Consider the following 57,671-nt stretch of genomic DNA (forward strand, 5'->3'; position numbering starts at 1 on the left):
GGTGAAAAGACTCAACTGCAACTCAAAGGAAGTCTGAGTAAATTTACACAGGCTGAAAAATTTGGTTTCAACTTTAAGAATTTGACTGCCAAAACCATTAAAAAAGATTTATTCGAATTTATTTCAGAACAAGACTTAGGGATGTCTTTACCTGAATCAGTTAAACTTACGGGAGATTTTGCGAAAAAAGGCGCTAATTTTTCGACTAGAAGCCAGCTTATGACTCCTCTGGGCGATATTTTGCTTGAAGGGTATTACAACTCCTTAAATGCGATTAACTATAAGCTTGCACTTGATGTCCAATCTTTAAGACTTGGAAAATTACTTCAAAATGAACAGCTCGGTAACTTAAGCATGCAATTGAATTCTGAAGGAAAAGGCAATACAATTTATGAGCTTTCAGGTGAGCTTTCATCAAAAATCGACAGTATTCGCTGGAATGATTATACGTTTTCCGGGATGGAAATCCAGGGAAAGCTGAAGGAAGGCACCGGTGATGTGAAGTTTGACTATGCCGATAAAAGTTTAAAATTTGATTTTGTGTCAACGCTTGAATTAGATTCCGTTTCTCCTCAAGTAGATATGAAATTCAATTTGGAAGGGATAAACACGCAGGAGCTCGGGTTAACCACTAAAGACATCAGGGCTAAAGTGCTGGCAAATCTCCAGTTTAAAGGCAATGCAACTCAGTTTCAACTCGATGCTCAGCTTGAAGACGGTCTGGTAGTGTATGATAATCGTCCGTATTATTTGGGAAACTTTGAGTTTTCTTCAGAAGTGGATTCTACAAAAACGCTAGCAGGAATTTCAAGTCAGTTTTTGAATGGAAGCCTAAAAGCTAATACAAATATAGAAGGACTTTCAAAGGCTCTTGAAAATCATTTTAAAAATTATTCAGAGGATTCAATTTCGCAAAGCCCGTCAAATCGACCTGTAAATTTAGATGCAAATTTAAAATTTACAAATTCTCCAATCTTATCTGAAGTATTTATTGATGGCATAAAACAAATGGATACTCTTCATGCTTCCTTTCAGTTTGATGAAGAAAAAGCGCTCTTGACTTCTGCTCTAAGTCTCCCGTATTTAAATTATAAAGACAATGAGCTAGAGGGCTTACGTCTGGAGGTTCAGTCTGAAAAGTCCTACATTAAATTTGATTTAGGGTTTGATAAGATTTATGCTGGCCCCTTGGATGTTGCAAAAACTCAAATTCAGGGAAATTACGAGGACCGTCTTTTGAGTTTAGATTTAGATGCTTTCAAAGATGAGGAAGAGTTATATAGTTCTTCGGTATCTGTCAAGTTTGAAGATGAGGACCTATATAGAATACATGTTTCTTCAGATCAATTGATTTTAAATGCATCTTCCTGGACTATTTCTGATGAAAATGAGATAATTTATCAAAATGAAAAGATCAGAACTTCAAATTTCAGTATTCATCAAAATTCGCAGCAAATTGCACTTAGAGATGATTTAGACTTTGAAAAAAGGCATCTGGGGGTTACGTTCGATAATTTTAAGTTATCAAGCCTGTTCAGCTATTTCAACCCAGAAGAAAAATTGACTAGTGGTAAACTGAGTGGTAACCTTGTTTTGATAGAGCCCTTTGTTTCCAATGGATTAATTTCAAATCTCACTATTGAAGATTTAAAGGTTACAGAAGTTGCTTTAGGGAATTTAGCCTTGAGCGCAGTAGCAAAACCAGACGACGATTACGAACTCGATTTAAGCCTTAAGGATGCAGGTGTAGATTTGGTAGTAGATGGGGTGTATCATACCAATCCTGCTGAGTCTGAACTGCACTTGAAAATCGATTTGAATAAACTTGAGATGCAGACTCTGGAAAATTTTGCAACCGAGTATATCAACAATTCCAAAGGCGATTTAAAGGGTAATTTTTCTATAGATGGTTCGCTTGAAGATTTAGATTATGAGGGTGAATTAACTTTTGAGGACGCTCAGTTCAATTTATCAAGACTTAATACATTGTTCAGGCTAAAAGATGAAACCATTAAGCTCTCCAAAAATAAATTGAGCTTGGATGATTTTACTGTGGAAGACGCAGAAGGTGAATCGTTTACGACCAATGGCTTTATCGGTTTGGAAAAAGTGACAAATCCAAAATTCGATTTGTCTTTTAGTGCAGAAGATTTTCAGTTGATAAATTCTGAAGCAAAAGATAATGAACTCTATTTCGGTAAATTGATTTTTAGTGCAGATGCAAGCCTGGAAGGAGATCTGGATTTCCCAAAAGTAAGAGGAAATCTGACCATTAAAGAAAAATCGGATTTAACCTATATAGTTCCGGAGTCTCAGGCGGGCATAGAAGAAATAGAGGGTATCGTCGTTTTTGTCAATAAGGAAAATCCAGATGATATTCTAACACAACAAAAAGAAGAAGACCTAAAAGCAGTCTTAACAGGCATTGACTTAAAAACGGATATTAAAATCCAAAAAAAATCAAACGTAAAAGTTGTTTTCAATGAGCGAACCGGCGATAATGTGAAAGTCCAGGGTGGGGGAGATTTCAAATTCTCCATATCCAGAACGGGACAAATGAAACTTCTTGGAAAGTATGAGGTCACAGATGGGATCGTAGAACTTAACTTTTATGATGTAGTGAAGCGAAAGTTTGATATTGCGCCTTCGAGTTCAATAAGCTGGAGTGGTAATATTTACAATGCAGATTTAGATTTAAGAGCCATTTACAGAATAGAAACCTCCACCAGTGCCTTGATGGCCACTCAAACTGCCGGGGAAAGTTCTGTTATTCAAAACAGATATAAGCAGCAGTTGCCCTTCCTGGTTTATCTGGATGTGGGCGGTGAACTCATGTCTCCGGAGCTTTCCTTTCAACTCGATATGCCGGAAGATAAGCAGGGCGCCATTAATGGAACAGTTTACGGAAGAGTAACTCAGGTAAATCAACAGAAAGATTTGCTCAATAAGCAGGTATTTTCATTGCTGGTCTTGAATCGCTTTTATCCGGCCTCCGGAAGTGATGGCAGTCGGGGTGGTGCTGCATCAATGGCCACTGAAAACATAAATCAGGCCATTTCAGATCAGCTGAACCGGTTCTCAGATAAATTGACTGGAAACACAGGTATCAAACTTAATTTTGATGTGGACAGTTATACAGACTATCAGGGAAGTACAGCGCAGGAGCGAACAGACCTGAATGTGTCTGCACAAAAAAAGTTTTTTGATGACAGGCTTGTGGTAGAAGCAGGAAGCTCTGTAAATGTTCAGGGTGAACAAAGACAGGCGGAAACACAGCCAGTTATTGGCAACGTCAGTGTAGAATATCTTCTTACCGAAGACGGTCGCTGGAAATTAAAAGGCTTTAGAAAAAGTCAATACGAAAATGTGATAGATGGTCAGGTCTTCGTCAGTGGGATTGCGTTGGTTTTTACGCGCGAGTTCAATAAATTTAAGGTGCTGTGGGACAAAGCATTCAGAGAATCATTAAAAGAAGAAAGCTTGAAAGAGAAGTCGGATTCTCAAAAAAAATCGGAAGACAAACAAAAATCTGAAAACAATACGGATGGGTAGGCTAGTGAAAATAGTATTTTTTATGATGATTTCAATTTTTGCGTTGTCTTCATGCAGCGTTAAAAAATATCTGCCGGAGGATAAAAGCCTGTACACAGGAGCAGAATTAAAACTGGAAAGCACTCATGAGAAAGGCCTGGAAAAACTAGAGACTAAACTGAAAACAGCTATTTCCAGGAATACAAATACCAAAATTTTAGGAATGCGGCCCGGGCTCTATTTTAACTATAAAGCCAAAAGAGAGAATCCGGGTTTTATCAATAAATTCTTAAACAAACAATTTGGTGAGGACCCTTATTATTTTGAAAGCATAAACGTAGAAGCAGCAGAAGACATTCTGAAAAATCGCTTGCGAAATAGCGGTTATTTTGGCAGTAGTGTCACTTCGATAGTTCAAAAAGACTCGTCAGATCGTTCAACATCTGTTCTGTACTCTATTGACCTGCCAAAACCTTACCGTCTGGAATCCTATCAGCTGGAAAAAACAGTAGCGGACACACTTCGAATCTATGATGAAATTCAATCTTCGCTTCAGTATTCAGATTTACAAGAAAATAAACGTTTTAATCTTGACCTACTTAAATCTGAGCGTGAGCGAATAGATCACTACTTGAAAAAGCGTGGGTATTATAATTTCAATTCAGACTTCTTAATTTTTGAAGCGGATACCAATGCCTATGACACCAGAAATTTTGATTTGTATGTGAGGCTGAAAACACAAGTCCCTGAAAAATCGTTAGTACCCTATATCATAGATGAAGTCTATATTCATCCCAACCGAACCTTAGCGGATAGGGAAGAGGAGAAGGACACACTATCTTTTAAAGGTTTAAATTTTATTCAAGCCCAACCATTTTTCAAGCCCAAGCGTCTGTATCCGTATGTTCAAATAAACCCCGGTGAAACTTACAACCCCAAAGCATCCCGCTTTACCAGTCGGAGACTTTCTTCCATAAGTACCTTTAAGTTTGTGAATATCGATTATGAAGAAAAGGACAGTGTAACGGATTTAAAAGGGAAAAGGCATTTAAAAGCAGATATTTACCTGTCACCACTGAAGAAGCGTTCCTTGAGGCTGGAACTTCAGGGGGTGACAAAATCCAATAATTTTGCGGGCCCTAACTTAAGTCTTGTTTATTCCAACAGAAATACATTTCGCGGTGGCGAATTATTTCGCTTATCACTAAACGGTGGCTATGAGCAGCAGTTCTTTGGTAAAGCGGATGATCAGGGATTGAGCAGCATACAGTTAGGATTAAACGCATCCCTGTTATTTCCCCGATTGATTTTTCCAATAGACCTCGATGCGAGTTTTGAGTATGCCGTTCCTAAAACCAAAGTGAGTTTAGGTCTGGACTATCTCAATAGAACTCAGCTGTACACCTTAAACTCTGTCTCTACATCTTTTGGGTATTTATGGGAAGGCAACTCTTATGTAACCCATCAGTTAAAACCCATCAATTTAGAGTATGTGAAGCTTGGTAATACTTCAAATGAATTTGATGAGATTCTGGAGAATAATCCTTTCCTGAGAAGAAGTTTTGAGCAGCAATTTATCGCAGGACTCACATATGATTTTACGTATAACGAAATAAAAGACCAAACCACGGGTGAAGGCATTTTCTTTGGTTTTCATTATGATATGGCTGGAAATCTATTGAATTTGGTGGGGTCTAAAAATGAAGAGGGGCAAAAAGAATTTTTGGGACTTCAATATGCGCACTATGTGAAGGCAGATTTAGATATAACCTATCACTTAAGGTTGGATGAAAAGCGACAGAAATTGGTAGGGAGAATTTTTGCCGGAATGGGACAGCCTTTGGGAACAACAGAATCTTTGCCTTTTGTAAAACAATATTTCTCCGGCGGACCTTATAGTATTAGGGCTTTCAGAATAAGATCACTCGGTCCTGGAACTTTTTCTCCTGAAGATGGAAGTAATTCCTTTTTCGATCAATCTGGAGATATTAAGCTGGAAGCCAATTTGGAATACAGATTTCCAATTACAGAATATTTGAATGGAGCCGTATTTGCAGACGCAGGAAATGTCTGGCTGATAAATGAAAATGAAGCCACGCCAGGTGGTAAATTCACTTCCAATTTCATCAACGAAATAGGGGCCGGGGTGGGTGTAGGTCTTCGCGTGGATATTCAGGGTTTTGTGATCAGGTTTGATCTGGCGGCACCTATCAAGAAACCTTCCACCTCATGGAATTTTGATGCTGCAAGCCCCGTTCTCAACTTTGCTATTGGTTATCCTTTTTAAATTTTGAATCGAACTTGCCAGCTAATTAACAGGCGAATTTAATACTGCTCATCATCACTCGGGAACTTCCTGGCTTTCACATCATCGTTGTAATGTTGTATGGCATCCGTCATCACTGTATTCAAGTCGGCATAACGTCTTAAAAATCGGGGACTAAATTCTTTATTCATGCCCAGCATATCATGAAGCACAAGCACCTGGCCATCTACGCCTGCACCAGCGCCAATACCAATTACAGGAATTTGAATGCTTTTAGCCACTTCTTCAGCCAGTTTAGCCGGCACTTTTTCAAGAACGATGGCAAAACAGCCGATGCGTTCCAGCATTAAAGCATCTTCCTTAAGTTTTTGAGCTTCATATTCTTCTTTAGCCCTTACCGTATAAGTGCCGAATTTGTAAATAGATTGTGGTGTTAAACCGAGATGGCCCATCACAGGAACTCCAGCTTTTAAAATCCGCTTAATCGAATCTTTTATTTCACCGCCACCTTCCAGTTTTACGGCGTGTGCACCGCTTTCTTTCATGATTCTTATAGATGACCGGAGTGCTTCTTTAGGGTCGCTTTGGTAACTTCCGAAGGGTAAATCCACCACCACCAAAGCTCTTTTGACAGCGCGAATAACTCCGGAAGCATGGTAAATCATTTGGTCTAAGGTAATAGGAAGCGTAGTTTCGTGACCCGCCATCACGTTGGAGGCGGAATCGCCTACCAAAATCACGTCTATCCCCGCCTGGTCTACAATTTGAGCCATGGTAAAGTCATAAGAGGTTAGCATTGAAATCTTTTCTGAATTGGCTTTCATCTCAATTAAAGACTTTACTGTAATTCTTTTGTATTGCTTCTTGGCTACAGACATAATTTTAGTTTTATTTGAATGGCTAAATTACTTAATTTTAAATTCACGCTCAAACGATTTCATAATACGATATTTAAACCCAAAATCTTATGAATATAATTCTATTTGATGATCATTTACGCTCTCAGTTTTTACCCTTAACTTATACCAGGCCTATCGCTGAACTGCGCCTTGGGATATTGACCTTAAAGGAAAAATGGGAACACATTACAAAGGCGTCGGTCTCTTTTAAAACTCAGTCCTATTTAGCTGAAAAATATTCTGAGCAAGTTGAAGAGGAGAACATGTACATCAATGCGAGATATCTGGCTTCAGAGGATTTTTTGAAAATCCTAAAAAACTTAAATGAGGATGAGGTTTTAAAGCAAGAGGCTGTCATTTTAGCTTATCGCTTAAAGAAAAACCAGACCTTGGATCTATCCAAGTTAAAAGTGGTGGAAACAGATGCTCAGGTGGCGTATGTTGAGAGTGCAACAGATTTATTTTCAAAAAATCACAAAGCCATTCAGGACGACTTCTCCTTACTGACAGCTGGACGGACTTCCCAGCCCATCCCTGAAACGGTAACCTGTTTCAATCCAGGACAGATTTTTCTTGAAGAAGGTGCCAAATTATATAACGGGGCGCTCAATGCCAACGAGGGTCCCATTTATATCGGAAAAGATGCTGAGGTTATGGAAAACTCTGCCATTAGGGGGCCTTTTGCCCTCTGTGAGCATTCTACTGTAAAAATGGGTGCTAAAATTTACACAGGAACGACCATTGGTCCACATTCAAAAGTCGGAGGAGAAGTAAGCAATTCTATGATTTTAGGCTATTCCAATAAGGGACACGATGGCTTTTTGGGAAATTCTGTCATCGGGGAGTGGTGTAACCTGGGGGCAGATACCAATACATCCAACCTGAAAAACAATTATGCTAACGTTAAGCTTTGGGATTATGATTCTGGTCGGTTTAAAGACACCGGACTTCAGTTTTGTGGTTTAATCATGGGCGACCATTCCAAATGCAGTATCAATATGATGTTTAATACGGGAACCATAGTCGGGGTAAGCGCCAACATTTTCGGATCTGGCTTTCCTCGAAATTTTGTTCCGAGTTTCAGTTGGGGTGGGAGTCAGGGCGTCATTACTTACAAGCTGAACAAAGTTTATGAAGTGGCTGAACTCGTGATGAAACGCAGGGGTTTGAGTTTAACCAGCACGGAGAAAGCTATCCTGGAAAGCGTTTTTGAAATGACTTCAAGCTATCGCCGGGATTAGGAGTTTTACTGAAATCAAATGAGAAAAGTTAACATAGAAGATTACAAAAGGTTCCAAATTCCTGAAGATTTATTAGACCAATTATTCAGAACCAATGCTTTCAAATTATTTGTGCCCAGAGCCTTTGGTGGCTTGCAATTGGATTTGAAATCAGCAAGTCAGCGCATCACCGAAACCTCGGCACACTTCGGTGGCTTGGGCTGGGTTCTGAATCTGGGGGCAGGAGCTAACTGGTTTTCCGGATTTTTTGAGGCAGAGGCTGCCAAAACTATTTTTTCACCAAAAGGGACCGTAATTGCAGGAAGTGGCGCAGATAGCGGCAACTTTAAAACCGAAGATGGGTCTGTGCTTCTGAACGGCAACTGGGGAAAGTGTTCTGGAGCTGCGCATGCGAATTACTTCAGTTTGAATGCCAAAAATGCAGATACCGGTGAACTTTCTTCTTTTGTGGTACCCAGAGAATCTGTTGAGTTTTCTGAGGATAAATGGGGGATTTTTGGTTTAAAAAGCACCTCTTCCTTATCCATCAATTTGTCCGATGTTCGGGTTCCTCAAGAGTTTGGATTTCACATCAATTCCATAAAGAATCATTTTGACTACAAGGTATTTCATATTCCGTTTGAACAATTTGCACGGGTTTGTATGTCGTCCTGCTTTAGTGGGATTGCGCAGTGTTTTTTAAATACCCTGCATGCAGAACAGATTTTTAAAGCTGATTTTGAACTAATTACAGACTCGCTCCGTCAAAAAATTTCAAGCGCCATTCAAAACAGAGATGCTATTGCCGAAAGCATTGAGCACGAGTCCAGAGAAGGAATCTTGAGCGATAGGCTTCAAGCCGCTGTAAGAATACGGCTTGGTCAGGCAAATATGTTAATTTTTGATGAAATTCAGCAGATGTTCAAGACAGCCGGCCTGGCCCTGGTCGAAGAAGATAAACTGAGCCACTGGGCTTATCGGGATGTACTAACCGCTATACATCATCCTATGATGAAAGTCTAATAGGGTCTGTTGATGAGGAAAACTATTAAATTTTACTAAAGCAGTCTTAGGTTGTCAAAGCGACTTTTATTTTTGTATTCTTAGGTTAAGTCTATGAAACGAAAGGTAAAATCAATTCTTGAATTGAAATATGTGAAAATCCTGGTAGATACCATCAAGGATTTCACGTCCAATGAATCCATGAGCTTTGCAGCCGGAACCGCTTTTTACACCATATTTAGCCTCCCTGCTTTTTTGATTATCATTCTGAATCTGGGAGCAAGTCTTTATGAAAGATCAGAAATAAGAGAACAGCTTTTAGGCCGGATCTCAAGCCTGGCAGGAGAAGAATCGAGAAAAACCTTAGAAAGTATTCTGGAAAACTTTGCTTTAAATGCCGATAATACCGTCTCTGCAACGATTGCGATTATCATTCTCGTCTTTAGTGCAACCACAGTATTTGTAAGTCTTCAAAGGGGTATGAATCATATCTGGCACATCAAACCCAAGCCTGATAAAGGCTGGCTTAAACTGGCTATTGACAGGGTCTTGAGCTTTTCGGTGGTCCTGGTTATCGGTCTTATTTTAATCATTTCTTTACTCCTGGATGCTATCATTTCATATTCATTTGGAAAACTTGACAACCTGTTTCCTGATGTCAATCTGCAATTGATTTCTATTGGTCAACTCATTATTTCACAGCTAATCCTGGTCGTTATCTTTGCATTGATGTATAAAATTCTACCGGATGCTAAGGTGAAGTGGAAAGACACATGGACAGGTGCTATTGTGACGACTATGCTCTTTGTAATCGGTAAATTTCTCATCGGTTTGTACATGAGTAACAACGATTTAAGCACGACTTACGGAGCTGCAGGGTCACTTGTTATTCTTTTGGTCTGGATATACTATTCTCTGGTCATCTTTTTATTTGGCGCCCAGGTCACCTATTACATTGCCAAGAATATTGGGGGTGGGGTAGTTCCTAGAGCAGAAGCCATACGCGTAGAAGAAACTGAGGTGGAAGAAGAACCCCGGAATTAATCTATAAAATAGTTAACTAAGGTTTTGATTATCATAAAATAGTTGTATTTTTGCACTCCTTTTAAATGCAAAACAAGAAACGTTTAAAGGGTTGATTTTAAATAATTTAATCTCTTCTGTAAGTTTGCTTAAGTTTCTTGGACGAACAGAATACAAATTTTAAATCAGCATATGGCTGAAGACAAAACAACCAAAGAGCAACAACCTGTTGCAAATTCAGAAGAATCTACTCCTAAAGTAGCTCCTTCAGAACAACAAGAAAATCCAAAACAATTTCTAGAGGAATTCAACTGGCACAAGTACGAAGAAGGTATTGATGAAGTTGATGATGCACAGTTAGAGCAATTCGAGAAATTGGTTGAGGAAAATTTCGTTGATACGCTTCATAACGAAGTCGTAGACGGAACCGTGGTTCACCTTACAGATCAAGATGCTATCATCGATATCAACGCGAAAAGTGAAGGTGTAATTTCATTGAACGAATTTCGTTACAACCCAGATCTTAAAGTAGGAGATAAGGTAGATGTTCTCATCGACATTAAAGAGGATGCAGAAGGTCAGCTTATCCTTTCTCATAGAAAAGCGAGAGTTATCCGTGCCTGGGAGCGTGTAAACAAAGCTCAGGAAGACGGAACGATCGTAAACGGTCTTGTGAAATGCAGAACGAAAGGAGGAATGATTGTAGATGTATTTGGCATCGAAGCATTTTTACCAGGTTCTCAAATCGACGTAAAGCCTATTCGTGATTACGATGCTTATGTTGGAAAAAACATGGAATTCAAAGTGGTTAAAATTAACCATGAATTCAAAAACGTTGTTGTTTCTCACAAAGCGCTTATCGAAGCGGATATCGAAGAACAGAAAAAAGAAATCATTGGTCAGCTAGAAAAAGGACAAGTTCTGGAAGGTGTTGTGAAAAACATCACTTCTTACGGAGTCTTTGTTGATCTCGGTGGAGTTGATGGATTGGTTCACATCACAGACCTTTCCTGGTCAAGAATAAACCATCCAAACGAAGTCGTGGAATTAGATCAGAAATTGAATGTTGTTATCCTTGATTTCGATGAAGATAAGACAAGAATTCAATTAGGTTTAAAACAACTTCACAAACATCCTTGGGATGCTTTAGATGAAGGCTTAAAAGTAGGTGATGTTGTTAACGGTACAGTTACAGTTATCGCAGATTACGGTGCTTTCATTGAAGTAGAAGAAGGTGTTGAAGGCTTAATCCACGTTTCTGAAATGTCCTGGAGTACGCATTTGAGATCTGCTCAGGATTTTGTAAACGTCGGTGATAAAGTTGAAGCTAAAATCTTAACCCTTGATAGAGAAGACAGAAAAATGTCTCTTGGTATCAAGCAACTGACTCCAGATCCTTGGACAGATATTACAACAAAATATCCTGTTGGTTCTAAACATGTTGGTGAAGTAAGAAACTTTACAAACTTTGGAGTCTTTGTAGAACTTGAAGAAGGTATTGATGGTTTGATTTATATTTCTGACCTGTCATGGACTAAGAAAATCAAGCATCCATCTGAATTCTGTAAAGTTGGAGATAAACTTGACGTTGTTGTCCTGGAACTTGATGTAGAAGGCCGTAAATTAAGCCTTGGACACAAGCAAACCGAAACAAATCCTTGGGATAAATATTCTGATGAATTTGCAGTAGGGACTAAGCATACAGCAGCTGTTTCTGAAATAGTTGATAAAGGTGCAACGGTTGACTTTAACGAAGATGTGACTGCTTTTGTTCCACAGCGTTACCTTGAAAAAGAAGACGGAACAAAATTGGCTAAAGGTGAAGTAGCAGAATTTCTCATTATTGAATTCAATAAAGAGTTTAAACGTGTTGTAGCTTCCCATACCTCAATTCATAAGGAAGAAGAAGCTCAGATCGTTAAGAAGGCTGCTAAGAAGTCTGAAGACGAGTCTAAGAAAACAACTTTCGGAGATGCTAATGCAGAATTGCAGGCACTTAAAGATAAAATGGAAAATAAATAATTCAGTTTTTCATTTTAATAATCAACCCTGCTTTTTTAAAGCAGGGTTTTTTTATGGATAATGATTTGGTTAAACTTTTTTTAATTCAATTCTATGTTTTAAGATTTGCTTTATCTTAGGTAGAAAACTTTCATGAACGAACTAAACACAACCTCTCTCGAAAAATCAAAAGCCATAAAACTGGCCTACAACGATTACGGTTCTGGTCAGCCTGTTATCTTAATCCATGGATGGCCTTTAAACAGAATGATGTGGGAATACCAGGTCGACGCCTTAGTTGAGTCAGGCTATCGCGTCATTTCCTACGACAGACGCGGTTTTGGGGAAAGCTCAAAGCCCTGGAATGGTTACGACTACAATTCCCTTGCAAAAGATCTTAAAGATATCATAGAGACGCTCAAACTTGAAGATGTAATTCTTGTTGGGTTTTCAATGGGAGGGGGTGAAGTTGCCCGGTTTATAGGTAATTATGGTACTGCTTCCCTGGCCAAAGCGGTATTGGTTTCTGCAGTCACTCCATTTATGTTGAAAACAGATGATAATGATGCTGTGGAAGCTTCGGTTTTTGAAGGCATGAAAGAGGGCGTTAAAAAAGACAGACCCCAGTTCTTTAAAGATTTTGGAAAAAACTTTTACAACTACGATTCTCTGAAAGGTGAAAAGATTAGTGAGGCTATGCTCCAACTGACCTGGAATCTCGCTATGCAGGCTTCAAAAAAAGGAACTTTAGATTGTATCGATAGTTTTGGAAAAACCGATTTCAGAGAAGATTGCAAGAAGTTTGATCTCCCTACGCTTATAGTACATGGGGATGAGGATCAGATTGTACCCTTTGAAGCTTCAGCGAAAAAGGCTAAGGATCTTATTCCAAAGGCGCAGCTGAAAGTTATCAAAAACGCACCACATGGCTTAATGGTGACGCACCACGAAGAATTCAACTCACTTTTGATGGAATTTCTGAAATAGAAATTACCTAGTATAATATTAAAGTTAAAAGCCGCGTATAGCGGCTTTTAACTTTTTTCCTTTTGATGTTATTACTTGTATTCAGGCTTTAGAAGTTCCGGAAACTTTTCTTTAAACCTGTTAAATCTAGGAACCGAAACATTCTTGATATAAGGATTATTTGGATTATTCACCTTATAATCCTGATGGTATTCTTCTGCCATCCAGAATTTATCGAACGCCTTGACTTCTGCAGCAATAGGCTTTTCATAGTCCTTGGAAAGGTTTTCAATTATAGTTTCAATAATCTCTTTTTGTTCTTCATTTTGGTAAAAAATGATAGATCTGTATTGCGAACCAATATCGGGTCCCTGTCCGTTTTGCTGTGTGACATTCTGAGAGCCAAAATAAACGTCAACAAGGGTTTCGAAAGAAACGAGATCGGGGTTGTATATGACTTCTACGGCTTCAGCATGTCCGGTTTTACCCGTGTTTGAGGATTGGTAGGTTGGATTTTTCGTATGACCTCCCGAATAGCCGGAATAGACTTCCTCCACACCTTTCACGCTTTCATAAATGGTTTCCACACACCAAAAGCATCCACTGGCAAAATAGGCTCTGTCATAGACTTCATCATCAAATTTATTTGATGCTATTTCACTTTCACTGTTAGTTTTCGAATTTTGGGCTTTCCCACAGCTAACAAAAAAGAGGGAAAGAATCAGTAAGCTTAAAAATGATTTCATGGTTTTTTATTCAAAAGTAGGGGTTAATGTAAAAGACAGAAATTAAGGTCTAGTTAAATTTTTAGTTATAAAAAAAGCCCGAGGTAGACCTCGAGCTTTTCTGTATAAATGAATTAGAGGTTTAAGCTAGTTTGGTAAACAGCTTCTCCATTTTTTCTTCTTCTTCTCTTGCCAGTTCCTGGTCAACAAGAATTCTTCCACTGTGCTCATCGATAATAACTTTACGTCTGGCAGCAATCTCCACCTGCACCTGTGGTGGAATGGTAAAGAAAGAACCTCCGGAAGCTCCACGTTCGATGGTCACCACGGCCATACCGTTCTTGACATTGTTGCGTATTCTGGTGTAGGCTTTGACCAGACGCTCTTCAATGTCTTTTTTGAATTTCTCTGATTTTTCAGTTAGAGCGGTTTCTTCCTTCTCTGTTTCCTGTAAAATATTGTCAAGCTCAGATTTTTTGTGGTCCAGGTGATTTTGTCTCTCGGCTAATTTTTCTTTAGTCTCTTCTATCACATTGGTTTTGTGCTCTATCTGAGCGCTGTATTCTCTGATGTGCTTTTGAGCCAATTCGATTTCCAGTTCCTGAAATTCGATTTCTTTGGTTAACGCATCAAATTCTCTGTTATTTCTAACATTGTCCTGCTGGCTTTTGTATTTTTTGATCATAGCTTCAGCATCCACTATGAATTGTTTTTTCTCTTTGATCTTCTCTTCGGTTACTTCCAGATCAGATTCTAATTTTTCAATTCTTTTGGTGAGTCCTGTAACTTCATCTTCCAAATCTTCAACTTCAAGAGGTAGTTCACCTCGCATATTTCTTATCTCGTCAATACGTGAGTCTATTAGTTGTAAATCGTAAAGAGCTCTTAATTTCTGCTCTACTGTAACCTCTTTTTTCTTTGCCATAATCAATAGTATTGAATCGGATTGGTATTAATATTAGATAAAACGAGTGCAAAATTAGGGAATTTTTTTGTAAGATAAGCATGTATTAAATCTTTTGTATACTGCTCACTTTCATAATGCCCAATGTCGGCCAAAATGATCTGATCTTCAGCCTTATAGAAGTCGTGATATTTCAAATCGGCTGTGATATACAGGTCGGCTTTTGCTGCTTTTGCGTTTTCTATGGCAAATGCACCGCTTCCTCCCAAAACGGCGATGCGTTTAATGCTTTGATCCCTGACCTGGGAATGTCTTATGGTTTTTGTTTTGAAGACTTCTTTTATATGTGAAAGGGCCTCAGTGACTCCCAAAGGTGTTGGTAATTCGCCTAGCATTCCAATGCCCCGGTGCTGATCCTTGTTTTCTAAAGTTTCAATTTCATAAGCGACTTCTTCATAGGGATGACTCTCAAAAAGCGCTTTCATGAGTTTGGATTGGATATGAGCGGAAAACGTCATATGGATTTGCATTTCTTTTTCAAACTGAGTTTTACCCGGTTCGCCAATCGTTGGGTTAGAATGTTCATTTCCATTGAAGGTGCCAACGCCTTCAGAATTAAAACTGCAGAAGTCATAATTTCCAATACTGCCGCCACCAGCTTCAAAAAGGGCTTTTCTGACTTTGTCCGCATGCGCAACGGGAACATAGGTTGTCAGCTTTTTGATGGTTTTTGACTTCGGAATTAACACCGAGGTGTTTATAAGACCCAGTTTTTCGCAAATCATTCCGTTGACGCCATTGGAGACATTATCCAGAGCCGTGTGCATCGCATAAATGGCGATATCATGTTTAATGGCTTTATGAACCACACGTTCAACATAGGTTTTTCTATTTAATTTTTTGAGACCAGAGAAAATGATTGGATGGAAGCTGATAATCAGATTGCATTTGTTTTCAATCGCCTCCTCAACAACAGACTCCAATGTATCCAGACTAAACAACGTTCCGGTGACTTCCATACTTTTTTCGCCTATCAGCAAGCCCGTGTTATCAAAGTCTTCAGCATAATAAGAAGGCGAAAGTTCTTCAATAGCTTCAATAAAATCGTTTACAATCATCAGAAATTTATTTTAATCTCTAAATTTAAAAATTATAATTTCGCAGTCATGAATTTCCTGAGATATTTACTCTTTCCTTTTTCAGTCTTGTACGGCTGCATCATGTCTGTTCGTAATTTTCTGTACAGGACCAATGTGTTTCAATCCAGATCCTATCCCATCTCGATTATTAGTGTTGGTAACCTGAACACCGGTGGCACGGGTAAATCTCCGATGATTGAACTCCTGGTTAAGACCTTAAAAGATAAACATCAAATCGCAACGCTCAGCCGGGGTTATAAGCGAACTACGGAAGGTTTTCTCGAAGTTCAACCCTATCATTTGTCGTCTGAAGTAGGGGATGAGCCGCTTCAGTTTAAAATCAATTTTCCCGAAATCACTGTGGCTGTAGATGCCAACCGGCAAAGAGGAATTTCCGAATTGCTTAAAAAACACCCGCAATTGGATTTGATTTTGCTGGACGATGCTTTTCAGCACCGGAAGGTCAAACCAAACCTGTCCATACTTCTGACTACCTATGGCGACCTTTATACCAAAGATTTTATGCTGCCTACCGGGAACCTTAGAGAGTTTCAAACCGGTGCTTCACGTGCCGATGTAATCATTGTGACCAAATGCCCCGGTAACCTGGCTGTTGAAGAGCAAAGCCGAATTAAAAAGCAACTTAAACCCGGGGTCACTCAGAAGCTTTTATTTTCAACAATCCTTTATTCTGAATTTGTAAAGAATGCGACTGAACATGAAAAGTTAGCTGGCTTTGATGATTTTACGCTGGTTACGGGCATTGCCAATCCAAAACCGCTAGTGAACCACCTGAAGTCCCTGGATAAAAATTTTGAGCACATACAGTTTGCAGATCATCACGAATTCTCTGAAGCCGATTTGAAAATGCTTCAAAAAAAACCAAAGCTATTGACCACCCAAAAGGATTATGTGCGTTTGAAATCAAAGCTGGAATCCGGTAAGTTGTTTTATATACCTATTGAAACTCAGATTCTTAATGAGCCTGGGTTCCTGGAAAAGTATCTGGAAGACAGATTATTCTAAACGCTAAAATATTGTAGGAATAAATCAATTATTTGTTTGTGTAATATAATCTTTTAGTTAAATTTGCAACCTGAAATAAATTAGTAAAGACGTTACGATGAAAAAAGGTATACATCCAGAAAATTATAGATTAGTAGCATTTAAAGATATGTCTAATGAAGATGTGTTTTTAACAAAATCTACAGCTCAAACTAAAGAAACCATCGAAGTAGACGGAGATGAGTATCCTTTGATTAAGCTTGAGATTTCAAGAACTTCTCATCCGTTCTATACTGGTAAAACGAAACTTGTGGATAGTGCTGGTAGAATTGATAAATTCAAAAACAAGTACAAAAAATACAAGAAAGAAGAAAAATAAGCCTGATGCTTATCTTAAATATAGAGCCTTCCATTGTGAAGGCTTTTTTTTGGTTTTTACTTTTCTGAATAAAAAAAGCCTTGAGAATTTTCTCAAGGCTTTCAAATTTAAGATCGATTTCAAACTTATCTGTTATCGATAATAGAGTTTAAGGTTTCACTAGGGCGCATTCTTTGTGTCACTATGTCTTCATCCGGGAAGAAATAGCCATCGATATCCTGCGGTTTACCCTGAGCCTCAAGTAACTCTTCGTTTATCTTATCTTCGTTTTCTTCAAGGTATTTTGCAACCTTTTCAAATTCAGCTTTTAAAACGCTGTCTTCATTCTGAGAAGCCAGAGCTTTTGCCCAGTAAAGTGCCAGATAGAAATGTGTTCCTCTGTTATCTATTTCATTTACTTTTCTGGACGGAGACTTGTCATTTTTTAAATAATGACTGTTGGCTAAATTCAGAGAGTCAGCAACTACTTTAGCTTTTTTATTATTGTTTTTGTCTGCTATATCTTCTATAGAAACGGCCAAAGCTAAAAACTCTCCTAAAGAATCCCATCGGAGATGGCCTTCTTTTACAAACTGCTGCACGTGTTTTGGAGCAGAACCACCGGCTCCGGTTTCATACAATCCTCCACCTGCAAGCAGCGGAACAATAGAAAGCATTTTGGCACTGGTGCCCAATTCCAAAATAGGGAACAGGTCGGTCAGGTAATCTCTCAGCACATTTCCTGTAACAGAAATCGTGTCTTTACCCGCTTTTACTCTTTCCAGCGTATACTGCATGGCATCTTTCGGGTTCATGATCTGAACATCCAATCCGGATAAATCATGCTCTTTGAGATAGGTATTTACTTTTTTGATGAGATTGGTATCGTGGGCTCTGTTTTCATCTAGCCAAAAGATCGCTGGATTTCCCGTATTCTTGGCGCGTTTTACAGCAAGTCCTACCCAGTCTTTAATCGGTAAATCTTTAGTCTGGCACATTCTCCAGATATCCCCTTCTTCTACTTCATGAGATAGTAGGGCGTGTCCTTCTCTGTTTAAAACATCAACCCGACCGTTTTTAGGGATGATAAAGGTTTTATCGTGAGAACCGTACTCTTCGGCTTTTTTCGCCATCAAACCTACGTTAGAAACATTTCCCATAGTGGTCACATCAAATGCACCGTGTTTTTGACAAAAATCGATAACCTGCTGGTAAATGCCGGCGTAACTCCTGTCCGGAATGACAGCTTTCATGTCCTGTGTTTTGTCATTTTTGTTCCACATCTTTCCGCCTTCTTTCAGGGCAGCAGGCATGGAAGCGTCAATAATGACATCGCTGGGAACATGTAAATTGGTGATCCCTTTCGATGAATCCACCATAGCTAAATCGGCTTTCTTTTCATAAATAGCCTCAATGTCTTGTCGGATGGCTTTGGATTTTTCTTCGGGAAGCTTAGAGATTTTGTTATAAACATCACCAAGTCCGTTGGAAGCATCAACTCCGATGCTTTCGAATTCATCTTTATATTTATCAAAAACCTCTTTAAAAAATACGGTAACCGCATGACCGAAAATCACAGGATCTGAAACTTTCATCATGGTAGCTTTCAGGTGTATTGAAAACAAAACCCCTTGTTCTTCAGCATCTTTGATCTGCTCAGCCAAAAATTTCCTTAAGGCTTTGGAATTCATGACCGAAGCATCAATGACTTCATTTTCGTTGAGTTCGGTACTTTCTTTTAAAACTGTACGGTTGCCTTCACTGTCGAAATGAACGATTTTCACATCATCTTTCTTAGTTAGAACCACAGATTTTTCGCTTCCGTAAAAATCTCCTTCAGACATGGCCGAGACGTGGGATTTTGAATCTTTACTCCATTCTTTAAGCTTATGAGGATGTTCCTGTGCATATTCTTTTACAGGCTGTGCCACCCGGCGATCGGAGTTTCCTTCTCTCAATACCGGATTTACTGCACTTCCCAAGACTTTTGCATATCTTTTTTTAGTTTTTTCCTCGTCTTCATTTTGAGGGTTTTCGGGATAATCAGGTATGTTATAGCCTTTGTCCTGCAATTCTTTGATCGCTGAAGTGAGTTGAGGCACTGAAGCGCTTATATTGGGCAGTTTGATAATATTGGCTTCAGGAGTTTTGGCTAATTCACCCAGGTAGGCTAAATTATCCTCTACTTTTTGATCATCGGTTAGGTGATCATTAAAGTTGGCAAGTATCCTCGCTGCCAGAGATATGTCTTTGGAAGTTATTTTTATATCCGCACTTTCGGTAAACCTTCTCACAATTGGTAAAAATGAGTAAGTTGCCAGAGCAGGTGCTTCGTCCGTTTTCGTGTAAATGATTTTAGTACTTTGATCTCCCATATGTCCTTTGTTATTTTTTGGAATTAATTAAATAAAATTCAACCTTTCAAAGATAAAGATTAAGCATATAATATCCTTGTTGAGCAGGTTATAAACCTGTTAAAAACCAAAAGACCTTCTATCAATTTTGAAAGAAGGCCTTTGTGAATCTGAAAAATAAACTTAATTCGTTCTTTTTTCTTTAATTCTTGCTTTTTTACCTGTAAGGTTTCTGAAGTAATAAATTCTGGCACGTCTAACCGAACCTCTTTTATTAATTTCAATTTTTTGAATTGCAGGCATGTTGATAGGAAATATTTTTTCAACGCCTACAGTTCCACTCATTTTGCGAATGGTAAATGTTTTTGAAGCACCAGAACCTTTAACTTGTATAACAACTCCTTTAAAGAACTGTGTACGCGTTTTCTGGCCTTCTTTAATTTCGTAGTAAACCGTGATTGTATCACCTGAAGAAAATTTTGGAAAATCCTTCTTTTCTACAAATTCGTCTTGAACAAACTTTACTAAATCCATTTTATTTTAGTTTTTCTATTACCCAAACCAACATTCACGCATCTCGTCAGAGGTTGATTTAGAGATTGCAAAAGTAAACAAAAATTAGACTTATACAAATTAAGAAACTTAATCTTCCAATAAATCTGGTCTTCGGTCTTTTGTTCGTTGTAAGGCTTTTTCATCGCGCCAGTCATCAATCTTCCGCTGATGTCCGCTCAATAATATCTTAGGAACCTCGTGTCCTTTATATTCTGCAGGCCTTGTATAAATGGGAGGCGATAATAAATTATCCTGGAAGGCGTCTGTCAGGGCTGATGTTTCGTTGCCTAAAACCCCTGGAATTAAACGTATGATTGAATCACAAAGCACGGCTGCAGCGAGTTCTCCTCCGGACAGGACATAATCTCCAATGGAAATTTCTTTGGTGACAAACATATCTCTAACCCTTTGATCAACTCCCTTGTAGTGTCCGCAAAGCATGATCATATTTTCCTGTAATGACAGGGAATTCGCCATTCCCTGATTGAGCACATCCCCATCCGGGGTTAAATAAATAACCTCATCGTAGGTTCTTTCAGACTTGAGTTTGGAGATACACTTGTCTATAGGTTCCACCATCATGACCATACCGGCACCACCGCCGTACTGATAATCATCAATTTGATTGTAGCTGGAGGTGGTGTAGTCTCTCAGATTGTGCAGATGAATTTCGACCATCCCCTTTTCGATAGCTCTTTTTAAAATGGAAGCTTCGAACGGACTTTTTAGTAAATCTGGAACGACTGTGATGATATCAATTCTCATGTTTTAAACTTTTTTGAGGGTGAAGCTAAGGGAGATACAGGCGACCAGTAGCAAGAGGAAAAACCAAAACTGATACGCCAGGCCAAAATATTCGGCAATAAGCCCAAAAGAAGCCGCTACTATTGTAAATATACCAATCAATGTGTTGGCAACAGAGACGTAAGTAGGTCTTTCATCATCGGGTGCGTAATCTATGATGTAGGTTTTTCGGCTTAATCTGGCCCCGGCATAAGCTATACCATTTATAAATAGGACAGGCATGAAATAATAAAAATTGAGAAAATCAGAATCAGAATAAACAAATACCAAAGCGTAAAGAATGCTTAAGATAGAAAGTCCTGCTGAAATCCTCATCAGATAAAGGCTGGATTTGTCTGCCAGTTTTCCCCAAAACGGACTGCTTACAATTTGTGCTAAACTGCCAATAAGGATGATGAAACCTAAATAATTCCAGTTTTCTTTACTCACGTCTTTGGCGACTAAAATAAAAAAAGGATCCAGAAGGGGTATGGCCATCAATAAGGCTCTGGTGATGATAAAGTTTCTGTAGGAATGATCTGTTTTCAAAAGTGAAGCGCCGGACTTTAATTCCTGGAGGGGAGTTCTGCCCCCTTGTGTAGATCCAGGTTCTTCCACAATTCTGGAAAAAATTAAAGCTGAAGCAATCCAAAGCAAAGCGGCCCCCGCAAATAATCCGGTATACAGCCATTTACTGTCCTGTTCTTTTAAAAAAAACACCAGAGCTCCTCCGGCTATTAAAGCCAAAGCACCACCAAAGGTAGATCTGTAACTCAGCATTTGTCCACGTTCTCCCTTTGGGACCGTCTTTCCCGTTACGTCTTTAAAACTGACTGAGCCAACCCCTGAAGCAATACTAAACAGGAGAAGCATTATCACAATGGCATAGCTTACAAAGCTATGATTATCGATGAAAGCCAGAAGAATAGCAGAAACCAGCAAACAAAGGCCCTGGGTTAATCCGGCACCAACCCAATATGGCTTTCTTTTTTCTTTTTCTCTAAGCGTTCCGCTCACCAGTAACTGGGGCAGGAGAGAACCTACATTTTTTACAGGAACCAACATCCCGATAAGGAAAAGCGGGGCTCCCAGATAACTTAGAATCCAGGGTAAAGTAAGCCCCGGACTAATCAGTTTTTCAGCGAGTTTGGTCAGGCTGCCGTTAAGAATATTTAAGGAGAAGTTTCTGGGAACTTGGGTACATTCAGAATCTGGTATTGACTCACATGCCCTTGTTTCGGCATCTTCTGTCAAAAATTCATAAAACTCCTCGGTCTTAGACATTACTTATTATTCCCCTTGTTGAATTTTTGATTCTTATTTTTTTCGTCCTGAAGTTGTCTTCCCAGTTTTTGTTGTTTCTCTAAAGCTATACGCTTATAGTTTTCATAATCAGCGTCTAGATTTATTAAATTCTGTTTTGCTTCTTTGGTAAGTAGATTACTTCGGTTGAATTTAAATATAAAGAATAAAAGAAGAGCGATTAAAACAGCGAGAATAGACAAAACCAAAGTGTTGTAACCCGTTTTGGTTAAGGCCATACCTAGAAACTGAATTTCGTCTTTCTGATTTTGAAGATCCGTAAGTTTTATATTCAACTCTGTAACCTCTTTTTTTAAGGATTTGATGGTTCCATCCTGGGATTGAATACTATCCTTTAATTCAGAAATCTGTGAAGTCAAACGATCAAATTCAGTGGAAACCTTTTCGATGGCATTATTGATTTTCACTTTTTCAACAACTTTGTATTGTTGATAATTGTTTGATTCCTCAACAACTGCCTTTAGGTTTTCTACGGCAGAACGATCTTCAGTTTGTTCCTCTGAAGAGGTGTCTTGTGAAAAGCCTGAAACTGAAAAAAGTAAAACAGCAATAAGTAAATAAAAAGATTTCATATAACTTTAGTTTTTGCAAAAGTATCTAAAATGCTTTGAATACTGTTCAATTAAAAAATAAAAAATCCTTAAGAGCTTAAGGATTTTTTATTTGCTAGTAGTACGTAAATCGCCTCACGTTTGATATATACTTAGCCAGACGAATGACCTGATGGCTATAGCCAAACTCATTGTCGTACCAGATGTAAAGCACCACAGAGTTTGTGTTTTCATCGGCTATAGTCGCATGACTGTCAAAAATCGCAGGCGCAGAAACCCCGACGATATCTGAAGAGACAAGCTCATTATCAATAGAATATTTGATTTGTTCTACCAGCTCCCCGTTTAGGGCAGCATCTTTGATTCTGGCGTTGAGTTCTTCTTTCGTCGTCTTCGTTTTCAGGTTCAGATTCAATATAGCCAAAGACCCATTGGGAACTGGCACACGAATGGCGTTGGAGGTCAATTTTCCTTCCAGCTGCGGAAGTGCTTTGGCTACAGCTTTGCCAGCTCCTGTTTCGGTAATCACCATATTTAGTGCTGCAGCGCGACCTCTTCTGTATTTGCTGTGCATATTATCGACCAGATTCTGGTCGTTGGTATAGGCATGTATGGTTTCCAAATGGCCGTGATCTACACCAAAATTATCTTCAATAGCTTTTAGAATAGGCGTGATGGCATTGGTTGTACAAGAGGCCGCAGAAAAAATGGAGTCCTTGGTGATGTCATGAATTTTGTGATTCACGCCGTGCACAATGTTGGGAATGCCTTTTCCCGGAGCAGTGAGTAACACCTTGTCTGCACCTTTAGATTGAAGATGTCTTTTCAAAGCTTCATGATCTCTAAAGGCGCCCGTATTATCGATAATCAAAGCCTTGTGAATGCCATAAACCGTATAATCGATATCTTCCGGCTTGTTGGCAGAAATCATTTTGACGGTGGTGTCGTTTATGATTAAAGCCGAATTCTCCACATCGATTTGGACTGTCCCATTGAAGTCCGCATGTATGGAATCGTTTTTAAGAAGTGAAGCTCTTTTTTCTAAAATTTCTTCAGTGATCTCTCCTCGGGTGACAATGGCTCTCAGTCTCAACTGATTGCCTTTGCCTGTTTTAGCCATCAGCTCTCTGGCGATAAGACGTCCAATTCTGCCAAAACCGTAGAGCACGACATCTTTGGGCGTAATCGCATTAAAATGCTCAGCATCTTTAAGCTTGCTGCTGATAAAACTCATCACATTCTGATCTTTATTGCCGTTTTGCAGGTATTCGAAGGTAAGTTTTCCTATATCCAGCTTAGAGGGAGGCAGATTCAGGTTTTTGATGCCTTCAGCGACTTCTGTAGAATCGAAAATAGAGATGGGTTTATCTACAAATTTTCCAGCGTATTCATGCAGTTTGAGAATTTCTCCTACATTTTTATTGATGAGTGAGTTTCTGAATAAAACGAGTTCTATCGATTTATCATACCAGAGTTCGTTAACAATACTTATAAATTTAACGGAAGCTCGTCGTCTGTCGGCTTGAAAGGAAAGTTCCTTTTCATAAACTTGAGATGGATTCATTGCAGGGTTGGGTTTTTAAAATTTCTGGCAAAAGTAAAAAACTCAATCGTTTTCGTAAGCAATTTTTTTAAGATTTTCATGTCCACTTAAGCAGATTGACTTACTAAGCAAATCTCCTCAATAATTTTTCAATGCTCGTATTGTAATTCAAAAAATTCAAAATACTTTTGCAAATCCTTACACCAACTTATAATACTAGTAATGACAGAGTTAATCGCTTTTGGGATTTTATCGTTTACCACCTTTTTTACAATCATCAATCCGCTTGGAGTCATGCCTATTTTTATGACCATGACTTCAGATCTGGATCAGGCCAGTAGGAAAGCAACGGCCAAAAAAGCCATTCTAGCCTCGTTTGTAACGATTCTCATTTTTGCTTTTACTGGACAGATCTTATTTACGTTTTTTGGGATTTCCGTCAATAGTTTTAGAGTCGTAGGGGGTATTATTTTCTTCTTAATGGGGATGGATATGCTACAGGCCAGACTCGGGAAAGTAAAGGTTCAGGAGTCTGAAATTAAAACCTATGTGAATGATATTTCCATAACGCCTTTGGCCATTCCTATGATATGTGGCCCCGGGGCCATTACCAATGCTATCGTGATGATGGAAGATGCTCAAACCGCTGAAATGAAAGCGGTCCTTATCGGTGCTATTATTGTGGTTATGGGAATCACCCTGGCGATTCTTCTGAGTGCCGGAAAAATCATTAAAATATTAGGTCAGACAGGAAATAATGTGCTGATGCGTTTGATGGGCCTTATCATCATGGTTATCGCCATCGAATTCTTCTTGAGCGGTTTCAAACCTATTTTTCAAGATATCATAGCGGGGAGGTAGTTAGTAAACTCTGTGTTCTCTGTGGCCCTGTGGTGAAAAAACACCAGCCTGTCCGGGTTTTATTTTGCGAGTTTTGCGTATTCCTAAGCGGACTTTGCGTGTACCACTTTAGGTAGCTAATAGGCAACTTTCACAAAAAGCCCATTTTCATCTACATTGCTTTCATCTTCTAAAAATTTCAGCCCAGAAGCCTCGCTTTTCAAATTGGCTACACAAAGCACCATGGCATCGAGAATGTCATCTGGTTTGACTTTTGACTTCGAAAAGGTCTCGGTGATGTTTTGATACACGTCTTCAAGTTCCGGGTGAATTTTCTTCAGGAGCTGGAAGCGATCCTGAAATCCTTCCTGGGTTGACTTTTTAGTCTGAATCACTTCTGACCCATTTAAATACTTAAAACAGATTTCTGGATGACTCTCGTAAACTTCCATTTCACCCGGCTTTTTCATCATGAATTGGTCGACTTCTTTAATTTTTTTGGAGATGTTGTAACTCTGAATAGAGATGCTTTGCCCTAAGACCTGCTTATTGATTTCCCGGGCTTCATCGTAATCTGCTGCATAAATGGCTTTCCGGCAGGCTGGCGTGAATATGGTTGAAGACCGGTTTCCAAGTTCATTTCTCAATTTGGATTCGAGTCTTCGGGTGTAATTTTGGGAGGACAAACCAATAGGGATATCAATGAAAAGTCTTTGAAGGTCCGGATGTACTTCCATCAGGTGATCGATGGAATACACGGCTTCAAAGCCAAAGTCCTTAGCGTCGTGATGGATGACAATCCAGCCCAGCGGGCAGGAATCTATTCCGGCTATTTTCATGTGTTGGAGGCTTTAGTGGAATGAAACATACGCATTATTAAAAAACATTCAAGGCTTCTGCCACTCAGGACGGCACATCAAGCTAGTGGTTAGCATGAAGCTAGCTATCTTGAACATTTTAAATTATCTCAAACAAAATCAAAATTAAAAAAGCCGATACATCAGGATATCGGCTTAATTGTAATATTACTCGTAGGTTTAAATATGTAAGGCTCTGTCTCCGGTCGCAGCAAGAGCGGCTTCCTTTACAGCCTCTGCATAGGTTGGGTGAGCGTGACTCATCCTGGCAATATCCTCTGCACTCGCACGGAATTCCATAGCGGTAACCGCTTCGGCAATAAGGTCGGCCACTCGCGCGCCCACCATATGAACCCCAAGAACTTCGTCTGTTTTCTTATCGGAAAGGATTTTCACAAATCCGTCTACATCGCCGCTGGCTCTCGATCTTCCCAGCGCCCGCATCGGGAACTTACCGGTTTTGTATTCGATATTGTCATCCTTGAGCTGCTCTTCATTTTTACCTACGGAAGCCACTTCGGGCCAGGTATAGACCACGCCAGGAATTAAATTGTAATTGATGTGCGGTTTCTGTCCTGCAATTACTTCGGCGACAAAAGTGCCTTCTTCTTCGGCTTTGTGAGCCAGCATAGGGCCTTTGATGACGTCTCCTATAGCGTAAATATTTTCTGCTGAAGTCTGTAATTTTTCATTGACAATCACCTGACCTTTGTCATTGATTTCAACACCGGCTTTGTCTGCTCCCAAACCATCGGTATACGGTCTTCTACCCACGGAAACCAGGCAGTAATCTCCTTTAAATTCGACTTCCTTATCATTTTTATCATCTGCTTTCACGATGATTTCATCGCCCTTGCGTTCTACAGATTTTACTTTGTGAGAAAGGTGGAATTTTACTTTTTGTTTTTTCATGGCTTTCATCAGCTCCTTGCTCTGGTCTTTGTCCATGCCCGGGATGATACGATCCATAAATTCTATAACCGTCACTTCAGCACCCAGCCTTTTGTAGACCTGTCCAAGTTCAAGGCCAATTACTCCGCCGCCTATCATAATCATGTGCTTTGGAATTTCCTTAAGCGAAAGCACTTCCGTAGACGTGATAATACGTTCTTTATCGATCTCTATAAAGGGAAGGCTGGAAGGTTTACTTCCTGTAGCGATAATGCTGTGTTTGGCTTCAATTTCGGTTTCTTCGCCGTCGTTATCGGTGATGATAAGATGGGTTTTATCTTTAAACGACGCCACGCCCTGGAGAGACTCGATGTTGTTTTTGTCCATCAGGAAATCTATGCCTTTTGTGGTTTGCTCCACAACGCTTGACTTGCGCTCCATCATTTTTTTCAAATTGACCTTCACTTCTCCGGAAATATCGATGCCGTGTTCTTCGAAATGCTTGATGGCATCTTCGTAATGGTGAGAGGAATCCAGTAAAGCTTTGGATGGGATACATCCTACATTAAGACAGGTGCCACCTTTGGTAGCGTATTTTTCGATAATAACAGTTTTCATACCCAGCTGTGCACAACGTATGGCTGCTACATAGCCTCCAGGTCCCGAGCCGATTACGGCTACATCATATGTGTTCATAAAATGAATTTTAAATTCTAAAAATAAAGTCCTACAAATTTACACCTTCTGTTATAAAGGGCAATTGAATCCGTTTAAAACCTTATTAAATTCTTGAATAATTTGATTTATAAGCGGAACGCATCTGAAATGTCTTCAAAAAGGCAGAGGAAAGCTTCCAAACTGTGACTTAATTTCCTGCTCACAAATATTATCCTGATTTGAAATGGATTATAGGTAAAAGCTAGATAAAACTGAAGCTTTGTTTTGTGAAATAAGCTACAAAATTGTAACATTACGTCGATTTTAAATTCTTGACATGAGTGATTCCCTGAATGTACCTGAAGAAGACCCGTCCGGCACCAAAATAAAACTGAGTATTTGGCAGGCTTTAATACCAGTGATAGTGCTTATAGGTATGTTGGCTTATAATGTTTTTATTTATGGAGATGATTCGCTTGCAGGCTCTAATCAGTTCATACTGCTGATGGGTGGTGCTGTAGCAGCGATTGTGGGTGTTTCCAAAGGCGCGAGGTTTGAAACGATGATAGAGGATGTCGCCAAGAATATAAAATCTACCACCGAGCCCATTTTAATTTTACTGATGGTGGGCGCGCTGGCAGGAACCTGGTTGCTTAGTGGAATCATACCAACCATGATTTACTACGGCTTGCAAATCCTTAACCCTACGATATTTCTTGCAGCCTGTGTAATTATATGTTCGGTCATATCCGTTGCCACAGGAAGCAGCTGGACAACTTCGGCCACCGTTGGTATTGCCTTAATCGGTATTGCAGAAGCGCTGGGTGTGTCTGTTGCAATGACTGCCGGAGCGGTATTGTCCGGGGGGTATTTCGGAGATAAATTATCGCCCATGAGTGATACGACCAACTTGGCGCCGGCCATGGCAGGGACAGATTTGTTTACCCACATCAGGTATATGACCATTACAACCGTTCCAACCATTATCATTACCCTGCTTGTGTTTGTCATTATTGGTTTAAATCTTGACACCTCCGGCCAAACCAATCCAAACGAAATTCTGAGCAGTATAGATGCCTCTTTCAATGTATCAGGCTGGTTATTTGTGGTTCCGGTTTTGGTTATTTTTTTAATCGTAAAGAAAACACCGCCGCTGATTGCCTTGCTTTTAGGTACACTTTTAGCGGCTGTTGCCGCCCTTATTTTTCAGCCTGATTTGGTTCAGCTCATTGGTGGCGGAGACAGGCTCACTTTTGAAACCGCATATAAAGGCATCATGAATTCGATTACGGTGGCTACTGTAATTCCTACAGAAAATGAAACTTTACAGGGATTATTTTCAGCTGGCGGGATGTATGGCATGTTAGGCACGATCTGGCTGATTATCTGTGCTATGGTTTTTGGTGGTATTATGGATGCTATCGGCGCCCTTGAGCGAATTAGCGAAGCCCTTTTGAATCTGTTTACATCTACTTTCGGGTTGTTTTTTAGCACAGTCACCAGTTGTCTGGCTTTAAACCTAACCGCTTCCGATCAGTACCTTGCCATTGTGGTTCCTGGAAAAATGTTTGCAAAAGCCTACGAAAAGAAAGGCTTAGCGCCGGAAAACCTGAGTAGGACTTTAGAGGACTCGGGTACAGTTACATCCGTACTCGTCCCCTGGAATACCTGCGGGGCCTACCATAGTGGGGTTTTGGGTGTGCCGGTAGTGGATTACTTTTTCTACGCGATATTTAATTATTTGAGTCCTTTCGTCACCCTGTTTTTTGCTGCTTTCAACATTAAAATAAGACAACTGAGAAAAAAATAAATTATGAAATTAGATATACTGGCTATTGGAGCACATCCCGACGATGTAGAACTGAGCTGTTCCGGGACACTGGCTAAAGAAATCAGTAATGGAAAGAAGGTTGGAATTTTAGATTTGACCCGCGGGGAACTGGGAACGCGCGGTACTGCTGAAATTAGAGATGAAGAAGCCAGGAACGCAGCCGAAATTCTTGGTGTAAGCATGCGAAAAAACCTAGAATTCAGCGATGGATTTTTTACGAATAATACCGCTCATCAACTCGAGGTCATCAAAATCCTGAGGAAATACAGACCTGATGTTGTTTTGTGCAATGCCATCCGTGACCGGCATATAGACCACGGGAAGGGAAGTCAGCTCGTTAGCGATTCCTGCTTCCTGAGCGGTTTAAAAAAGATAGAAACCATTTGCGAGGGCAATTCTCAAAGGGAATGGAGACCAAAGCATGTGTATCATTATATACAATGGTTTGATATTGAACCCGATATCGTGGTGGATATAACCGGGTTTATGGACAAGAAAATAGAATGTATCAAAGCCTATAAGTCTCAGTTTTACGATATAGAAAGCAAAGAGCCTGAAACTCCTATTTCCAGTTCCAATTTTTTTGACAGCATCACCTACAGAGCCAGAAACTTAGGTAGATTCATTAACACCGAGCATGCTGAAGGCTTTACTGTGGAAAGGTATCCTGCGGTGGATTCTATATTTGATTTAATTTAATACTGCTCAAATCATTAAATTCATAATATAAACACCTTATAGAGATGAATCAAGAATCACAACAAAATAGCTCAAAGCATTCAGTTAATCCTGAAAAGTTGAAATCGCTAAAGGAGTTAAGTAAAGAGTATTATAACATCGATTCACTTGCCAAGTACATAGATGTGTATAGAATATCTCAGACCGATCCAGATGATTTTTGGAACACTATTGCAGATCGAAATTTTGTATGGAAGCGCAAATGGGATTCGGTATTGAAATGGAGTCCTGAAAAAGCGGAGGTAACATGGTTTGAAGGTGCTCAGCTTAACATCACTGAAAATGCAATTGACAGGCATCTAAAAACCAGGGGAAACAAGACTGCCATTATATGGGAACCGAATAATCCTGACGAAGAGGCGCTTTATATCAGCTACAGCGAATTATCCGAGCGGGTGAATAAAATGGCCAATGTGCTGAAGAAAAATGGAGTGCAGAAAGGGGATCGGGTTTGCATTTACCTGCCTATGATTCCTGAACTGGCCATCGCCACGTTGGCCTGTGCCAGAATTGGAGCGGTACATTCTGTGGTTTTTGCCGGATTTTCAGCCTCTGCGCTGTCTTCAAGAATCAATGATTCGAATTGCAGGATGGTAATCACCTCGGATGGTTCTTACAGAGGCTCTAAAAGCATTGACTTAAAGAGCATTGTGGATGAAGCTTTGGAATCGACACCCTCAGTAGACTGTGTATTGGTTGTAAAACGCATCTTCTCTAAAGTTGAAATGCGTAAAGGCCGTGATGTGTGGCTTCATGAAGAGTTAAAACAGGTGAACGATACCTGTGAGGCAGAAGTGATGAATGCAGAAGACACGCTATTCATTTTATATACCTCAGGTTCTACAGGAACCCCTAAAGGCATGGTACATACTACCGCTGGGTATATGGTTTACACCGCTTTTTCCTTCAAGAATATTTTTCAATATAAAGAAGATGATGTGTACTGGTGTACGGCCGATATCGGCTGGATTACAGGACACTCTTATATCGTGTATGGTCCATTGCTGAACGGAGCAACCACCCTCATGTTTGAAGGGGTTCCTTCGTACCCCGATTATGGCAGATTCTGGAATATAGTTGAAAAATATAATGTCAATCAATTTTATACTGCACCCACAGCTATAAGAGCTTTGGCTAAACAAGACATCGAATTTGTTAATACTTACGATTTATCGTCTTTAAAAGTTTTAGGGAGTGTTGGCGAGCCTATCAATGAAGAAGCCTGGAACTGGTATTATGAGAACATTGGTAAGCGAAAATGCCCTATCGTAGATACCTGGTGGCAAACAGAAACAGGAGGCATCATGATCTCTCCGATTCCGTTTGTGACCCCGACCAAACCCACCTATGCAACCTTGCCTTTGCCGGGTATCCAGCCTTCACTGATGGATGACAGCGGAAATGAAATACAGGGTAATTCGGTCTCCGGTAAGCTGTGTATCAAGTATCCCTGGCCAAGTATGGCAAGAACGGTTTATGGAAATCATCAGCGTTATAAAGACACTTATTTTTCAGCCTTTAAGGATGTCTATTTTACCGGCGACGGGGCGCTCAGGGACGAAGTCGGCTATTACAGGATCACGGGCAGAGTAGATGATGTCATTATTGTTTCCGGTCACAATTTAGGTACCGCACCCATAGAAGATGCCATCAATGAACATCCTGCTGTCGCTGAATCTGCAATCATCGGCTTCCCTCATCAGGTAAAAGGAAATGCTCTGGCAGGTTTTGTGATTTTGAAAAATGAAGGCGAATCCAGAAATAAAGAGAATTTGAGTAAAGAAATCAATCAGCTCATTGCGAGCAAAATTGGGCCGATAGCCAAGTTGGACCGCATACATTTTGTGTCTGGCTTGCCAAAAACACGAAGTGGTAAGATTATGAGGCGTATCATGCGAAAGATTTCTTCCGGTGAAGGAAATCAGATTGGAGATGTATCTACCTTGCTGGATCCAAGTATTGTGGAGGAAATCAAAGAAAAAGTACAACCTTTTTTGGATGAATAAAGTCCTGAATTTTTAAAAGGAATCCGGATCAGCAGATTTATAACCCATTCACGCTTAATGTGCTGAATGGGTTATAATTTTACTTTTATTTATCTAAATCCTTTTGTAGAATGCAATATTATATTAAATTTGCATCGTCTTAAAGGACAACTGGTGGATGTAGCTCAGCTGGTTAGAGCACTGGTTTGTGGTACCAGGGGTCGTGGGTTCGAGCCCCATCTTCCACCCAAAAAAAAGGTCTTATCCATTTGGATAAGACCTTTTTTAGTTTATACAGGTTCTATTACCTCATTATCTTTGAAGGAAATACGACGACACTTTCGTGTCCGTTTTCACCAACAGCAGAAATTCCGAAGAAAAAATTATCGATAATGATTCCTTCCAGTGTGATTTCATTCACGTTTTCCACATATCTGAAATGATCCCAGGTTGGGGAAGTGGTAGACCTCCAATATACCTTGTAGCCTTTAACATCTTCCGGGTTTTCCTGTTCCCATTTGAATCTGACCGAAGGTTCTACAATTCCACCAATGGCTACTTCGGAAGGAGCGGGAGGGGCCCAGGCTAAACTCGCCATGCTAATGGCATTCACGGCAGTTAATTTTTTGACATAGTCAAAATTAACATGTTCTATCACGTCGCCATAAGCGATGCCACTTTCCACTCTGACGTCCTGGTGCTGCTGGTTATAGTTTTCATGGGCTTCCATGATTCTGATCCCGGGATAGCCCAAATCGTTAAAAGACCTGTGATGTCCCCCTCGACCAAAACGGTCTAAACGGTAAATCATGATTGGATTCATTTCTGGCATATAGGTTTGTGTCGTTTCATACACATATCTGGCCAGCTGTCTGGAAACACCATCCACTTCACCGCCATAATAACGCTTCATTTGCCTCTCTCTATCGGTTTCGGTCGGGTTGTGAGCCTCGCTGAAAATCCGGAAGCTTCTGTTATCAATCACGCCGTCAAGTCCTTCAATGTTGCCAATCATGTCGTTATTAAGCACACCAATAATATCCCAGCCTTTCTCTTTGGCATATTCGGCCAGAAACTTACCGCCAAACAAACCCTGTTCTTCACCACTCAGTCCCACATATACTATACTGTGATCAAATTCATACTGCGAAAGTACTCTGGCGGCTTCCATAGCACCTGCCATTCCAGTGGCATTGTCATTTGCACCGGGAGCATCGGTTGTAAAATCCTGAGTGTCTGAAGCTCTGGAATCGATATCCCCACTCATAATGACATAGGAATTTGGATACTTTTTACCTTTCTGAATGGCAACTACATTCTTAATTTCGGCTGTTTTAGGAATTCTGCTCCCCATATCTGGGGTTACGGTTTTACTTTGAAAGAAGACTTCAAGACAGTTGTTGCAGTCGGATGAAATCGTTTCAAACTCTTTTTTAATCCAGCGTCTTGCCGCACCTATACCGCGGGTATCGCTTTCGGTTTCACTAAAGGTGTTCCGGGTTCCGAAATCAGCCAGATTCTGTACATAATATTCCAGTTTTTCTGCGGATACATCCTCTACGATATCATAAATCCGGGTATCGATTTGACCGTAAAAAGCAGTCGAAATCGCTAAAAAGACAATTGTAAGTATGGTTTTCATATAAATCTATTTTTGGCTCAATTTACTATAATTTTAGAGGAATAAAAATTTTTAGAGCTAAGCGGGTTTGTTATCTTTGCGCCTGCTATAGATATATATTATGAAGATTTCTTATAACTGGTTAAAGCAATTTCTGAAAACCAAATGGACAGCCCAGGAAACTGAAGTTTTACTCACTGACTTAGGTCTTGAGGTTGAGGGGATTACAGATTTTGAATCTATTAAAGGAGGACTGGAAGGCATAGTCGTTGGCTATGTTGAATCCTGTGAATCTCATCCCAATGCGGATCGCTTAAAAATCACCAAAGTAAACATTGGCAAAGGAAAGCCGGTTTCTATAGTATGTGGTGCTCCCAACGTTGCCCAGGGACAAAATGTTCCCGTGGCTACGATTGGTACTAGGCTTTATGATGAAAAAGGTCAGCCCTGGTCAATCAAGAAAGGAAAGATCAGAGGGGAGGTAAGTGAAGGGATGATTTGTGCAGAAGACGAAATCGGAATTGGTAAAAGCCATGCCGGAATTATGGTTCTAGGAGAAAACCTCATTCCAGGAACACCCCTTAATCAGGTATTTGCAGTGGAAAAAGATCAGGTCTTCGAAATCGGTCTTACTCCTAACCGTGCAGATGCGATGAGCCATTGGGGGGTAGCCAGAGACCTTAGAGCCGGACTGATTCAAAATGAAATCAGTATTCCTATAGATACGCCGTCGGTAAGCAGTTTTCATGTGGACAACAGAAGTCTAAGAGTTTCTATTTCTGTGAATCAGCCCGAACTTGCACCTAGGTATTGTGGTGTAAGTATATCCGGTCTGGAAGTTAAAGATTCTCCAGACTGGCTTAAAAACAGACTTAAGGCTATTGGCGTAAATCCAAAAAATAATATTGTTGATGCGACCAATTATGTTCTGCACGAAATCGGGCAGCCATTACATGCCTTCGATCTGGATAAAGTCAAAAACAATAAAATTGAAGTAAAAACTCTGAAAACCGGTACTAAATTCACGACCTTAGATGGCGTTGAAAGAGAGCTTCATGAAGAGGATTTGATGATTTGCGATGACGAAAAACCCTTGTGCATTGCTGGTGTATTTGGTGGTGCTGAAAGTGGAGTAACGTATAGTACAACTAATATTTTTCTAGAAAGCGCCTACTTCAATCCTGTGAGCATTAGAAAAACTGCCAAGCGTCATGGATTGAATACAGATGCGTCTTTTCGCTTTGAACGGGGAATAGATCCTAATATAACGGAATTTGCCTTAAAACGCGCCGTAATTTTAATTCAGGAAATAGCTGGTGGTGTGGTCTCCAGCGATATTGACGATTTCTACCCTAAAAAAATAGAGGACTTCCAGGTCTTTTTAACTTTCGATAAAATCAACCAGCTAATAGGTCAGGAAATCGATACAGGGGTTATTAAAACGATTTTGACCTCTTTAGACATCCGCGTGAACAATGTTTCTGAAAGTGGTCTGGGACTAACAATTCCTGCCTACAGAGTGGATGTGCAGCGAGAAGTGGATGTGATAGAGGAAATTCTGCGCGTATATGGCTACAACAACATTGAGTCTGATAGTAAATTCAATGTGTCTGTTGCCAATTCTTCAGTCTACGACGATTATAAAGTCCAGAATAAAATAGCGAACCAGCTGGTTTCTCAGGGCTTCTTTGAAATTATGTCCAATTCTCTGACGACCAAAGCCTATGTAGAACTGGCCGAGGACCTCAAAGCAGAACACAATGTGGATATACTCAATTACCTGAGCAATGACCTGGGCGTTATGAGACAGTCGATGTTATTTTCCGGGTTGGAATCGGTAAGCTACAACATCAATCGGAAGAAAACCGATTTAAAGTTTTTTGAATTTGGCAAAACCTATCATAAAAAGGGCGATGACTTTCAGGAATTCAAGCATTTGGCCTTGTTCCTTACCGGTTCAAAAACTCCTGATTCCTGGTCGCATTTTCAGGAAAAAACCAATTTTTTTCAGCTGAAAGCCTATTTAGAACGTATTTTTGAACGCTTGGGTTTATCGAAGATTGAGTATCAATCCGCTGAATCGAAATCTATTGCTGAAGGACTTATAGGGAAACTGAATTCTAAAACTGTGGTTGAATTTGGCAGGGTTACTACTGAAATTTTAACTCATTTCGACATCGATCAGGAGGTGCTTTATGCAGATATCCATTGGAATACTGTGTTGGACGCCCTTGAAAAAAAGCAGCTTAAAATCAGTGAAATTCCAAAATTTCCTTCCACTCAGCGTGATTTTGCCCTATTGCTGGATCAGGGGGTGAAATTCGATGACCTTAAGGCAACGGCATTCCATACAGAGAAGAAAATATTGCAGGAGGTCGATTTATTCGATGTTTACGAAGGAGAGAATCTTCCGGAAGACAAGAAAAGTTATGCACTTCGATTTAAATTCATGGATAATAAGAAAACACTCACCGATAAGCAGGTGGATAAAGTGATGAAGAAATTACAGACTCAATTTGAAATTAAATTCAATGCTACTTTAAGGTAGGTTTATTTTCACTTATATTTAATCCCCAAGCTTGAGTGTTTGGGGATTTTTTTAGTTTTAAACCAGAGGTAATGGATTTACAGGATGAGTTTGTAAAGAAAATGATCGAGGAAATTATTCCGATTCACAAGTTTTTGGGTCTGGAACTGCTTCATATTGAAAAAGATTTTGTGAAGGTAAGAGTTCCTTTCCGACCGGAAGTGGTCGGTGATATTCGTTCCAACCGATGGCACGGAGGTATTATTACCACGGTGATGGATTCAGTCGGGGGAATTGTTGGAGGAACACACTTAAGTTCCATAAAAGACAAGATGGCCACTATCGATATTCGTGTTGATTTTTTATCTCCTGCATTTGGCAAAGCCATCATCGTGGAAGGAAGAACGCTCAGACTTGGCTCCAGAATCTTTGTCGCTCAAATGAAATGCTATTTAGAAGAAGATGACGAACACGAAACTGTTGCAGAAGGAAGAGCGGTTTACAACTTCATTCGCCTGAACCAACAGGAATAAGCTTGAATATATACTTAATGGGTGTTAAATTTTTAATTCCCAATTGCTTGAATTTAACTTACTTATTACTTTTATATCGAATGTTGAAAAAGAGCTATGATGTTTCCAAGAACAAACCTTAAAACCCAGTTGAACAAAGAAAAATTCAAAACCACTTCCAACGAAGGCATTTTGAAACAGGTTCATGAAGTTTTCAAAAATGTTGATGTAAGAAATGATGAGGTATTAAACAAGGTAATTTCTGGAGACTCTATCGGGTTCAATGATTTTGATTTTGATAAACTGCAGTCCAGTGAAATCTATCATATCGATCAAATTGAAAAAATTTGTATCACGTATAGATTAAGATTTTTAGATTCCAAATATTTTAAAGGCAAACTACCTTATGAAGCCATTTCAAAGATTAAAACTCTAGAAGAAGAGCATGAGACAAGTCTGCAGGGATTCAAAATCATGGCCCCTTCCAAATTGTTTAAATTAGAAAATGCAGATGATCCCTTATTATTTGCACCTATTGGAAATGATTATTACTACCTTATTCACAAGTGGGGAAACGACTTGAGTCCATTTCGTAAACTGATGATGTGGCCTTTTAAAACCTTCGAAAATTTTATGCTTTTCGTATTCCTATCGGCGCTGATTTGCACTGCGCTTGTCCCAAGCGGCTTCTTTATGAGTGAAGATAATATCAGAACAGAATTTATTTTGCTATTCTTATTTATGTTCAAATGGATTGCGGGGATTGCCCTGTATTATGGTTTTGCAAAAGGCAAGAATTTTAACACAGCCATCTGGAGAAGTAAATATTATAATGCTTAAAATTGCAACATGATTATATTTCAATTTATATATCAGCAGTTATCTCCCGCAAAGTTTTGCGGGTTTCTTTTTAGGTCTTACAAAACCAGGCTTAAAAGAAAATTAGTTTCTAATTTGGTAAAGCAAAAACACGTCAAAATTTCGAAGACATGCTATCTGAAATCTAAGATAGCGGCATAATCCTTATTCATTTATGTTTACTATTTTAGCCGGATTAAAAATCTTAACCCGAATAACCCTTTTATTTTAAATTTTAAAACCAATGACACACGCAGACCTTTTAAAAATCACTCAGGAATTTGGTAGTCCAGTTTACGTTTACGATTCAGAAAAAATTACAAAACAGTATAAACGTCTTACGGAAGCTTTCAAAAAGGTCAAACACTTGCGTCTTCATTATGCGGTAAAGGCCTTGTCCAATTTGAGTATTCTGAGATTATTCAATCAGCTAGGAAGTGCTTTAGATACCGTTTCCATACAGGAAGTGCGCTTGGGTATTGCGGCAGGTTTTGAACCTGGTAAAATTATTTTTACGCCCAACGGAGTCTCCATGGAAGAACTTGAAGAAGCGGTGGAACTAGGCGTTCAAATCAATATTGACAACCTGCTTATCCTTGAGCAGTTTGGAGCTAAACATCCAAGTGTACCGGTTTGCATTCGTATTAATCCACATGTCATGGCCGGTGGAAATACCAATATTTCTGTGGGCCACATCGATTCAAAATTTGGAATCTCCATACATCAGATGCCACACGTCTTACGAATTGTGGAAAACACGAGCATGAACATTAACGGGATCCACATGCACACCGGAAGCGATATTCTCGATATTGGGGTGTTCCTCCACGCTGCAGAAATTCTTTTTGATGCTGCAGCTCAATTTGAAAATCTGGAATTTCTGGATTTTGGAAGCGGATTTAAAGTACCCTATCATGAAGGGGATATCGAAACCAATGTAGAGGAACTGGGTGCCAAGTTAACCAAGCGTTTCAATGAATTTTGCAAATCTTACGGCAAGGAATTGACGCTGGCCTTTGAACCCGGGAAATTTTTAGTGAGTGAAGCCGGATTATTTCTGGCCAAAGTGAATGTGGTTAAACAAACAACCTCAACGGTTTTTGCTCAAATCGATTCCGGATTCAATCATTTGATTCGTCCCATGTTTTACGGATCGAAACATGATATTATCAATATTTCTCATCCAAAGCGCAACAAGCGGTTTTATTCCGTTGTAGGCTATATCTGTGAAACAGACACCTTTGCCAACAATAAAATGATCTCAGAAATAAGCGAAGGCGACATTTTGGCCTTTAAAAATGCAGGTGCTTACTGTTACTCTATGGCCAGCAACTACAACTCCAGATTCAGACCTCCGGAAGTACTTTGGCATAAAGGCAAAGCGCATTTGATAAGACAGCGTGAGACTTTCGAAGATATCGTGAGAAATCAGATAGAAGTCGCTTTGTAAAGGGATTTACGCCTATTAAAACTTAAAAAGATAGAGCTACTCAGCTCTATCTTTTTTGTTTTGGAAATTTTCAAGCCCGGTTTCCAACCAGTTCAAATAAGCCTCCGATGAAGGTTCATAGGCATTGGTTATGTTCAGAATCTCAAGGTCCGGAGAAAGCAAAACGTAGTAAGGCTGAGAATTATTCCTGAAATTGAGGGTCTGAAAGGTGGCCCATTTATCACCAACGCTTCGGATTTTCTTAACCGAGCCGTTGTTTCTTTCAAAGTTAAATCTCTCCTCTTCATCCAACCTGGCGTTATCGTCAACATAGAGTGAAATAAGAATGTAATCGTTTTTGATGGTTTCATAGACCTCAGGATCACTCCAGACCTGTTCTTCCATTTTCCTGCAATTCACACAGGCCCAGCCTGTGAAATCCAATAGTATGGGTTTATTCTGTGCTTTTGCCGCCTGTAAGCCTTTATCAAAGTCCTTATAAGCTTTCAATCCAAGCGGACCTTCGGTTTCTTTTTCATAAATGCTGTAAAAGAGAGGAGGAGGGAAGCCGCTCAGTAATTTTAAATTGGCCTGTGAAGAATTGGTAAGTCCGGGGATGAGGTAGATTACAAAAGCCAGGGTAAGAATCCCAGCAAAAATTCTTCCCTTGCCGAGTTTTTGATGAGGTCCCTCATGTGGAAATTTCAGTTTCCCAAAAAGATAGAGCAGCATGCCAATGCCAATTAGAATCCAAATACCGATAAATACTTCTCGTTTCAGAATCCCCCAGTGTTCTACCAAATCGGCATTCGATAAAAATTTGAAAGCAAGTCCCAATTCTAAAAAGCCTAAGACGACTTTCACCGTATTGAGCCATCCGCCGCTTTTAGGCAGGGAATTCAGCCAATTGGGAAACAAGGCAAACAAAGCAAAGGGCAGGGCCAGGGCCAATCCAAACCCACCCATACCAAGGGTCAGCATCGTAGCACCGCCGTCTGCCGTAAGCGAACCGCCAAGTAAAGAGCCCAATATAGGCCCGGTACAGGAAAAAGAGACCAGGGCAAGCGTGAGTGCCATAAAGAAAATACCGACAGCACCACCAAAGCTGGTTGCTTTTTGGTCTAGCCGGCTGCTCCAGGAATTTGGCAATGTGATTTCGTAGTACCCGAAAAATGAAAAGGCAAAAAATAAAAAAATCAGGAAAAAGATGACATTCAGAACAGGATTGGTGGAAATGCTATTCAAAATTTCAGGGTTAACCGAATCGATAAGATGAAAAGGCAAACTCAGCAACAGGTAAATTAAAAAGATAAAAAAGCCATACATCAGGGCATTTATCAGTCCTAATTTCCTGGTCTTTGCACCTTTGGTAAAAAAGGAAACCGTTAGAGGAATCATAGGAAACACACAAGGCGTAAGCAGGGCGATAAGTCCGCCAATAAATCCTAAAAGAAAAATGGTAAAATTACTGTCCTGGTTTTCTTCTGAATTTAACTGGAATTCGCTTTCACCTTTGAGATCGAGTTTTAAAGCCTGCGTTAACTTCTTATCTTTACTTTGTATTTCGATGGCTTTGGTTTCCGCAAGCATCAACTTTGCATCTGCAATACTAAAACTAAAGCGTTTTTGATCCTGAGGAAGACACATCTCATCATTACAAATCATGAAGAGGATTTCAAGATCCAGCGAACCCTCTTCCGCTTTTACTTTAAAATCCTGCTTAAAGGTGGCCTGGTCAATAAAATAGGTTAAGTCCGTTTTAAAGATCTCATCAAACTTGGTTATGCCGTCGGGTTCCTGAGTGGGACCTATTTTTTCCAATACCGCAGGATCATATTCAAAATTGAATTCGGTTGGAATTGGCCCATTTTCATCTTTTTTGAGTTCCGCTTGAGAAGGTAAATGCCAGCCCTCTTCAATCTGAGCAGTAAGCTTAATCGTAAAAATACTATCGGACTTTTTAATTACTGAAGCTTCCCAGCTGGATGGATTTAAAGCATTATCCTGTTGCTCAAACCCAAACTGAGCCTGGGATTGAGTTGTAATCAGCAGCGAAAAAATGAGTAATAAATAGGTTCTAATCATTTAAAATTTCAATTTTGAGGATATCCTCAGTGGTTGGTTCTACTTTGTAGCGATCATCCGTTCTTAAGTTCAGCACCCAAATTACATCAGCATTGCCATTGCAAAGCAGAAGTTGAGAAGACTTCAGGTGCGGACTTATTTTTTCATCTTTTAGAAAATCGCTTAATTTCTTTTTTCCTTGCATTCCGAAGGGGTAAAAGTAGTCCCCATTTCTTACAGATCTCACACTTAAGGGAAACTTAAGTTTAGACTTATCGATGTAGGCCACATTTGATCTGAAATTTCCAAGCTTTTCTACTTTTTTAAATTTTAATGTAAAACCATTCAAGTCAATATTGTTTTGGTCTTCATCAATTTTAACAGGTTCAAACCTTTGAATTGAAATGGTAGATAAGACAAGTTTTCCTCGATCTTTCACAAGTAGATGAGAGGAAGATTTAACTTGTTTACCAGTTTGAGCTTCAAGCAAATGATACACATCCTCCCATTCGGTAAAACCAAAATTTACCAGCAACTGATACAAAATCGCTTTTTGGTTTGGAAATGTGTTTAGCTTTTCAATGTCGATTTCATAATGCTCGTCCTTTTTTGTAACCAGGGTTTTAAAAAGCAAAGTGGTGTAATCTTCAATCAGAAGTTCAGCATCCTTTAATTTTTCGAGACTGGATTTAAAGTTGTTCAAAAACTGTGAATTTAAATCCATCAGTGAAGGGACAACCTGATGCCTTATTTTATTCCTCAAGTATTTGGTGGTTGCATTGCTTTGGTCTTCCCGCCAGTCAATGTTGTTTTCCCTTGCATAGCTGTAGATGTCGTCTTTGGAGAATATCAAAAGCGGTCTTCTGATGTAGTCATTCCGGTCTGGGATACCAGTAAGACCCTTTAGTCCGGTAGAGCGGTTTAGGTTAATGATAAACGTTTCCAGACTGTCATTCAGGTGATGTGCGGTGAGCAGGTAAGGGTAAGCGGTTGTTTCTATCAACTCGCGAAACCAGGCATAACGCATATTTCTGGCTGTGATTTGAATCGATTCCTTTTGTTCTTCGGCTAAAGTTTCGGTTTTAAACTTTTTAACAAAAAAAGGACAATTCATGGAGTTGGCCAGATCTTCCACAAAACGCTCGTCTGTATCACTGGCCTCTGCCCTCAATTGAAAATTGCAGTGAGCCAAAGCAAAATCTAATTTCAAATGCAAACACAGATGCACCAAAACCACTGAATCTATACCACCACTCATGGCAATAATAAAAGGCTGCTTCAGTAATTCAGGGAACTCAGATTCTATATGTGTCTGGAAACGGTTCTGCATCTTTAGAAAAACACTAAATTAAACTTTATTGCTTTATTCTTTAGTAACAATAGTCGCATTAACAACATATTGTAAGGCTTTTCCTTTTATAAGGCATTCTTCATATTCCTGTTCCGGTTTTGCCAGGGAGGTGAGGGCACTGCCTACCATATAAGACAGGTACTTTTTTTCTGAATTGTAGAGCAAGCTTCGTATGACCACATTAAAATCAAAATCATGATCTGGAGTTATATAGCCAATAGCTCCGCTGTAAAGTCCTCGTTTTGTAGATTCATAGGTTTCTGCAATTTCCATGGCAGAACACTTCGGAGCTCCGGTCATACTGCCCATTGGAAACAAGGATTTTAAGATTTCGGCTACGGAGTAATCGGTTTTTACTTCAGAAGTAATGGTAGAAACCATTTGATGAACCTGTTCATAAGAGTAGATTTTGCATAACTCTTCCACGCTTACAGATTTTTTTTTAGCTGTTTTGGACAAATCATTTCTGACCAAATCCACAATCATGATATTTTCTGAAATCTCCTTGGGATCATTTTTCAAGTTTTGCTTTAACTGCTCGTCTTCAGCTGGGTTAGCGCCTCGCCTGGCTGTGCCTTTGATGGGCTGTGAGATCAGTTTCTGTTTTTCTTTTTTTAGAAACCGCTCCGGACTGGCGCACAGGGCATAATAATGCTCCAGTTTCAAAAAACTGGAAAATGGAGCTTTGGAAACGGAATTCAGATGATCAAAGGTGGCATGGGGTTCAATGTAGGCATCATCGACAAAGAACTCCTGGCAGAAATTGACTTCATAAATATCTCCTCTTTGGATATGAGCCAAAACCTGTTGAGCCTTTGCAACATATTCTTCTTTATCCCACCTGGGTGTAAATCGCATGGCATGAGAGCCTGTTTCTGGGAGGTCTAGGTTCAATATGGACGCGAAGTCCGTATCTATTTCATCATCCACCATCTTCAGGTAATGCGCCTCGATATGATCTTCCCTTACAAGCCATATTTTTTTGGGCTGAATAAAATAGAGCTCAGGAAATTGAAGATGATCTTCATTTTTTGAGGTAATGGTTTCGGTGTCGTTTTTTAGGTCATAACTCAGATATCCAAATAACCAGTCTCTAGTGCTGCTCTGGTATTCATCAAGCCGCTCAAAAGCCATGCAGTCGTCAGATTTTATGGCTGTAAAGGCATCTACAGCTAGCATGGCTCCATAGTTCTGGTACAGATGCTCACGTTCATTGGAGTCTAAGTAAATGACTTCTTCGAATTGCTTTCCCCAGTGAAAAAGCTTTTTTTTGAAATCTCCGCTAAATTGCTGCTTTTGAAATGTTCTGACAGTTCTCAAATCGGTTATAAATCGTTTTCAAAATTATGGAGTAAAGACTTTAGATGGGCTTTGTATGTATCTGTCATTTCATTTTCCTCAAAATTTTCTTCAAATGAAGGTAAACTGAAATTGTGAATGACGTTACCACCAAATTTCTTAAAATTAGATGTCGTGTATTCTAAGCTTGATTGAGCCCCACCTTTTCCGGGCGAGGTTGACATTAAAAAAATGGGTTTGTCCTTGAGGTATTCGCTGTCACTTCGAGAAAGCCAGTCGGTGATGTTTTTAAAGAAAGCAGACATTGCTCCGTTGTGCTCATTGACGGCTACGATTAAGGCATCTGCTTTTTTGATCTCAGATTTTAAATTTTGAATATCCTCTGGAATACCCTCAGAGTTTTCAAGGGTTTCAGAATATATCGGAACCTCCAAAGCTTTCAAATCGATATAATTAACATCCGCTTGTTTTATAAAGTTTAAAGCATACTGCAGTAATCTATCGTTGATGGAAGTCTCTGAATTGGATCCTGTAAAGGCTATGATTTTCGACATTTAATTTTTTGAGTAAAGGTACATATAAAAGAAAAATCCACTATTTCCTGGAAGGAATAATGGATTTAATTTTAGGTGATGTTTAATATTAATCCAGGTAAACCATACATTGTTTTAAGGATGGATTCTTTTTTATCAAACTTAAAATAAAGTCTCTAAGTTCGTCAAGTTCATAAGGAAGTAAACGTTCTGTCGCCTTTTTTAATTCTTTGCAAAACAGATGGACATCAAAACTTACTTTTTTCAAAATTTCTTTAGTGTATTCAAACATTGCTCTGGGCATGATTTAAAATTTTAAAAATTAGGTAGAAATGTATCATTCAAGTTATTTGTGTGAATATAATAATTTCATACCGATCGTATTATGATAAATGTCATAAAATTTGTAATTTATTAGCATAAATTTATTTTTTTCGAACGGTCCATTGAAACTTAAATTCTGAGACCACTTCACCAGCTTTATTTTCAGCAGTCGAAGTCATCCAGAACTTGAGTCCTTCAGGCTCATTCAGACAGGTTTTGATACTGCTTTTAACGAGCTCCACATCTTCACAGGTAAACCTTATTTTCCCTTTGGCTTTTTTATAGAATGTAGACGAATTTTCCTGAACCAGCATGGAAATCTTTTCACCGCTTTCACTAATTTCTTTCATCACGATAGCTCCGGTACTCAGTTCTGCTGCCATAGCCTGTACAGCAAAATACATGCTGTTGAAAGGGTTCTGATTAATCCATCTGTGAGTCACAGTGGTTATACACACTTTAGAATTGATCGTTTTTACCCGTACTCCGCAAAGCCACGCAGAAGGTAATTTGGTAACTAAAAACAAATTGATTTTGGAGGGAGAAAGCTTCATTGAGATTTTTTTTTTGGTGTTTCAAGGTAGTCATTTATTCAATTCTATAGTGAAATTTTATTTTTTTTAAATTTTAATATGTTTTTTTTAGTTCTTCTCACATGAGTCGAATGTATTGATTTTACTAGGGATTCGAAGCTATATTGGTAAGAAACACAAGTTCAATAATGTTAATTAAAAGTTAAATTATATTACTATGTATTGCAAAGTAGTGTCTAAAAGACATATCTTTGCTATGTATTATTTAAAAGGAGATTATGAAAATAGAAAACACTAAAGCTCAAATGCGCAAGGGAGTGCTGGAGTATTGCATCTTGTCTGTGCTAAGTCACGACGATGCTTATGTTGCAGAAATCCTCGACACGTTGAAGTCGGCAAAGCTGCTGGTTGTGGAAGGAACGATTTACCCGTTGCTAACCCGGCTAAAAAATGCAAATCTTCTGTCGTACCGATGGGAAGAATCCACGGGAGGACCACCTCGGAAATACTATGGTCTAACTGAAGAAGGAAAAGATTTCCTGAGCGAACTTTCAGAAACCTGGACCGAATTGAGTTTCGCAGTCACAAAAATTACTTCAAAAAAACAAACTAACGATGAATAAGACAATCAACATTAATCTAGCAAATGTGTTTTTTCACATCGATGAAAATGCGTTTATTAAACTGGACCGGTATTTAAAAACCATAGAAAGCTATCTGGCAAAAGAGGAAAGCAAAGATGAAATTCTTCAGGATATTGAAGCCAGAATTGCAGAACTCTTTACGGAGTCCATGACACATGAAAAGCAAGTCATCAACCTTTCTCAAGTGAATGAGATGATTGCCATCATGGGTGAGCCTGAAGCTTACAAGATCGACGATGAAGATTCATCCTCAAGCTCCTCTAGGACCAGAACTTCACGAAAGTTATATAGAGATATCGAGAACAATTATATAGGTGGAGTTTCAGCTGGTCTGCATCATTATCTGGGACTTAATCTAATAGTCATTAGACTCATTTGGATCATTTCAGCCTTATTTTCATTTGGCGCAACTGTAGCTATTTATGTGATTCTCTGGGCGGTCACTCCAGCGGCCAGAACAACGGCTCAAAAACTTGATATGCAGGGTGAGCCTGTCAATCTATCCAATATTGAGCGCAAGGTGAAGGAGAGCTATTCCAAATTCGCAGATAAAGTGGGGGATATAGATTATGATAAATACGGTCAGCAGACCAAATCTGGAGTCACTAAGTTTTTTGACGGACTGGGTGAAGTATTAAAAGCCCTTGGTGTTTTTATATCTAAATTCTTAGGGGTTATCCTGTTAATCATTTCAGGTGTCGTTTTGGTAGGATCCTTGATTTTTCTCTTCAGTTTTGGAACCATATCCATCTTTGAACTTGGAGATTTCAATAATATGGACATGTTTTCACTGGGAGTTCCTTACTGGATTCAAGTCGTTTTATTTTTCCTTGTAGGCGCCATACCCTTTTTCTATCTGCTTATTTTAAGCTTGAAATTGCTTTTTTCCAACCTTAAATCGATTGGTAAAATAAGCCATATCACCTTGATAGGCATCTGGATACTCTGTGTTATTGTGATCACAACCTTAAGCATTAAAAAAGAACTCGAGGTGAGTTATGATGCCGAAGTGGTAGAGGTAAAGTCACTGGCTCTGGCTTCTGAAGATACCCTAAGAATTAAGATGGATGCAAACCTTTTGTTTTCAGATGAACTTAGACAGAGTAAACTTCAGAAAATAGTCCAGGATGAATCCAATACAAGTAGATTATACAGTCCCAATGTATATGTCAATTTCAGAACTTCCAATGATGACGAACTGAAGTTAAGAGTTACCAAAAAGAGCTTTGGCTCAAGCGAAACAAAAGCCAGAGAAAGAGCTTCTTTAATCGATTATGATTTCGAACTCGAAAATTCTAATTTAAAACTCGATACCTATTTTCTGACTCAGCCGGAATTTCTGAAAGAAGATATAAAGGTTGAAGTAACGGTCTATATACCAAAGGACAAGATTGTGTATTTGGATAAAAGCCTGTTGGATTTTACAAGAGTAAGAAACTTTAAACGCTCATATTATAATACCTATTTAGACTATAAGGAGAATACCTGGGAACCTTTAGACCGCAGCGTTAAAACCGATTCATTAACAAGCCTTCAAAACTAAATCTTATGAAAACCATAACCTACGCATTAGTATCCAGCCTGTGTTTCCTGTTTTTCGGCTGTAACATCAATATCGATTATCTCGATAAAATTGAGGGTGAAGGCGAAGTCATCACCGAACAGATCCTACTGGATTCCTTTACAGAGGTTGAACTCAAAAAAGGCTGGGAGGTTATTTTAGAACCTGCTTCTTCCAACTATATGGTAGTGGAAGCCAATGAAAATTTATTTGAAGTTTTTGAATATGAGAATAAAAACGGGAAATTAATCCTTAGAGCCTCCAAACAGGTTTCAAAGGCTGATGCAAAACAGATTACCCTATATTTTACTGAAAAATTAGAGTCTTTAAAAGTATCCAGCGGAACGAAAGTTACTTCTCCGGAGCGCTTGAATTTTGAAAAACTCGATTTAGATCTTTCAAGTGGAGGTGAAGTGATCTTGGATTTAGAACTTAACACCTTGAATATAGAAACCTCAAGTGGTTCTGTTGCTCATTTAGTTTTAGACTTGGATGATTTATTTGTAGATAGCTCAAGTGGTGCCAGAGCAGACTTGGATGTGAATGCCGTATCAGTCAATGTAGAATCGTCTTCAGGTTCAGAGGTTAACCTTAAAGGAACGACAAGTGAACTTAAGGTACAGTCTTCAAGTGGATCAAATGTGGATGCTGAACGATTAAAATCTGATAACGTCACATCAAAAGCCTCATCGGGAGCTTATGTTAGTGTGTATTCAGTCGTTAATCTAAAGGCTGAAACCAGCAGCGGTGGAAACATTAAGTATTTAAACCAGCCAACAGGTGATATAGAATTAAATAAATCAAAGTCTGGAGGATCTATAGATATCAAGTAAAGCCACCAGGCTAAAAACCTTAACTTATGATCAGCTTAATCAAAGTACTTGTAATGGTTTTAATCTACTATCTGGAATGTTACTCATCTTGCTCATAATTTTCATTGAAGGCAGAAGGCAGGAGTTGCGGAATGAATTTTATGATAATGGGAAGTAAGACACTGCCTCCCGGCATCACGAAAATGGCAAGGGAGGGAATGCTTTTGAAAATGTCATAAAGTTGACTTTTAACTTTCAGTTTTTCATCTGCATTCAGTTCGCGGTGGGTAGACTGGGAAAGCAGATATACCAGTTCTTTGCTCTGGATGATTTCCTTATAAAGTCGATTTTTATTTCTGCTTAGCAAGAGTTTTACAGCCTTCTGGTTTTTTTGGTAAAAGTGATTCAGTGGGTTACTGAAATGAAAATAGGCAATATGCTGTCTGTACTCTGAAACAAATTGAAATAGAAATTCAATACTCTTATGGATTTGAGATTCGGTAAGATTTAAGTTGGATCCCAGGATATTCATGAATTTCAGTTCGTTGATTTCAATTTCTTCATCGCTGTAAACCGCCATGCAGGCCAGATCGAAGACATAAAGACTTCCCATGCTGCTAAGTACCGGACTGTAGTCAATAGCCTGGGTTTTCACTGCTTTTTCAGAATCCGTGACATGATAACGCAAAGAGCTTTTTATAAGTTTTAGAATGAGTGTATCGTAAGTCGTTTTACTGGTTTTTTTATCCAGGGCTAAATAAACCGTTTGCATGATCAAGCTTTCCAAAGTTTTAGCGTACTCGCTTGGCTTTACTGATGTCATCAGGCTTTTTCTGTAAGTCAGTACATCGGTTAGCAACAAGGCGTTGGTGATAAGATGGCTAAAATTTTTCTGAATAAGCCCTTCATTGGTTTGAACGCGCTTATGAATAAGCTGTTCCAGTTTTTGTTCTGATTTAGTTTTGAATTTGAAGATCGACTTCAGAAATTCTTTTTGAGCATGAAGCGATTCATAAAAGCCTACAAGTCTGCTTATAATTTCGCTGCCAGGCTGCTCTTCACAGATTTGATGATCCTCATAGACCAGTGTGACAAGGAGGTTGATTTTTGCTAATTCCTGCTGGGTGTATTTAAGGTTTTTGTTAAGAGGAATCAAGGCGGTCTGGCTTGATCCATAAACAAAACCGGTACTTCTCAGCTTGTCATAAAATTCATTCTCACTCAAAGACAGAATGCTGGATTCGCTGATGCGATGCAGACACTTAATAAGCCAACCTGAAGCTGATGGATTCATAGGACAAAGAAACTTTATTTTTTTGTTTTTATAATCGGTTTAAATTAAAAAGGAGCCTAAAATTAGACTCCTTTTTTAAGTGTGAACTCCTTAGTTGGAGTAAATTTTATTGTAAAGATCCATATATTTTTGTTTGATCACTTTTCTTTTCAATTTCATTGTAGGCGTGAGGTGTTCATTCTCAACGGTCCATTCATCGGGAGTTAATTCGAATTTTTTAATTTTCTCCCAGTTGCCAAACTTCTGATTGTAGAAATCTATCTCTTCCTGGACTCTATCGATTAATTCCTGATGCTTGATCATTTCTGAAAGGGATTCTCCGAGATTTAAATCTTTTCGTTCTGCCCATTCTGTTACAAATTCTTTATTCAGTTGTATCAGGGCTGCCGGCATTTTTTGACCTTCTCCCACCACCATGATTTGTTCTATAAAGCGAGATTGCTTCATGACATTTTCAATGATCTGAGGAGCGATATACTTTCCTCCAGACGTTTTGAACATTTCTTTTTTACGGTCTGTGATTTTCAAGAAGCCGTCTTTATCTATCTCTCCAATATCACCAGTATGGAAATACCCGTCTTTTAAAACCTCATCTGTTTTTTCCTTGTCTTTATAATACCCCATCATAACCTGTGGTCCTTTGACCAGGATTTCGCCATCTTCTGCGATTTTTACTTCGGTATCTGCAATTGGACGACCTACAGTTCCTATTTTGAAACCTCCATCGCGCATATCGTTTACAGACACGACCGGTGAGGTTTCTGTAAGGCCATAACCTTCCATAACACCCATTCCAGCGGCATTAAAAACCCTTGCTAATCTGGGTTGCAAGGCAGCACTTCCGGATGCAATGACCTGCAGATTTCCTCCCAAAGCTTCCTGCCACTTGCTGAAAATCAATTTCCTGGCAAGTTTTAAACGGGTTTCATACCACCAGCCGTTACCTTCGTAAGGTTCGTATTTCAAACCAAGTTCCACTGCCCAGAAAAATAGTTTTTTCTTTACACCCGTAAGATCAGCCCCTTTAGCGATGATTTTGTCATATACTTTTTCAAGCAGCCTTGGCACAGCAGACATCACTTCTGGTTTTACTTCTTTCAGGTTATCGCTTATCGTTTCAATAGATTCTGCAAAATAAATGCTCACACCATTAAACTGATACATATACTGCAGCATACGCTCATAGACGTGACATACAGGAAGAAAACTCAAGGCTTTTGCATTTCCTTTGTCTAGTGGCAGACGCGCAGAGCTGTTGATGGCATTACTGGCAATGTTTTTATGAGAAAGCATTACTCCTTTTGGTCGTCCGGTTGTCCCTGAAGTATAAATTAAGGTCGCTAAATCGTTTTCGGTGACTTCATTCATGATGGAAAGCACCTCGCTTTGATTGCTTTCGTCTGCACCCAGGTCCAAAACTTCTGTCCAGTTTTTGGCTCCTTCTATCTGGTCAAATGTATAAACCTCTATTAGAGATTCAACTTCACCTTTTATAGCCATGACTTTGTCATACACCTCTTTATCAGAGACAAAACAAAACTTGGATTCACTATGGTTAAGCACATACGCATAATCTTCTTCAGAAATAGTCGGGTAAACAGGAACGTCCTGAGCGCCCAGCTGCATGATACCAATATCCATAATGTTCCACTCGGTTCTGTTGTTGGTAGAAATAATGGCGACTTTATCATTAGGCTTTACTCCAAGTCTTAAAAGACCTCGGCTTATTTTATTGAATTGTTCGATGTATTCTTTGGTAGAAGTAGACTTCCATACCCCGTCATATTTGGTTACCAGGGCGTCGGTTAAATTATATTTTTCGAGCTGGTAGTATGGGAAATCAAATAAGCGTTTTAGTGATGCCATGAGGTTTTTAATTTTATCAAGGCAAAATAATAAATATTTGCTTTAAATTCTACTAAAACTTTTTTTTAAACAAGACAATTTTACGAAATTCTTAAAGCTGATTTTAGGTAGCTGTAAATCAAATCCTTGGAATTAAAACCCCAGGGCAGTATCATCTCCCCGATAATCAGCACCTCCCTGTAGTTTCCCATTTGGTAATTTTAAAATGGCATCTACTTTCCCTAAAATTTTAGACTCTTGTTGAATGACCTTATAATTTCTAGCTCTTAGAGAGTCCAGTAAATCAGAGTCAAATCCACGGGGTTCAAATGTGATTTCATCGGGCAGCCATTGGTGATGAAACCTGGGCGCATTGACGGCCTCCTGCATAGACATATCAAATTCGTACACATTTAAAATAGTTTGAAGTACAGAGGTGATAATGGTGGATCCTCCAGGCGAACCCAGGCTCATCCAAAATTCTCCCTCCTTTTCCACGATGCTGGGGGTCATGGAACTCAGCATGCGTTTTCCAGGCTCAATAGCATTGGCTTCTGCACCAATGAGTCCGAACATATTGGGAAAGCCAGGTTTTGCGCTAAAATCGTCCATTTCGTTATTCAGAAAAATACCGAGTTCATTGCTGTAAAGTTTAGATCCATAAGCGCCGTTTAGGGTCGTGGTTGCAGCAATCGCATTGCCGAATTGGTCTACGATGGAGTAGTGGGTGGTTTCTTTACTTTCGTTATAGCCCTGGATATCCCCATGTTCAATGTCTTTTGAAGGTGTAGCCGTTTCAAAGCTAAACTCCTGCATGCGGTGTTTCAGATATTTTTTGCTGAGAAGACTATCCCTTGGGATGTCGACAAAATCCGGATCGCCCAGATAAAAACTTCGGTCTGCATAGGCTCTGCGTTCTGCTTCAGCAAGCAACTGAATATATTTTGACGAGTTATGCCCTAAACTTTCCAGCTCATAATCTTCGAGCATTATTAAAATCTGACCTAATACAATGCCCCCACTGGAGGGAGGAGACATGGAAATGACATTGAGGTCTTTATAAGAGACTTCAATGGGTGCTCTCCACACCGCTTCATAGGCTTTCAGGTCCTGAAGGCTTATAATTCCGCCATTTTTTGAAATAAACTCTACCAAAATCTCTGCCGTTGTTCCATTATAAAATTCAGAACGTCCATGTTTAGAAATCCGTTCAAGGGTATTAGCCAGAGCGCTATTTCTATGCGTGTCTCCGCTTTGAAATGTTCTGGAATACAGGATAGAGTCTTTATTGACTTGTAAGAAGGTAGATTGGAGTGTATTAAGCATATCCGCCTGCTTCGAAGTCACCACAAATCCGGTTCTGGCCAGGTCAATACTTGGCTGAAGTAATTCTGCCATCGGTAAAGACCCGAACTTCTCATGCACTTTAAACATGCCTGCGACTGTTCCGGGAACTCCAATGGCCAGACTTCCCAGTCGGCTCAGTTGTGGGTCGGGAACGCCCTCTTTATCAAGATACATGGTCTTGGAGGCCAATGACGGAGCCATTTCCCGGTAGTCTAAAGCACCGGTTTGGCCATCATGGGTCCTGTACACCATAAAACCGCCTCCGCCAAGGTTACCTGCAAAAGGATAGCAAACCGCCAGGGCCATTTCTGTCGCCACCATCGCATCAAAGGCATTTCCGCCTTTTTTCATGATATCCAGACCTATCCTGGAGGCTTCCTCACGTGCAGAAACCACCATAGCAGAGTCTGCGACGATGGTTTTTATTTCATTTACTTCTTTTTTAGGTTCTTTCTCTGTGCAGCTTAAGCAAAAAGCTGCCATGAAAAAAAGGCTGTATGATCTAATCCTTAGTCCTTTCATATTTTATTCAATAATTATTAAGCATTGAATCTAAATAAAATTATGATCAATCTTTCCTTTCCTTAAAAAAACATGTTAATGCCTCTTGCCTTTCCAGGTTCCTCCGTATTTGTAATGCGGGAGGTTCTGCCGCTTCTCTAAACAAGCCTTACAGGCGAAAATCCATGTTTTGCCCTTTTCAATTTGGATGCGGTACAGTATCTCAAATTCTTCCTGACAAATAGCACAGACTTTGGTTTTCAACAGAGATGAATTAGCGTGTGAGTCTCGAAATGAGTTCACTGTGTTTGGGAAATTTCTGCTGAAGTTGCTGGCGTTCCGCTAATGCAAAATCCTTAAAATCAAAGCCGGGAGCAACCGTACAGCCAACGAGTGCAAAGCCTTTGTTAGGTTCAATTTCAGCAGCAAACCAGTGCTGAGCAGGAACCACAAACTGAGGGGTTTCTCCTGCTGAAAAATCCCCTCCTATTTTGATATTGGAGTAGTCTCCTTCAGGAGAAATCATGTGAAGTGAAATTCTTTGCCCTAAATAAAAATGCCAGGCTTCATCCTGATTGACTTTATGAAAGGCTGAAAACTCATCAGCTGTTAACATAAAATAGATGCAGGTACATACACTTCGATCTGACTCAAATTCTGAAGGCAACTCGTTTTTAGAAATGGAAAGATCACTTCTGTAGGTTTCTTTGAAATAACCGCCTTCAGGATGTTTTTTTAAATCTAATTTTTCAATCAATTGTTCCTGAGTGAGCATAGGTTAAGCTTTTTCGAACCAGGATTTTGCATTTTGAAACGCCTCAATCCAGGGAGAAACCTCGTCGGTTTTTCTGTCCTTGGGATAATGTGCCCAGTTCCAGGAAAAGGTCGATCGCTCCAGGTGTGGCATCATCACCAGATGTCTTCCAGTTTCATCACAAAGCATGGCGGCATTATAATCTGAGCCATTCGGATTGCATGGGAATTCCTCTCTGAAGTATTTTGCAGGTATCGAATATTGATGTTCTTCCATTGGCAAATGGAATTTACCTTCCCCATGAGCGGCCCAAATACCCAGCGTAGAGCCTTCCAGACTCTTCAGCATGACGCTGTTGCTTTCAGAAATTGTGACCGCTGTAAAGCGACATTCAAACTTTCCTGAGTCGTTATGTAACATTTTCGGTTTTTCTTCATGATGCGGTGTGATTAGTCCAAGCTCTACAAATAGCTGACATCCGTTACAAACCCCAAGCGATAAAGTGTCTTCCCTGTTGAAGAAATTACGCAAAGCCAGATTGGCGTTTTCATTGTATTTGAAAGCTCCGGCCCAGCCTTTGGCACTGCCCAGGACATCAGAATTGGAAAATCCTCCAACGGCTGCAATAAACTGGACATCTTCCAGGTTTTCTTCGCCAGACATCAAATCGGTCATGTGGATGTCTTTCACATCAAACCCCGCCAGATGCATGGCTCTGGCCATCTCACGTTCAGAATTCGAGCCTTTTTCTCGTATGATAGCAGCCTTGATGCGTTTTCCCTCTACTGCTTTTAATGTTCCATCAAAATGCGCCGGGAAATTGAAGGTCAAGCCGTTATTTCTAAAGTTCTCGTGACGCTCTTTGGCTTTTAGTTCTCCACTCTGATGCTTATCAAACTCATAAGAGGTCTGTAACCAGTAGTTTCTGTAGGTATTGACATCAAAACTCAGGTTTTGCTCATCAAGAGCAATGCTTAGCTTACCGGTTGAGTTTACTTCTCCGAGATACAGGGGATGTAGGTCCAGTTCTTTAAAATCAGCAGTTAAATCTCCATCTGCCTGAAACACAATACCTGTATTTTCAGCAAATAAGAGTTTGAACACATCTTTTTCTTCAAAGGCTTTGAAATCCAGTTCAGCGCCTAAATCATTGTCAGCAAAGCACAATTCCAGCAAGGTGGTGATGAGGCCTCCCGATGAAATATCGTGACCGCTGACTAGTTTATGTTGTTTGATCAGTGTTTGAATGGCATTGAATTTCTTTTTGAATTCAGAATCTGCATTGACGGATGGGGCCTTATTTCCAACCTTATTCAAAAGTTGATAGAAAGCCGAGCCGCCAAGTTCCAGGTCATGCTGAGAAAAATCCAAATAATACACTGAACCTGCTTCTTTTTGAAACATCGGTTCAATCACACGGGTGATTTCATTACAGTGTCCGGCCGCAGAAATAATCACCGTTCCCGGGGAAAGCACTTCCTGGTCTTTATAACGCTGCTTCATCGATAAGGAATCCTTACCGGTTGGCACATTGATTCCCAGATTTATGGAAAATTCTGAAACGGCTTTTACAGCATCATAGAGTCTGGCATCTTCGCCTTCATTATTACAGGGCCACATCCAGTTTGCTGAAAGTGAAACCGAAGTTAATCCTTGTTCTAAAGGCGCCCAGACAATATTGGTCAGGGCTTCAGCGATGGAGTTTTTAGCACCTGCAACAGGATCGATTAACCCAGATACAGGGGAGTGGCCAATCGAACTGGCAACTCCTTCTTTGCCGTTATAATCTAAGGCAACCACCCCACAGTTGTTGAGGGGGACCTGCAAGGGTCCAACAGTTTGCTGAACAGCAACGCGACCAGAAACACATCTATCGACTTTATTCACCAGCCAGTCTTTACACGCGATGGATTCCAGCTGAAGCAAGTCTTCAACGTAAGTGTATATCGTATCTGTATCGAATTGAGCAGAGGCATAGGTTCGTTCTACTCTGCGATCGGTCATGATGGTTTTAGGGGAACTCCCAAACATATCCTCGAGCTTGAGATCCAAAGGTTTTTCCTGTGTTTTGGAATTTTTGAATACAAACTGATGGTCATCGGTGACCGTTCCTACGCGATACATCGGAGATCGTTCCCGTATGGCCACTTTTTCCAAAAATTCGGAGTCTTTTTTTCCAATCACCAGACCCATGCGTTCCTGAGATTCGTTACCTATGATTTCTTTGGCGGAAAGCGTTGGATCGCCCACGGGAAGTTTATCAATATCGATATGACCACCCGTATCTTCAACCAATTCACTCAAACAGTTCAGGTGACCACCAGCGCCGTGATCATGAATGGAGCGAATCGGGTTTTCTTCGAGTTCGACCATCGCACGAATGGCATTGGCCGCTCTTTTTTGCATTTCGGGATTGGATCTCTGCACGGCGTTGAGTTCGATACCGCTTTCGAATTCGCCGGTATCCGCAGAAGACACGGCAGCACCTCCCATACCAATTCTGTAGTTGTCGCCCCCCAGTATTACGATATCATCGCCTTTTTTGGGAACATCCTTTAGAGCCTGATCGGCTTTGCCGTAACCAACACCACCGGCTAGCATGATGACTTTATCGTAGGCTAAAAACCGATTATGTTCCTCATGTTCGAAGGTGAACAAAGAACCGTTGATGAGCGGCTGACCAAATTTATTTCCAAAATCTGAGGCGCCGTCGGAGGCTTTAATCAGGATGTCCAGTGGACTCTGGTACAGCCATTCCCGTTTAGGGATTGCTTTCTCCCAGGCCTTGGAATCGGTATGTCTTGGGTAAGAGGTCATATATACAGCAGATCCGGCTAATGGTAAAGAGCCTTTACCGCCGGCAAGCCGGTCTCTTATTTCACCCCCGCTACCTGTGGCAGCTCCATTGAAGGGCTCTACCGTAGTCGGGAAATTGTGGGTTTCTGCTTTTAGAGAAATTACAGAATTGAATATTGAATTTTTATATTCTGAAGCCATTTCAGGACGGATAGGAGCAAACTGCTCAACCTGTGGTCCTTTGATGAAAGCTACGTTGTCTTTATAGGCCGAAACGATACTGTTGGGATGCGTTTCAGAGGTTTTACGAATGAGTTTGAAAAGCGATTCAGGCTGCTCTTCGCCATCAATGATAAAGGTGCCGTTAAAGATTTTATGTCTGCAGTGCTCTGAATTGACCTGAGAAAAACCAAAGACTTCAGCATCGGTTAATTTACGGCCCAGTTTTTCGGAAAGGTTTTCCAAATAACTGACTTCTTCCTCATTAAGCGCCAGGCCTTCCTGTTGATTGTATTCCGCTATGTCATCTATATCTAGAACAGGATCAGGTTGGATATCAATGGTGAAAATTTCCTGATCCAGGCCATCATACTTTTGAAAAAGCATTTTATCGAAATCCTTCTCTTCCGAAGTCACCTCATAAAACTCCTCAATTCTCTGAACATCATCGATTCCCATGTTTTGAGTGATTTCCACAGCATTGGTGCTCCAGGGGGTAATCATCACCTGACGCGGTCCGATAAACTGCCCGTCGATCTGTTTTTCATCAACGAATTGAGCATCGCCAAATACCCATTTGAATTTTTTGATGGTTTCGTAATCTGGACGTTTTACAAGAGAAACTGCGAAGTAATGCGTCGGTTCAGCTTTAAAGAAAATGATCATTCCGTTTTGGATTTGAGTTGTGTTCTGACGCCTTCAAAATTACGATAAATATGTGAGTATTTTTAAAAATTGATTAAGTTTGAAACTGAATTTACCTAAACTCCAGTAGCGGACAGTTCATCATACAATTAAATGACCACTTGAAAAACGCCACCTTAAAATGTCTTGCTTTATTTTTTCCTTTTCAGTTGCTTCTGATTTATGTGCTGAAACAAAAGCCTGCCTGGGTCGAAA

The 57,671-nt window shown here is 39.8% G+C and carries 45 protein-coding genes and 1 tRNA gene (2 of these 46 cut by a window edge); 22 read left to right on the top strand and 24 right to left on the bottom strand.

All coding sequences use genetic code 11. The features are described 5' to 3' along the window. Positions 1–3,552, top strand: the 3' portion of a protein-coding gene (locus G3567_RS08075) for a translocation/assembly module TamB domain-containing protein (protein WP_164004826.1). It extends 1,470 nt beyond the left edge of the window; 3,552 of the gene's 5,022 nt are visible here — the last part of the coding sequence; its start codon lies off the left edge, out of view; the stop codon is at positions 3,550–3,552. 22 nt (positions 3,553–3,574) lie between these two features. Beyond that, a complete protein-coding gene (gene tamL / locus G3567_RS08080) occupies positions 3,575–5,818 on the top strand; it encodes a translocation and assembly module lipoprotein TamL (RefSeq protein ID WP_235923526.1) in 2,244 nt (747 codons plus the stop codon). 38 nt (positions 5,819–5,856) lie between these two features. Here the strand turns inward: tamL and panB are convergent, their stop codons facing one another. Continuing rightward, positions 5,857–6,675, bottom strand: coding sequence for a 3-methyl-2-oxobutanoate hydroxymethyltransferase (gene panB, locus G3567_RS08085; protein ID WP_164004828.1), 819 nt, complete (start codon positions 6,673–6,675; stop codon positions 5,857–5,859). 89 nt (positions 6,676–6,764) lie between these two features. Here panB and G3567_RS08090 point away from each other — a divergent pair, with 89 nt between their 5' ends. The 5 genes from G3567_RS08090 (at position 6,765) to G3567_RS08110 (ending at position 12,929) form a co-directional block, all read left to right on the top strand. Beyond that, entirely contained in the window at positions 6,765–7,937 is a 1,173-nt protein-coding gene (locus G3567_RS08090; protein ID WP_164004829.1) for a GlmU family protein, read from the top strand. Between the two features lie 18 nt (positions 7,938–7,955). Beyond that, a complete protein-coding gene (locus G3567_RS08095; RefSeq protein ID WP_164004830.1) occupies positions 7,956–8,939 on the top strand; it encodes an acyl-CoA dehydrogenase family protein in 984 nt (327 codons plus the stop codon). Positions 8,940–9,032: 93 nt separating this feature from the next. Beyond that, on the top strand, positions 9,033–9,962 hold the full coding sequence (locus tag G3567_RS08100; protein ID WP_164004831.1) for a YihY/virulence factor BrkB family protein: 930 nt from the start codon (positions 9,033–9,035) through the stop codon (positions 9,960–9,962). A gap of 171 nt (positions 9,963–10,133) precedes the next feature. Next, complete coding sequence (gene rpsA / locus G3567_RS08105; protein WP_164004832.1) at positions 10,134–11,963, top strand: 30S ribosomal protein S1; 1,830 nt, start codon at positions 10,134–10,136, stop codon at positions 11,961–11,963. A 132-nt stretch (positions 11,964–12,095) separates the two neighbouring features. Then, on the top strand, positions 12,096–12,929 hold the full coding sequence (locus tag G3567_RS08110; RefSeq protein ID WP_164004833.1) for an alpha/beta fold hydrolase: 834 nt from the start codon (positions 12,096–12,098) through the stop codon (positions 12,927–12,929). A gap of 71 nt (positions 12,930–13,000) precedes the next feature. Here the strand turns inward: G3567_RS08110 and msrA are convergent, their stop codons facing one another. The 3 genes from msrA to G3567_RS08125 all read right to left on the bottom strand — a co-directional run bounded on the left by msrA (position 13,001) and on the right by G3567_RS08125 (position 15,655). Then, positions 13,001–13,654, bottom strand: coding sequence for a peptide-methionine (S)-S-oxide reductase MsrA (gene msrA, locus G3567_RS08115; protein WP_164004834.1), 654 nt, complete (start codon positions 13,652–13,654; stop codon positions 13,001–13,003). Positions 13,655–13,775: 121 nt separating this feature from the next. Beyond that, positions 13,776–14,558, bottom strand: a complete 783-nt coding sequence (locus G3567_RS08120; protein WP_164004835.1) for a zinc ribbon domain-containing protein — start codon at positions 14,556–14,558, stop codon at positions 13,776–13,778. A gap of 2 nt (positions 14,559–14,560) precedes the next feature. Continuing rightward, positions 14,561–15,655, bottom strand: a complete 1,095-nt coding sequence (locus G3567_RS08125; RefSeq protein WP_164004836.1) for a Nif3-like dinuclear metal center hexameric protein — start codon at positions 15,653–15,655, stop codon at positions 14,561–14,563. A gap of 48 nt (positions 15,656–15,703) precedes the next feature. On the opposite strand from G3567_RS08125, the gene lpxK reads away from it, so the two are divergent. Together lpxK and G3567_RS08135 are read left to right on the top strand one after the other, a co-directional pair. Next, complete coding sequence (gene lpxK, locus G3567_RS08130; protein ID WP_164004837.1) at positions 15,704–16,702, top strand: tetraacyldisaccharide 4'-kinase; 999 nt, start codon at positions 15,704–15,706, stop codon at positions 16,700–16,702. 97 nt (positions 16,703–16,799) lie between these two features. Next, the gene (locus G3567_RS08135) at positions 16,800–17,060 is read left to right on the top strand and encodes a type B 50S ribosomal protein L31 (RefSeq protein ID WP_093367824.1); all 261 of its coding nucleotides are present in this window, start codon (positions 16,800–16,802) and stop codon (positions 17,058–17,060) included. Positions 17,061–17,185: 125 nt separating this feature from the next. Here G3567_RS08135 and G3567_RS08140 read toward each other — a convergent pair whose 3' ends face one another. The 6 genes from G3567_RS08140 to G3567_RS08165 form a co-directional block, all read right to left on the bottom strand. Next, entirely contained in the window at positions 17,186–19,414 is a 2,229-nt protein-coding gene (locus G3567_RS08140; RefSeq protein ID WP_164004838.1) for an NADP-dependent isocitrate dehydrogenase, read from the bottom strand. Positions 19,415–19,576: 162 nt separating this feature from the next. Continuing rightward, a complete protein-coding gene (gene rplS, locus G3567_RS08145) occupies positions 19,577–19,927 on the bottom strand; it encodes a 50S ribosomal protein L19 (protein ID WP_164004839.1) in 351 nt (116 codons plus the stop codon). A gap of 108 nt (positions 19,928–20,035) precedes the next feature. Then, positions 20,036–20,713 carry a tRNA (guanosine(37)-N1)-methyltransferase TrmD gene (gene trmD / locus G3567_RS08150; RefSeq protein ID WP_164004840.1) on the bottom strand — a complete coding sequence of 226 codons (678 nt, stop codon included), beginning with the start codon at positions 20,711–20,713 and terminating at the stop codon, positions 20,036–20,038. Positions 20,714–20,716: 3 nt separating this feature from the next. Further along, the gene (locus G3567_RS08155) at positions 20,717–22,015 is read right to left on the bottom strand and encodes an MFS transporter (protein WP_164004841.1); all 1,299 of its coding nucleotides are present in this window, start codon (positions 22,013–22,015) and stop codon (positions 20,717–20,719) included. Next, positions 22,015–22,626 (bottom strand): hypothetical protein, encoded by a 612-nt coding sequence (locus G3567_RS08160; protein WP_164004842.1) that lies wholly within the window; start codon positions 22,624–22,626, stop codon positions 22,015–22,017. The genes G3567_RS08155 and G3567_RS08160 overlap by 1 nt, the downstream gene beginning before the upstream one ends. A 94-nt stretch (positions 22,627–22,720) precedes the next feature. After that, positions 22,721–24,169 carry a glyceraldehyde-3-phosphate dehydrogenase gene (locus G3567_RS08165; protein ID WP_164004843.1) on the bottom strand — a complete coding sequence of 483 codons (1,449 nt, stop codon included), beginning with the start codon at positions 24,167–24,169 and terminating at the stop codon, positions 22,721–22,723. A gap of 201 nt (positions 24,170–24,370) precedes the next feature. On the opposite strand from G3567_RS08165, the gene G3567_RS08170 reads away from it, so the two are divergent. Next, positions 24,371–25,009 (top strand): MarC family protein, encoded by a 639-nt coding sequence (locus G3567_RS08170; protein ID WP_164004844.1) that lies wholly within the window; start codon positions 24,371–24,373, stop codon positions 25,007–25,009. A gap of 116 nt (positions 25,010–25,125) precedes the next feature. Here the strand turns inward: G3567_RS08170 and G3567_RS08175 are convergent, their stop codons facing one another. Then, complete coding sequence (locus G3567_RS08175; RefSeq protein WP_164004845.1) at positions 25,126–25,827, bottom strand: DUF429 domain-containing protein; 702 nt, start codon at positions 25,825–25,827, stop codon at positions 25,126–25,128. A gap of 198 nt (positions 25,828–26,025) precedes the next feature. Further along, entirely contained in the window at positions 26,026–27,432 is a 1,407-nt protein-coding gene (lpdA, locus tag G3567_RS08180; RefSeq protein WP_164004846.1) for a dihydrolipoyl dehydrogenase, read from the bottom strand. A gap of 298 nt (positions 27,433–27,730) precedes the next feature. Here lpdA and nhaC point away from each other — a divergent pair, with 298 nt between their 5' ends. The 4 genes from nhaC to G3567_RS08200 all read left to right on the top strand — a co-directional run bounded on the left by nhaC (position 27,731) and on the right by G3567_RS08200 (position 32,196). Then, positions 27,731–29,203, top strand: a complete 1,473-nt coding sequence (gene nhaC / locus G3567_RS08185; protein WP_164004847.1) for a Na+/H+ antiporter NhaC — start codon at positions 27,731–27,733, stop codon at positions 29,201–29,203. 3 nt (positions 29,204–29,206) lie between these two features. Then, complete coding sequence (gene bshB1 / locus G3567_RS08190) at positions 29,207–29,923, top strand: bacillithiol biosynthesis deacetylase BshB1 (RefSeq protein ID WP_164004848.1); 717 nt, start codon at positions 29,207–29,209, stop codon at positions 29,921–29,923. A gap of 44 nt (positions 29,924–29,967) precedes the next feature. Further along, positions 29,968–31,968, top strand: coding sequence for an acetate--CoA ligase (acs, locus tag G3567_RS08195; protein WP_164004849.1), 2,001 nt, complete (start codon positions 29,968–29,970; stop codon positions 31,966–31,968). Between the two features lie 152 nt (positions 31,969–32,120). Beyond that, positions 32,121–32,196, top strand: a tRNA-His gene (locus tag G3567_RS08200). Between the two features lie 55 nt (positions 32,197–32,251). On the opposite strand, the gene G3567_RS08205 is transcribed toward G3567_RS08200, so the two are convergent. Beyond that, positions 32,252–33,589, bottom strand: a complete 1,338-nt coding sequence (locus G3567_RS08205) for a M28 family peptidase (RefSeq protein ID WP_164004850.1) — start codon at positions 33,587–33,589, stop codon at positions 32,252–32,254. 100 nt (positions 33,590–33,689) lie between these two features. On the opposite strand from G3567_RS08205, the gene pheT reads away from it, so the two are divergent. The 4 genes from pheT to lysA all read left to right on the top strand — a co-directional run bounded on the left by pheT (position 33,690) and on the right by lysA (position 38,915). Next, positions 33,690–36,116 (top strand): phenylalanine--tRNA ligase subunit beta, encoded by a 2,427-nt coding sequence (pheT, locus tag G3567_RS08210; protein WP_164004851.1) that lies wholly within the window; start codon positions 33,690–33,692, stop codon positions 36,114–36,116. A 71-nt stretch (positions 36,117–36,187) separates the two neighbouring features. Beyond that, positions 36,188–36,628 (top strand): hotdog fold thioesterase, encoded by a 441-nt coding sequence (locus tag G3567_RS08215; protein ID WP_164004852.1) that lies wholly within the window; start codon positions 36,188–36,190, stop codon positions 36,626–36,628. Positions 36,629–36,724: 96 nt separating this feature from the next. Beyond that, positions 36,725–37,447, top strand: a complete 723-nt coding sequence (locus G3567_RS08220; protein ID WP_164004853.1) for a hypothetical protein — start codon at positions 36,725–36,727, stop codon at positions 37,445–37,447. A 262-nt stretch (positions 37,448–37,709) separates the two neighbouring features. Beyond that, the gene (lysA, locus tag G3567_RS08225) at positions 37,710–38,915 is read left to right on the top strand and encodes a diaminopimelate decarboxylase (RefSeq protein ID WP_164004854.1); all 1,206 of its coding nucleotides are present in this window, start codon (positions 37,710–37,712) and stop codon (positions 38,913–38,915) included. Between the two features lie 36 nt (positions 38,916–38,951). Here the strand turns inward: lysA and G3567_RS08230 are convergent, their stop codons facing one another. The 6 genes from G3567_RS08230 to G3567_RS08255 all read right to left on the bottom strand — a co-directional run bounded on the left by G3567_RS08230 (position 38,952) and on the right by G3567_RS08255 (position 45,019). Next, on the bottom strand, positions 38,952–40,979 hold the full coding sequence (locus G3567_RS08230; RefSeq protein WP_164004855.1) for a protein-disulfide reductase DsbD family protein: 2,028 nt from the start codon (positions 40,977–40,979) through the stop codon (positions 38,952–38,954). After that, positions 40,972–42,288 (bottom strand): tRNA lysidine(34) synthetase TilS, encoded by a 1,317-nt coding sequence (tilS, locus tag G3567_RS08235; RefSeq protein ID WP_164004856.1) that lies wholly within the window; start codon positions 42,286–42,288, stop codon positions 40,972–40,974. Before tilS ends, G3567_RS08230 begins: the two co-directional genes overlap by 8 nt. A 33-nt stretch (positions 42,289–42,321) precedes the next feature. Then, entirely contained in the window at positions 42,322–43,629 is a 1,308-nt protein-coding gene (locus tag G3567_RS08240) for a chorismate-binding protein (protein WP_164004857.1), read from the bottom strand. Between the two features lie 5 nt (positions 43,630–43,634). Next, positions 43,635–44,162, bottom strand: coding sequence for an NADPH-dependent FMN reductase (locus G3567_RS08245; protein WP_164004858.1), 528 nt, complete (start codon positions 44,160–44,162; stop codon positions 43,635–43,637). A gap of 88 nt (positions 44,163–44,250) precedes the next feature. Then, entirely contained in the window at positions 44,251–44,445 is a 195-nt protein-coding gene (locus G3567_RS08250) for a hypothetical protein (RefSeq protein WP_164004859.1), read from the bottom strand. Positions 44,446–44,566: 121 nt separating this feature from the next. After that, complete coding sequence (locus G3567_RS08255; RefSeq protein ID WP_164004860.1) at positions 44,567–45,019, bottom strand: DUF4442 domain-containing protein; 453 nt, start codon at positions 45,017–45,019, stop codon at positions 44,567–44,569. Positions 45,020–45,276: 257 nt separating this feature from the next. On the opposite strand from G3567_RS08255, the gene G3567_RS08260 reads away from it, so the two are divergent. Genes G3567_RS08260 through G3567_RS08270 form a run of 3 tightly spaced genes read left to right on the top strand, consistent with a single transcriptional unit; the run spans position 45,277 to position 48,036 of the window. Further along, positions 45,277–45,621, top strand: coding sequence for a PadR family transcriptional regulator (locus G3567_RS08260; RefSeq protein ID WP_164004861.1), 345 nt, complete (start codon positions 45,277–45,279; stop codon positions 45,619–45,621). Then, positions 45,614–47,185 carry a PspC domain-containing protein gene (locus G3567_RS08265; protein WP_164004862.1) on the top strand — a complete coding sequence of 524 codons (1,572 nt, stop codon included), beginning with the start codon at positions 45,614–45,616 and terminating at the stop codon, positions 47,183–47,185. The genes G3567_RS08260 and G3567_RS08265 overlap by 8 nt, the downstream gene beginning before the upstream one ends. 5 nt (positions 47,186–47,190) lie before the next feature. Then, a complete protein-coding gene (locus G3567_RS08270) occupies positions 47,191–48,036 on the top strand; it encodes a head GIN domain-containing protein (protein ID WP_164004863.1) in 846 nt (281 codons plus the stop codon). 79 nt (positions 48,037–48,115) lie between these two features. On the opposite strand, the gene G3567_RS08275 is transcribed toward G3567_RS08270, so the two are convergent. From G3567_RS08275 to purL, 5 genes are all read right to left on the bottom strand, one after another. Then, the gene (locus tag G3567_RS08275; protein ID WP_164004864.1) at positions 48,116–49,309 is read right to left on the bottom strand and encodes an LETM1-related biofilm-associated protein; all 1,194 of its coding nucleotides are present in this window, start codon (positions 49,307–49,309) and stop codon (positions 48,116–48,118) included. Between the two features lie 90 nt (positions 49,310–49,399). Beyond that, positions 49,400–51,175: an AMP-dependent synthetase/ligase gene (locus G3567_RS08280; RefSeq protein WP_164004865.1), complete on the bottom strand. Its 1,776-nt coding sequence runs from the start codon at positions 51,173–51,175 to the stop codon at positions 49,400–49,402. Between the two features lie 132 nt (positions 51,176–51,307). Beyond that, entirely contained in the window at positions 51,308–52,984 is a 1,677-nt protein-coding gene (gene ggt / locus G3567_RS08285) for a gamma-glutamyltransferase (RefSeq protein WP_164004866.1), read from the bottom strand. Positions 52,985–53,276: 292 nt separating this feature from the next. Next, complete coding sequence (locus tag G3567_RS08290) at positions 53,277–53,777, bottom strand: cupin domain-containing protein (protein ID WP_164004867.1); 501 nt, start codon at positions 53,775–53,777, stop codon at positions 53,277–53,279. Between the two features lie 3 nt (positions 53,778–53,780). Continuing rightward, complete coding sequence (gene purL, locus G3567_RS08295; protein WP_164004868.1) at positions 53,781–57,437, bottom strand: phosphoribosylformylglycinamidine synthase; 3,657 nt, start codon at positions 57,435–57,437, stop codon at positions 53,781–53,783. A gap of 140 nt (positions 57,438–57,577) precedes the next feature. Here purL and G3567_RS08300 point away from each other — a divergent pair, with 140 nt between their 5' ends. Further along, on the top strand, positions 57,578–57,671 hold the 5' end (the start) of the coding sequence (locus G3567_RS08300; protein WP_164004869.1) for a DUF3810 domain-containing protein. The gene runs 965 nt beyond the window's last position; the window shows 94 of its 1,059 coding nt (coding positions 1–94); its start codon is at positions 57,578–57,580; its stop codon lies beyond the right edge, outside the window.

Origin of the sequence: Psychroflexus aurantiacus, from assembly GCF_010820555.1 — a bacterium.
GTDB classification, from domain to species: Bacteria; Bacteroidota; Bacteroidia; order Flavobacteriales; family Flavobacteriaceae; genus Psychroflexus; species Psychroflexus aurantiacus.

Coding starts and splice junctions, on each gene's coding strand:
- tamL (WP_235923526.1), top strand. CDS start 3,575: ATGATGATTTCAATTTTTGCGTTGTCTTCATGCAGCGTTAAAAAATAT.
- panB (WP_164004828.1), bottom strand. CDS start 6,675: ATGTCTGTAGCCAAGAAGCAATACAAAAGAATTACAGTAAAGTCTTTA.
- G3567_RS08090 (WP_164004829.1), top strand. CDS start 6,765: ATGAATATAATTCTATTTGATGATCATTTACGCTCTCAGTTTTTACCC.
- G3567_RS08095 (WP_164004830.1), top strand. CDS start 7,956: ATGAGAAAAGTTAACATAGAAGATTACAAAAGGTTCCAAATTCCTGAA.
- G3567_RS08100 (WP_164004831.1), top strand. CDS start 9,033: ATGAAACGAAAGGTAAAATCAATTCTTGAATTGAAATATGTGAAAATC.
- rpsA (WP_164004832.1), top strand. CDS start 10,134: ATGGCTGAAGACAAAACAACCAAAGAGCAACAACCTGTTGCAAATTCA.
- G3567_RS08110 (WP_164004833.1), top strand. CDS start 12,096: ATGAACGAACTAAACACAACCTCTCTCGAAAAATCAAAAGCCATAAAA.
- msrA (WP_164004834.1), bottom strand. CDS start 13,654: ATGAAATCATTTTTAAGCTTACTGATTCTTTCCCTCTTTTTTGTTAGC.
- G3567_RS08120 (WP_164004835.1), bottom strand. CDS start 14,558: ATGGCAAAGAAAAAAGAGGTTACAGTAGAGCAGAAATTAAGAGCTCTT.
- G3567_RS08125 (WP_164004836.1), bottom strand. CDS start 15,655: ATGATTGTAAACGATTTTATTGAAGCTATTGAAGAACTTTCGCCTTCT.
- lpxK (WP_164004837.1), top strand. CDS start 15,704: ATGAATTTCCTGAGATATTTACTCTTTCCTTTTTCAGTCTTGTACGGC.
- G3567_RS08135 (WP_093367824.1), top strand. CDS start 16,800: ATGAAAAAAGGTATACATCCAGAAAATTATAGATTAGTAGCATTTAAA.
- G3567_RS08140 (WP_164004838.1), bottom strand. CDS start 19,414: ATGGGAGATCAAAGTACTAAAATCATTTACACGAAAACGGACGAAGCA.
- rplS (WP_164004839.1), bottom strand. CDS start 19,927: ATGGATTTAGTAAAGTTTGTTCAAGACGAATTTGTAGAAAAGAAGGAT.
- trmD (WP_164004840.1), bottom strand. CDS start 20,713: ATGAGAATTGATATCATCACAGTCGTTCCAGATTTACTAAAAAGTCCG.
- G3567_RS08155 (WP_164004841.1), bottom strand. CDS start 22,015: ATGTCTAAGACCGAGGAGTTTTATGAATTTTTGACAGAAGATGCCGAA.
- G3567_RS08160 (WP_164004842.1), bottom strand. CDS start 22,626: ATGAAATCTTTTTATTTACTTATTGCTGTTTTACTTTTTTCAGTTTCA.
- G3567_RS08165 (WP_164004843.1), bottom strand. CDS start 24,169: ATGAATCCATCTCAAGTTTATGAAAAGGAACTTTCCTTTCAAGCCGAC.
- G3567_RS08170 (WP_164004844.1), top strand. CDS start 24,371: ATGACAGAGTTAATCGCTTTTGGGATTTTATCGTTTACCACCTTTTTT.
- G3567_RS08175 (WP_164004845.1), bottom strand. CDS start 25,827: ATGAAAATAGCCGGAATAGATTCCTGCCCGCTGGGCTGGATTGTCATC.
- lpdA (WP_164004846.1), bottom strand. CDS start 27,432: ATGAACACATATGATGTAGCCGTAATCGGCTCGGGACCTGGAGGCTAT.
- nhaC (WP_164004847.1), top strand. CDS start 27,731: ATGAGTGATTCCCTGAATGTACCTGAAGAAGACCCGTCCGGCACCAAA.
- bshB1 (WP_164004848.1), top strand. CDS start 29,207: ATGAAATTAGATATACTGGCTATTGGAGCACATCCCGACGATGTAGAA.
- acs (WP_164004849.1), top strand. CDS start 29,968: ATGAATCAAGAATCACAACAAAATAGCTCAAAGCATTCAGTTAATCCT.
- G3567_RS08205 (WP_164004850.1), bottom strand. CDS start 33,589: ATGAAAACCATACTTACAATTGTCTTTTTAGCGATTTCGACTGCTTTT.
- pheT (WP_164004851.1), top strand. CDS start 33,690: ATGAAGATTTCTTATAACTGGTTAAAGCAATTTCTGAAAACCAAATGG.
- G3567_RS08215 (WP_164004852.1), top strand. CDS start 36,188: ATGGATTTACAGGATGAGTTTGTAAAGAAAATGATCGAGGAAATTATT.
- G3567_RS08220 (WP_164004853.1), top strand. CDS start 36,725: ATGATGTTTCCAAGAACAAACCTTAAAACCCAGTTGAACAAAGAAAAA.
- lysA (WP_164004854.1), top strand. CDS start 37,710: ATGACACACGCAGACCTTTTAAAAATCACTCAGGAATTTGGTAGTCCA.
- G3567_RS08230 (WP_164004855.1), bottom strand. CDS start 40,979: ATGATTAGAACCTATTTATTACTCATTTTTTCGCTGCTGATTACAACT.
- tilS (WP_164004856.1), bottom strand. CDS start 42,288: ATGCAGAACCGTTTCCAGACACATATAGAATCTGAGTTCCCTGAATTA.
- G3567_RS08245 (WP_164004858.1), bottom strand. CDS start 44,162: ATGTCGAAAATCATAGCCTTTACAGGATCCAATTCAGAGACTTCCATC.
- G3567_RS08250 (WP_164004859.1), bottom strand. CDS start 44,445: ATGCCCAGAGCAATGTTTGAATACACTAAAGAAATTTTGAAAAAAGTA.
- G3567_RS08255 (WP_164004860.1), bottom strand. CDS start 45,019: ATGAAGCTTTCTCCCTCCAAAATCAATTTGTTTTTAGTTACCAAATTA.
- G3567_RS08260 (WP_164004861.1), top strand. CDS start 45,277: ATGAAAATAGAAAACACTAAAGCTCAAATGCGCAAGGGAGTGCTGGAG.
- G3567_RS08265 (WP_164004862.1), top strand. CDS start 45,614: ATGAATAAGACAATCAACATTAATCTAGCAAATGTGTTTTTTCACATC.
- G3567_RS08270 (WP_164004863.1), top strand. CDS start 47,191: ATGAAAACCATAACCTACGCATTAGTATCCAGCCTGTGTTTCCTGTTT.
- G3567_RS08275 (WP_164004864.1), bottom strand. CDS start 49,309: ATGAATCCATCAGCTTCAGGTTGGCTTATTAAGTGTCTGCATCGCATC.
- G3567_RS08280 (WP_164004865.1), bottom strand. CDS start 51,175: ATGGCATCACTAAAACGCTTATTTGATTTCCCATACTACCAGCTCGAA.
- ggt (WP_164004866.1), bottom strand. CDS start 52,984: ATGGCAGCTTTTTGCTTAAGCTGCACAGAGAAAGAACCTAAAAAAGAA.
- G3567_RS08290 (WP_164004867.1), bottom strand. CDS start 53,777: ATGCTCACTCAGGAACAATTGATTGAAAAATTAGATTTAAAAAAACAT.
- purL (WP_164004868.1), bottom strand. CDS start 57,437: ATGATCATTTTCTTTAAAGCTGAACCGACGCATTACTTCGCAGTTTCT.